The organism is Pseudaquabacterium pictum, from assembly GCF_005403045.1.
Classification (GTDB): domain Bacteria; phylum Pseudomonadota; class Gammaproteobacteria; order Burkholderiales; family Burkholderiaceae_C; genus Pseudaquabacterium; species Pseudaquabacterium pictum.
Genome location: NZ_BJCL01000024.1, coordinates 1 through 55997, shown reverse-complemented (window position 1 = coordinate 55997; position 55997 = coordinate 1). Strand labels below are relative to the sequence as shown.

Here is a 55997-nt window from a genome sequence, read left to right as displayed (position 1 = left end):
GCGCACCATGACACTGAACCCGCACACCCAGGATTTCGACAGCGCCGCCGTGGCCGCGCTGCGCGCCGACCTGGCCCTGGCGCTGCGCGCCGCCGCCCACCACGGCCTGGCCGAAGGGGTCTGCAACCACTTCAGCGTCGAGTTGCCCGACCAGTCGGGCCGCTTCCTGCTGAACCCGCGCGGCCTGCTGTGGCAGGAGGTGCAGGCCGACGACATCGTGCTGGTCGACACCGCAGGCACGGTGCTGGCCGGCCGCCATCCGGTGGAATCGACGGCGATGTACATCCATGCCGCCATCCACCGCATCGCCCGCCAGCCCTGCGTGCTGCACACCCACATGCCGCATGCCACCGCGCTGACGCTGACGGCCGACCGCACGCTGGACACCCGGCTGTCGCAGACGGCGATGCGCTTCCACGGCCGCGTGGCGGTGGACGCGCACTACAACGGCCTGGCGCTGGACGTGGCCGAGGGCGAGCGCATCGCCCGCGCCATGCTGACCGGCGGCGGCGCGGCCGACGTGGTCTTCCTGGCCAACCACGGCGTGGTGGTCTGCGGGCCGCAGCTGGCCCATGCCTACGACGACCTGTACTACCTGGAGCGCGCCTGCCAGGCCCAGGTGCTGGCGCAGGCCACGGGCCGGCCGCTGGCGCCGGTGGAGGCGGACCTGGCCGCCCGCGTGTGCGCCCAGACGCTGGGCGAGCGGCTGCAGAGCGAGCTGTTCTTCGAAGCGCTGCGGCGCACGGTGTAGCCCGCGGCGGCGCGGTTCATCGGGGGTTTCTGCAACTGGGGCGCGGCGGCCGGCGTTCTGTCGCAAGGCGGTGGTGGCCGCCCGGGTGCCTGCCTAGAGTGCAGCCATCGACACCCCGACCGACACCCCCAGGAGCCCGCCATGAACACCGCCTACACCGCCCGCAGCACCCGCATCGCCCACGCCCTGGCCGCCGCCGGCCTGTCGCTGTGCATGACGCTGGCCGCCCTCGGCAGCGTCGACCACCTGGCCCAGAGCCAGCATGCCGCCACCGTGCTGGCCAAGGCCGCCGCTGCCCAGCAAGCGGCTGCCGCCGCCCAGGCCGCCGCAGCCCGCGGCTGAACCTGGCGGCCCCGTGTCCGGGCTGCCCCACGGCCTCGCAGAGCTCGGCCGCTTCGCCAGGCGCGGGCCAGGACGCAGGTCCTGCCCCGCGTCCGGGCTCAGCCTGGCGGGGCCAGCCACACCGGTGGCTGCAGCGCCACCTCGTCGCAGTCGACCACCTCGGCGCGGCGTTCGACGACCAGGAAGTCGCCGGCATCCAGTGCCAGCAGCGCATGGTGCCAGGTGCCCGGCGCCAGCCACACGCCCTGTGTGCCGTCGCTGACGAAGGCCTCCAGCTCGTCCAGCCCCCGTGGCGCCGGCCCCGGCGGCGCCACCACCACCACCAGCCGCCGAGCGGCGCCCATCGGAACAAAGGCCTGGCTGCCCAGCGCGTGGCGCTCCATGCCGGTCAGCGCCATCGGCAGCACCCGCGCCTGCGCGCGGCTGATGCTCAGCACCGGCCGACCGGCCTCGGCCGTCAGCTGCGCATCGGCCAGCAGTTCGTGGCGGATGCTGGTGCCTTCGTTGATCGGCTGGCCGCCCGCGCCATCGGTCGGCACCTGCAGCACGCGACCGTAGGGGGCGAATTCGGCGGCGGTCAGTGTGCGGGGGTAGAGCAGAGCCGTGGTCATCGGTCAGGCAGCGCCCAGGCGCCAGAGTGAAGTGACTTCCGCCGCGCGGGCGGCGTGCAGCGGATCGCTGGCATCCAGCGGGCGGTGGTGGCGGGGCCGGGTGTCCAGCCGGCCCAGCACCCGCAGGCCGGCGGCGGCGATCCAGCCGTCCAGCACGGCGCGGGGCCGCAGGTCCAGGTGCTCGGCCAGGTCCGACAGCACCAGCCAGCCCTCGCCGCCCGGCGCCAGATGGTCTGCCAGCCCGGCCAGAAAGCCGCGCAGCATGCGGCTGTCGGGGTCGTAGACGGCGGATTCCAGCGCTGAACTGGCCGGCGCCGGCAGCCAGGGCGGGTTGCAGACCACCAGGCCGAAGCGCCCGGGCGGGAACAGATCGGCCGACACCAGGGTGATCTGCCGCTGCAGTCCCAGGCGGCGGGCGTTGTCGCCGGCGCAGGCCAGCGCGGCGGTCGACAGGTCGGTGGCCACCACGGCCAGGCCACGCCGGGCCAGCACCGCCGCCAGCACGCCGGTGCCGGTGCCGATGTCGGCCGCGCCGTGGGCCTGCGCAACCGCGGGCAGCGGCGCCTGTGCCACCAGGTCGACATACTCGCCGCGCACCGGCGAGAACACACCGTGGTGCGGATGGATGGACGCGCCCAGCGCCGGGATGGGCACCCCCTTGCGCCGCCATTCGAATGCGCCGACCAGGCCCAGCAATTCACGCAGCGACTGCACATAGTGCGCTGTCACCGGGCCATGGGCCTGGGCGCCGGCGGCCCGCACATCGGGCGCGCGGCGCAGCGGCAGGCCGTGGTCCGCGTCAAAGGGCAGCAGCAGGCCGCCCAGGATGCGGGCACGCTCGGCCTGGGCCGCGCGCTGGGCCAGGAAGGCCGCCTGCAGGCTGCCGCCGGCCCGGGCCGGGCGGGCGGTGCGCGCATCCAGCCGCCGGCCCAGGGCCTGCAGCAGGTGGCGGGCATTGGGATAGTCGCCCAGCCACAGCAGGCCGGTGCCGCCGCGCAGCAGGCGCAAGGCGGCATCGGCGGGCAAGTCGCTGCCGGCCAGCTCCAACCGGGCCGGAGGCGGGTGCCCGGCCAGCGAGCGCCAGTCGGCCTGCTGTGGCACGCCGTCGTCGCCAGTCCAGTGCACGGCGGGCGGATCTTCGGTGGCGGCGACGGCAGGCATCGGGCGATTCTGGGCCCGAAATGCGGCAGCGCACCACCGCACAGTGCCGGGTCTGTCGGCCTGCTGCAGCAGCCAGCTTGACGGATGTCATGGCCCGGCACGGGCCGACACGCAGAATCAGCCCGATGATGGTGGATCTGTTCCTGGTGGTGCTGGCCACCGCCCTGGCCCTGGCCCTGCAGCCCTGGCGTGCCACAGGCGCCGGCGGGCCGCCCTGGCCCTGGCTGGCCTGCTGCGCGGTGCTGCCGCTGTGCTGGGGCGCCGACCTGCTGGCCGACAGCCGCATCATCCAGCCGCTGTCGGGCGCGTCGTTGCTGGTGCTGCTGGCCGGCTGGCCACTGGCGGTGCTGGCCCTGCTGCCGGTGGCCGGCGTGGTGGTGGCGCTGGGCGACCTGCCCTGGCAGGAGGGCCTGCACCGGCTGGTGTGGCTGGGCCTGGTGCCCGGCACCCTGGCCATGCTGCTGGGCGCCGGCGTGCGGCGCTGGCTGCCAGGCCACCTGTTCATCTACATCCTGGGCCGGGGCTTCTTCACCACCTGGATCGCGGTGGCGCTGGCCGGCGCGCTGGCGCTGGGCCGCGCCACCAACCCGGTGGGCACCGACGATGGCGACCTGCTGCTGGCGCGGTTTCTCACCGCCTCGGGCGAGGCCTTCATCACCGGCATGCTGACAGCGATCTTCGTGGCCTACCGGCCCGACTGGCTGGCGACCTATTCCGACCGCTTGTACCTGCCGGATGACCGCTCCCCCCCGTAGCGCCTTCGGCGCTCCCCCCCAGGGGGGCGCCGCCGGTGGCCCGGCAAAGCCGGTTCCACGGCGGCCGCTTGCTCAAGGCGAGGCTGCCGCCAGTTGCCGGTGGAAGTAGGTGGTGCTGCACAGCGCGCCGTCGGGCATCAGCGCGTAGTTGGGAATCTCGCCGACGCGCTGCCAGCCGGCGCGCTGGTACAGCCGCTCGGCATCGCCGCCGGTCACGGTGTCGAGCACCAGCACCGTCTTGCCGGCGGCCCGCGCGGCGTCTTCGGCGGCTGCCAACAGGCGCGCTGCCACGCCCTGCCGCCGGGCGCGGCGGTGCACCAGCATCTTGGCCACATCGGCGCGGTGGGGCTGGTTGTCGGGCTGGGACAGCACCACCTGCACCGTGCCGGCGATGCCCTGCGCATCCTCGGCCACCAGCAGCACCCGCTCGCCGCGGGCCACGCCCTCGGCCACGCCTTGCCAGAAGGCCAGCGCCTTCGGCAGCGGCAGCGGCGCCATGAAACTGACCGACGCGCCGCCGTGCACGCAGTCGATCAGCACGTCGGCCAGCGCCGGCACGGCGGCAGCGGCCGCGGCGGCATCCAAGGAGCGCAGGGTGATGGAGTCGGTCATGCGGAACCTCGCGGGTTGGACGGCAGCGACCCGCCGGCCAGCGCCACCAGGTAGCGGGCGGGCTGGTCACCGGGGTTGTGGAAGAGCAGGGGCTGGTCGAGCTGCATGGCCAGGCAGTCACCGGCCTGCAGCAGCCAGGTGTCGGCACCCACGGTGAGCTGCATGCAGCCGGCGATCACCCACACCTGCTGGTGCACCGGCGCCAGGCGCGGGCCGGTCTCGTAGGCCACGCGCTGGCCGGGCGGGAACTCCACCTCCACCAGCTGGATGGGCGCCGGCAAGGCCGGCGACAGGTTGCGGCGGCGGTAGCCCGAGGCGGGGTCGGTCCACAGCGGTTGGTCGGCGCGGCGGGCCAGCGGGCTGGGCGGCGCGGTGGCGGCGGGCGGCTCCTCGAACAGCGCCGCCAGCGTGACGCCCAGCGCGGCGCTGAGCTTGTCGAGCACGGTGGCGGTGGGGCTGCTCTGGCCGCGCTCGATCAGCGAGATGTTCGAGCGGCTGACGCCGCTGCGCGCGGCCAGCGCGTCGAGCGACAGTCCATGCGCCTGGCGCAGGCCCTGCAGGCGGCGGGCGAGGCGGTCGGTGACATCCATGGACTCCAGTTTACTGGAATCCGATGTCCATAAAAAGAGAGATCAGGCGAGTGCGCGGCCGATCAGGATCTTCTGCACTTCCGAGGTGCCTTCGTAGATCTGGCACACCCGCACGTCGCGGTAGATGCGCTCGACCGGAAAGTCGCTGAGGTAGCCGTAGCCGCCCAGCACCTGGATGGCGCCGGAGCAGACGGCCTCAGCCATCTCGCTGGCCATCAGCTTGGCCATGGCGGCTTCCTTCAGGCAGGGCAGGCCGGCATCTTTCAGCGCGGCCGCGTGCCAGATCAGCTGGCGGGTGGCCTCGATGCGGGTGGCCATGTCGGCCAGCTTGAACTGCACCGCCTGGTGCTCGAAGATCGGCACGCCGAAGGCGACACGGTCCTTGCTGTAGGCCAGCGCGTAGTCAAAGGCCGCACGCGCCATGCCCAGCGCCTGGCTGGCAATGCCGATGCGCCCGCCCTCCAGGCCCGAGAGCGCGATCTTCAGGCCCTGGCCCTCCTCGCCCAGGCGGTTCTCCACCGGCACGCGGCAGTGGTCGAAGACGATCTGCGCGGTGTCGCTGGCATGCTGGCCCATCTTGTCTTCCACCCGCGCCACGGTGTAGCCGGGCGTCTTGGTGGGCACCAGGAAGGCGCTGATGCCCTTCTTGCCGGCGGCCTTGTCGGTGACCGCCATGACGATGGCCACATCGCCGTTCTTGCCGCTGGTGATGAACTGCTTGACGCCATTGAGCACGTAGTGGTCGCCGTCCCGCACCGCCGTGGTCTTCAGCCCGCCGGCCTCGCTGCCCACATGCGGCTCGGTCAGGCAGAAGGCGCCCAGCATCTCGCCGCGGGCCAGCGGCTGCAGGAAGCGCGTTTGCTGGTCGGCGTTTCCGAAGGCCATCAGGATCGAGCACACCGGGCAGTTGTTGACGCTGACCACGGTGCTGGTGGCGCCGTCGCCGGCGGCGATCTCCTCCAGGATCAGCGCCAGTGCCAGGTAGTCCAGCCCCGCCCCGCCCTGCTCGGTGGGCACGGCCACGCCGTAGCAGCCCAGGCCGGCCAGGCCCTTCAATTGCGCGGCGGGGAACTGGTGGCTCTTGTCCCAGGCGGCGGCATGGGGGGCGATCTCGGCCTGCACGTACTGGCGCACGGCCTCCTGCACCGCGCGGTGGTCGTCACTGAGCAGCATGGCGGGTCATCTCCTGGAGGTCTTCTTGGTAAGCGGTGCACAGCAGCACCCGCGGGCCGGCCGTGGTGCGCTGCAGCTGGTAGCCGGTGCCGAAGCGCTGCAGCAGGCTGCCGTCGGCCCGGGTGATGGTCCACTGCACGCGGGCGAAGGCATGGTCGGCGCCCAGCGGCACGAACTGGTCGATGGCGAAATCGGCGCGGCCGTACCCGGCCTGGCGGTAGACGGTACACAGCGCGCGGTGGTTGGCGCGCATCGGTGCATCGTCGGGCCACCAGGTCAGGCGGCCGGCGCCGCCGTGGCTGTCGGCGATGCCGCTGCCAGCGGCATGCCACAGGTCGGCCACCGCGTCGCCGTCCAGCGCGTTGAAGGCATCGCGGTAGCGGGTGAAGAAGGCGTGCGTCTCGGTGTGGCTCATGGCGGCGGTCACCAGGCCAGCGGCTGGCCGTCGTGGTTGAAGAAGCCGCCGTTGTCGGCCGCACCCAGCCGGCCGACGGTGGCACGCAGGTCGGCCACGCTCTGCGCCACGGCCAGATCGGCACCGCCGCCGCCCATGTCGGTCTGCACCCAGCCCGGGTGCAGGCTGACGCAGGTGGCGCGGCCGGCCAGGGCCAGCGACACATCCTTCAGCACCGAATTCAGCGCCGCCTTCGACGCCCGGTACAGCCAGCCGCTGGGGCTGTTGCGCAGGCCGATCGAGCCCATGCGCGACGACAGCACCGCCAGCTTGGCGCCCGGCGCCAGCGCATCGGCCAACTGCGGCAGCAGCCGCATCGCGGCCAGCACATTGGTGTGCATCACGGCATCGAATTCAGCGTCGGTGGGCGGCTGCAGGCCGCTGCTGCGCGGGCCGTAGACGCCGGCCACCAGCCAGGCCTGGTGGAACTGGGCGCCGTCGATCGGCCAGGCCAGGCCGGCGCAACCGGCGGCGCTGGCCACGTCCAGCTTCAGCGGCTCGGCCCCCAGCGCGGCCAGACGGGCCAGGCCGGCATCGTCGCGGGCGGTGGCCACCACCCGGTCGCCCGCCGCCAGGCATTGGCTGGCCAGCTCGAAGCCGATGCCGCGCGAGGCACCGATGATGAGCACATCCATGGGCGGGCCTTTCAGGGCTGGGCCGACTTGATCAGCAGCGTGCCGCGGCCCACCACCGACGGGCTGGCATGGCGCACCGCGGCCTTGCCATCCAGGTGCACCAGCAGACCGCCCAGGCGGTCATGCGGCTCGACCGAAGCCACCTTCCAGCTCAGCTCGATGGCCTGCTCGGCGAACACCGGCGCCTTGAAGGCGAAGTTGAAGTTGAGGCACAGCACCTCGCGCGGGCCGTGGGCGTCGGGCTGCGAGAAGTGCGACGAGGCCAGGCCGATCAGCAAGGCGGTGGTGTGCTCGCCGCTGGCGATGATCTCGCCGTGGCGGGCGCGCTGCGCCGCTTGCTGGTCATGGTGCAGCGGGTTGCTGTCGCCGCTCAGGCGGGCGAAGGTGGCGATGTCGTCGCGGCTGAAGCGCACGCTGCGGCTGCAGGTGTCACCCTGCTGCACCAGGGGCAGCACGACAGGGACAGCGCTCACAGCAGTTCAACCGCCAGCGCCGTGGCCTCGCCGCCGCCGATGCACAGCGCCGCCACGCCGCGCTTGAGGTTGCGCTTCTTCAGCGCGCCCAGCAGGGTGACGACGATGCGCGCGCCGCTGGCGCCGATGGGGTGGCCCAGCGCGCAGGCACCGCCGTGCACGTTGACGATGTCGTGCGGCAGGTCGAACTCATGCATGGCGGCCATGGTGACGGCGGCGAAGGCCTCGTTCACCTCCCACAGGTTGACGCTCTTGGCATCCCAGCCCGACTTCTTCAGCACCTTGGTGATGGCGCCGGCCGGCGCGGTGGCGAACCAGGCGGGGGCCTGGGCATGCACCGCATGGGCCACGATGCGGGCGATGGGCGTGACGCCCATGGCACGGGCGGTGGATTCGCGCATCAGCACCAGGGCGGCGGCGCCGTCGGAGATGCTGCTGGCGTTGGCGGCGGTGATGGTGCCGTCCTTCTTGAAGGCCGGCTTCAGGCTGGGGATCTTGTCGAGCTTGGCCTTGAACGGCTGCTCGTCGAACTTGACCACGGTGCCGGCCTTGTCGCCCAGGGCCACCGGCGCCATCTCCCAGTCGAAGCTGCCGTCTTCATTGGCCTGCTTGGCGCGGGTGGTGGAGGTGATGGCGTACTGGTCCTGCGCCTCGCGGCTGAACTGGTACTTGTCGACGCACTGCTCGGCGAACACGCCCATGGCCTTGCCACGCTCGTAGGCGTCTTCCAGGCCGTCCATGGCCATGTGGTCGAACATCTGTGCGGCGCCGTACTTCACGCCCTTGCGGGCGAACATCAGGTGCGGCGCGTTGGTCATGCTTTCCATGCCACCGGCCACCATCACGCTGGCGCTGCCGGCGGTGAGCATGTCATGGGCGAACATCATGGTGCGCATGCCGCTGCCGCACATCTTGCTCAGCGTCACTGCGCCGGCGCCGTCGGGCAGGCCGGCCTTGCGGACCGCCTGGCGCGCCGGGGCCTGGCCCTGGCCGGCCATCAGGCAGTTGCCCATCAGCACTTCATCCACCGCGTCACCGGGCACGCCGGCGCGCTGCACCGCGGCCTGGATGGCGACCGCGCCCAGCTCCCAGGCGGCGAGCGACGAGAAATCACCCAGCAGGCCGCCAATGGGCGTGCGGGCAGCAGAGACGATGACGATGGAATCGGCCATGGCGGGCTCCGGTGTGGGACGGGATGGAAGAAGTGCGCGGCGGCCTACATCGTGGCCGAGCTGGCGCGGGTGTGGGCAAAGCGCTTGTGCTGCTCGTACGGAAACACATCATGCACATGACCGGCCTTGATGCGCTCCTTGTGGCCTTGCCAGAAGGCGGCGTCCAGCAGGTCGGCATGGTGCTTCATGAACACCTGGCGCACGGCCGGGTTGCCCAGCAGGAAGGGCTCGAAGGTCTCGGGGAACACATCCTTGGGGCCGACCGAGTACCAGATCTCGCCCGACATCTCGTCTTCCTCGTTGCGCGGCGCGGGCACGCGGCGGAAGTTGCAGTCGGTGATGTACTCGATCTCGTCGTAGTCGTAGAACACCACCTTGCCGTGGCGGGTGACGCCGAAGTTCTTCCAGAGCATGTCGCCGGGGAAGATGTTGGCGGCCACCAGGTCCTTGATGGCGTTGCCGTACTCCACCACCGCATGGGCCATCTGCTCGGGCGTGGCGTCCTGCAGGTAGATGTTCAGCGGGATCATGCGCCGCTCGATGTAGACATGCTTGATGACCAGCGAGTCGCCATCGGTCTCGATCTGGCTGGGGCAGAAGTGCTGCAGCTCGGCCAGCAGTTCCTCGCTGATGCGGTGGCGCGGGAAGGCCACGCTGGCGTACTCCAGCGTGTCTGCCATGCGGCCGACCCGGTCGTGCGTCTTCACCAGCAGGTACTTGCTCTTGATCCCCTCGCGGGTGGTGTCCTTCTGCGGCGGGTAGAAGTCCTTGATCACCTTGAACACATAGGGGAAGGACGGCAGGTCGAACACCAGCATCACCATGCCCTTGATGCCGGGGGCGATGCCGAACATGTCGCTGGAATGGCGCAGGTGGTAGAGGAAGTCGCGGTAGAAGTTGTTCTTGCCCTGCTTCTGCAGGCCCAGGGCCGAATAGATCTCGTTGCGCGGCTTGCGCGGCATCAGGCTGCGCAGGAACTGCACATAGGCGCTGGGGATCTCCATGTCGACCATGAAGTAGGCCCGCGCAAAGCTGAAGAGCATCAGCAGGTCGTCCTCGGCGAACAGCGCGGCGTCGATGTAGAGCTGGCCGCTGTCGTTGTGCAGCACCGGCAGCGCGAACGGCGTCTCGGCGAAGCCGTTGACGATCTTGCCGATGATGTAGCCGCCCTTGTTGCGGAAGAACATCGAGCTGAGCACCTGGATCTGGAAGTTGGCGCGCAGCCGCACGTTGTCGCCCACATGCTGGCGCAGCGCGGCCAGGACCGCGTCGATGTCGCGGCCCAGGTCGGCGAATGGCCGCTGCAGCTGGAAGTTGTCGACGATGCGCAGCAGCGTCTCGCGCAGGCTGTCGCGGGTGGGGTAGTAGGCGCGGTAGGTGGGCAGCGACGCCGGCTCGTCGTTCTCGATGTACTCGGTGCTGACAGCCGGCCGCACGAAGATGAAGTCGTTGCGGAAGTAGCTGTGGTGCAGGATCTTGGTGGTGACCGAGTTGAAGAAGGTCTCGGCCAGCTCGGGCTGGTGGTGGTTCACCAGCAGGCCGATGTAGTGCAGCTTCACCTGCTGCCAGGTGTCGTCTTCCAGGCTGGCGGTGTTGAACTCGCGCTGCAGCCGCTCCACCGCCTCTTCCACCCGCTTGTCGTAGAACTCGATGCGCTCGCGCTGGGCGCGCTGCTGGCCATGCCAGTCGGCCTGCTCGAAGCGGCGCTTGGCTTCGCGGTTGGTCTCGCTGAACAAGCGGTAGTGGCGGTTGAAGCCATCGAGCATGGCCTGGGCGATGGCGTAGGCGCGGCTGTCGGTGAGGCGGTGCGGGAACATCGGCGGCGTCCTGGTCGGCGGGTCAGTGGTCAGACAGCGCGCCGTGCTGCGTCACCGGCGCGGGCTGCGATGTCAGCGCCGCATGCTGCTGGCGGTAGCGCTGCTTGACCAGGGCCAGCGCGGTGTCGTAGGCCAGCCCCACCTGGTCGGCCGAGGTGGCGGTGATCTTCAGGTCCTCCAGCAGGCCGTTGTGCAGGCCGTAGACCCAGCCGTGCACCACCACGCTCTGGCCGCGCACCCAGGCATCGCGCACCACCGTCGTGCGGCAGACATTGCGGGCCTGCTCCAGCACGTTCAGCTCCACCAGGGCATTGACCTGCAGGCTCTCATGCAGGCCGGCCAGAAAGCCCTCGTGCGCGTCGCGCACGTCCTGCACATGGCGCAGCCAGTTGTCGACCAGGCCGGCGCGGGTGTTGAGCATGGCCGCGCGCACGCCACCGCAGTTGCTGTGGCCCACCACGATGATGTGGCTGACCTGCAGCGCATCGACCGCGTACTGGATGACGCTCAGCGCGTTCAGGTCCGAATGCACCAGCAGGTTGGCCACGTTGCGGTGCACGAACAGCTCGCCGGGCAGCAGGCCCACCAGATCGTTCGCCGGCACGCGGCTGTCGGCGCAGCCGATCCACAGGTACTGCGGGCTCTGCTGGTTCAGCAACCGGGTGAAGAAGCCGGGCTCGCGGGCCTCGGTGTTGTCCGCCCACTCGCGGTTCTTCTGGAAGAGTTCCTGCAGTTCGATGCTCATGGCGTCGGCCCCTCCGGCCTCTTTTATGTTGCACTGCACAGTTTAAGCAGCGCGCCCGCCGCGCGGAGGCTCACATGGTCTCGGCGAACAACTCGCGGCCGATCAGCATGCGGCGGATTTCGGAGGTGCCGGCGCCGATCTCGTAGAGCTTGGCATCGCGCCACAGCCGGCCCAGCGGGTAGTCGTTGATGTAGCCGTTGCCGCCGAAGATCTGCACGCCCTCGCCGGCCATCCAGGTGGCCTTCTCGGCGCACCACAGGATGACGCTGGCGCAGTCTTTCCGAACCTGGCGCACATGCTCGGCGCCCAGCTTGTCGAGGTTCTTGCCCACGGTGTAGCAGAAGGCCCGGCCGGCCTGCAGCACGGTGTACATGTCGGCCACCTTGCCCTGGATCAGCTGGAACTCGCCGATGCTCTGGCCGAACTGCTTGCGGTCGTGGATGTAGGGCACCACGTTGTCCATCACGCTCTGCATGATGCCGATGGGGCCGGCGGCCAGCACCGCGCGCTCGTAGTCCAGCCCGCTCATCAGCACCCGGGCGCCGCCGCCCACCTGGCCCAGCACGTTCTGCGCCGGTACTTCCACATCCTGGAACACCAGCTCGCCGGTGTGGCTGCCGCGCATGCCCAGCTTGTCGAGCTTCTGCGCGCAGCTGAAACCCTTCATCGTCTTCTCGATGATGAAGGCGGTGACGCCGCGGGCGCCCAGCTCGGGCTCGGTCTTGGCGTAGACCACCAGGGTGTCGGCATCCGGGCCGTTGGTGATCCAGAACTTGCTGCCGTTGAGCAGGTAGTAGCCGCCCTTGTCTTCGGCTTTCAGCTTCATGCTGATCACGTCGGAGCCGGCATTGGGCTCGCTCATCGCCAGCGCGCCGACATGCTCGCCGGTGATCAGCTTGGGCAGGTACCTGGCCTTCTGCGCCTCGGTGCCGTTGCGCTTGAGCTGGTTGACGCACAGGTTGCTGTGCGCGCCGTAGCTCAGGCCCACGCTGGCGCTGGCACGGCTGATCTCCTCCATCGCCACCATGTGGGCCAGGTAGCCCATGTTGGCGCCGCCGTACTGCTCCGGCACGGTGATGCCCAGCACACCCAGCTCGCCCATCTTGCGCCACAGGTCCATCGGGAAGCGGTCGCTGCGGTCGATCTCGGCCGCACGCGGGGCGATCTCGGCGGCGGCGAAGGCCTGCACCGCGTCACGCAAGGCGTCGATGTCCTCGCCGAGCTGGAAGTCGAGGCCGGGAAGCTGGGACATGGCGGTCTCCTGGTGGAAGTTGGACGGGCGGCGGCTGGCCGATCATGCAGCGCCGAACGCTGGTTGACGTTGACGTTAACGTCAATCATACCGGCCAGCGCCGATCTGCCGGCGGCCCGGGATTCAGGCCTTGCGGCGCGGCGCCTTCGGCGCGCTGGCATCGGCCAGCAGCTGGCGGCAGCGCGCCTCGTGCATGGCCAGCTCGTCCAGGGTGACGCGGATGTCCTCCAGCTGTTGCTCCAGCTGCGCCCGGTGCGCGGCCAGCGCCTGCACGAAGGCCTGCAGCTGCGGCGCGGTGTCGCTGTCGCTGTCGTACATCGTCACCAGCTGGCGGATCTCCTGCAGCGAGAAGCCCAGCCGCTTGCCGCGCAGGGTGAGCTTCAGGCGGGTGCGGTCACGCAGGCTGTAGACACGGTTGCGGCCGGCGCGGCTGGGCTGCAGCAGGCCCATGTCTTCGTAGAAGCGGATCGCACGCGGGGTGACGTCGAACTCATGCGCCAGCTCGGTGATGGTGTAGGTCTTGGCGGGGCGCGGGGTGGCTGCGGTCATGGCGCGGGCGGGTTGACGTGCACGTCAATGTAGCCCACGGGCCGGTTTTGGGTCACATCACCAAGGAAAACGGCGATGGGCCGTTGGGCCCACCGCCGTTGCACCGTTGGCTTGCTGATCGCCCACCGGGGGCGCCGCGCCGTTTTCTCCCTGCTTGGCATTGAAGACAGCAGATGCACAGAGTTTGCCCGGTCTGGCCCATGAAGTACCTCCCCCAAAAGGCGGAGATCCCGGCGGCGCATCCTTCAATCTAACGACGGCAGCACTTCGCTGCGCAGCGCGCCGCGGCTGCGTTCGAAGTCGGGCAACACCGAGCGCACCACCTCCCAGAACGCCGGGCTGTGGTTCATCTCGCGCAGGTGGGCCAGCTCGTGGGTGACGACATAGTCGATCACCGGCAGCGCGAAATGGATGAGCCGCCAGTTCAGCCGCACCGAGCCATCGGCGCTGGCGCTGCCCCAGCGGGTGGCCGCCGAGCTGAGCGACAGCCGCTTGATGCGCACGCCCAGTTTCGGTACGAAGTGGGCGCAACGCTCCTCGAACACCCGGCGCGCCTGGCGTTGCAGCCAGGTCTGCACCAACTCGCGGATCTGGTCCTGCGTGGCGGTCTGCGGCAGGCCCAGGTGCAGGGTGAGCCGCGGCACGCCGGGCAGGGTGTCGGTGGCGCTGTGCAGCTGGGCGCCGGTGACCCGCGGATCGAGCAGCAGGATCACCGTCTCGCCCAGGAACGGCAGGCTGGTGCCGTCCTGCCACACCACCTTGGCCGCCTGCAGCCGGCGGGCGCGCTCCTGCTGCTCATGCAGCTTGCGCAGGATCCAGGCGGCCTTGGCCTGCAGCGCCTGCTCCACCTCGGCCAGCGCCACCCAGCGCGGCGCGCTGACGCTCAGGCCCTCGGTGCCGACGACGAAGCCGATGCTGCGCCGGCGGGCACGGCGGAACTCATAGCCGACCTGGTGCCCGGCCAGCGCGATGCTGCGCTGGGCGCGGGGATGCTGGAAATGGGGAACCGGCGCGGGCGCGGGCAACGGCGCCGGAGCGGCCGGCTCGGCGTGCCGCGCGCGTGCCGGCGGCGGCGCCGGCGGCTGGTCGAACAGCGACAGCTGCAGGGCGGCGTCGTGCGGACCGGGTCTGGACATGCTGCCGATTCTACGGAGCCGGCGCGGCGTAGGCCTCGGGGTCCAGGCGCCGCATCTCGGCCTCGATCCAGTCTTCCACCTCGCGCATCAGCTCATCCGGGCGGCGCCCGTCCACCGGGATCGGCCGGCCGATCGACACCTCGATCAGCCCGGGTCGCAGCAGCCAGCTGCGGCGCGGCCAGCAGCGTGCCGAGGTGACGGCGATCGGCACGATGGGCGTGCCGGCCATGATGGCCAGGCGCGAGGCGCCCGACTTGTACTCGCCCTTCTGCCCGCGCGCGGCGCGTGTGCCCTCGGGGAACATGATCACCCAGTTGCCCTGGGCCATCAACCGCTTGCCCTGGGCCAGCACCTTGGCCCAGGCCTCGCTGCGGCGGCTGCGGTCGATGTGGATCATGTCCATGCGGCCGATGGCCCAGCCGAAGAACGGGATCCACAGCAGCTCGCGCTTGAACACATAGGCCAGCGGGTGCGGCATGATCGCCGGGAAGGCGAAGGTCTCCCAGGTGCTCTGGTGCTTGGGCGCCAGCAGCACGGCCGCGGTGGAGTCGGCGGCGGTGGGCAGGTGCTCCAGGCCCTGCACCCGGTAATTGACGCCACAGATCGCCTTCGCGCCCCAGATCGTGGTCTTCAGCCAGCCGGCGCACAGCCAGTACATCGGCGCGCCGCGCCGGAAAGCCGAGAACACCACCGCCACCAGCGCCCAGGGGATCAGCGTGACCAGCAGGAAGAGGATGTAGAGCGCGCTGCGCAGGTAGATCATCGGGCAACCGGTTGTCAGGAATGGACCGCGCCGCGGCCCAGCAGGTGTTCGGCAAAGGCGGGCAGGTCGTCATGCACCCGCGTGCCGGGTACCTGGTCGACCATGGCCTGCACCGCGTCGGCATCCAGCGCCGCGGCGCGGCCGCTGAGCACCAGATGCGGCTCGCAGCCGGCGGCGGCGGCGGCCTGCAGGTCGCGCAGGGTGTCAGCCACCATCGGCACCTGCTTCAAGTCGATGCCGTAGCGCTTGCCGATGTCGCGCATCAGCCCGGGCTGGGGTTTGCGGCAGTCGCAGCCGTCCTCGGGCGTGTGGGGACAGAAGAACACCGCGTCGATGCGGCCGCCGGCGGCCTGCAACACCTTGTGCATGTGGGCATGCACCGCATTGACCGAGGCCATGTCGATCATGCCGCGGCCGATGCCCGACTGGTTGGTGGCCACCACCGCGTGCCAGCCGGCATGGTTGAGCCGCGCCACCGCCTCCAGCGCCCCGGGGATCGGAAACCACTCCTCGGGCGCCTTGACGTGGTCGTCCCGGAAATCGTTGAGGATGCCGTCCCGGCCGAGGATGACGAGCTTGACGACGTGCTGCATGGTGCGTGACAGCGGCACCGGAGAACTCAGGCCGCCAGGCGGGCCAGATCGGCCACGCGGTTCATCGAAGCATGCAGCGTGCCCAGCAACGCCAGCCGGTTGGCGCGCAGCGCGGCATCGTCGGCATTGACCATCACGCCGTCAAAGAAGGCGTCGACCGGCGCCTTCAGCGCCGCCAGCACCTGCAGCGACGCGGCCAGGTCACCGCCCTCGAACAGCCGGTCGGCCTGCGGCGCCAGATCCGCCAGCGCGGCATGCAGCGCCGCCTCGGCCGGCTCCACCAGCAGCGCGGCGTCCACCGCGGCGGCGGCACCGCCCTCGCTCTTCTTCAGGATGTTGGCCACCCGCTTGTTGGCCGCCGCCAGGGGCGCGGCCTCGGGCAGCGCGGCAAAGGCGCGCACCGCCGCCAGCCGCTTGGGGATGCTGCCCCAGGGTGAGGGCCGCAGCGCCACCACCGCATCCACCTCCTGCGCGCTGTAGCCCTGCTCGCGCAGCTGGCCGGTCAGCCGGTCGTCGAGGAACTGCAGCAGGTCGGCGCGGGCGGCGGCATGCGTCAGCTGGCCCTCGTCGAAGGCGCCGAAGCCGGCGTCCAGCAGCGCCGGCACGGCCAGCGGCAGGTTCTTCTCGACCAGGATGCGGATGATGCCCAGCGCATGGCGGCGCAGGGCAAACGGGTCCTTGTCGCCGGTGGGCAGCTGGCCGATGCCGAACAGGCCGCACAGCGTCTCCAGCTTGTCGGCCAGCGCCAGCACCGTGCCGGTGTGGTTGCGCGGCAGCGCATCGCCGGCGAAGCGGGGCTTGTAATGGTCCTCGATGGCGATGGCCACGCCGTCGCGCAGGCCCTCGTGGCGGGCGTAGTAGCCGCCCATGATGCCCTGCAGCTCGGGAAACTCGCCCACCATGTCGGTCAGCAGGTCGGTCTTGGCCAGGCGTGCGGCCTGCTGCACCTTGCTGTCGAGCACCGCGAACTCGTCCTGCGCGTCCACCGTGTACGGCACGGTGGCCAGGCGCAGCTGGTTGACGATGGCATGGCCGATCGCCCGCACCCGCTCGGCGCGGTCACCCTGGCTGCCCAGCTTGCCGTGGTAGACCACCTTGTCCAGCCCGGCCACCCGCGATTCCAGCGTCCTCTTGCGGTCCTGGTCGAAGAAGAACTTGGCGTCGGCCAGGCGCGGGCGCACCACCCGCTCGTTGCCCTGCACCACCGCGCTGGGGTCGTCCGGGCGGATGTTGCTGACGATCAGGAACTTGTTCGTCAGCTTGCCGGCGGCATCCAGCAGGGGAAAGTACTTCTGGTTGGCCTTCATCGTCAGGATCAGGCATTCCTGCGGCACGCCGAGGAATTCTCGCTCGAACTGGCAGACCAGCACGTTCGGCCGCTCGACCAGGGCCGTCACCTCGTCGAGCAGGGCGTCGTCGTCGATCGGCTTCAGGCCTTCCTTGGCAGCGGCGGCGGTCAGCTGGCGCACGATCTCGGCGCGGCGCTCGGCGAAGCTGGCGATCACCGCGCCCTCGTCGGCCAGCTGCTGGGCGTAGCTGTCGGCATCACGCAGGGTGACGTCGGGCTGGGCGGCCTCGAAGCGGTGGCCTTGGGTCACGCGGCCGGCGGTCAGGCCCAGCGCCCGCACCGGCACCACGTCGGCGCCATGCAGCGCCACCAGACGGTGCGCGGGGCGCACGAAATGCACGCTGGTCCAGCCCGGCTGCTCGCAGTCGGCTTCTAGCTGGTAGGTCATCACCTTCGGGATGGGCAGCTTCGTCAGCGCCTCGTCCAATGCCTTCTGCAGGCCCTCGCCCAGGGTGGCGCCGGGCACGGTGCTGTCGAGGAACAGCGCCTCGGCCTTGCCGTCGGGGGCGCGCTGGAGCTGCGGCACCACCGATGCATCGGCACCGAGCGCGGCCAGCTTCTTCAGCAGCGCGAGCGTGGGGTTGCCGGCGGCGTCCAGCGCCACGGCCACCGGCATCAGCTTCTGCAGCAGCGCGCGGTCGGCCGCCTTGGCGGCGACCCCGGCCACCTGCACGGCCAGGCGCCGGGGCGAGGCGTAGGCGGTGACGGCGGCATCGGCCGCGGCCAGGCCGGCGGCCTTCAGCCCATCGGCCAGCGTGGCGGCGAATGCCTCGCCCAGCTTGTTCAGCGCCTTGGGCGGCAGCTCTTCGACGAACAGTTCAACCAGCAAGTTGTTGGTGGTCATCTCAGGCAGCCTTCTTGTTGTCGTTCTTCGCCGCGGCCTTCGCGGCCTCGGCGTCGAGCTTGGCGATAACCTCGTCGGCCCAGGCCTTCGGCGCCATCGGGAAGCCCAGGCGCTTGCGGCTGTCCAAGTAGCTGGCCGCCACGCTGCGCGCCAGGTTGCGGATGCGGCCGATGTAGGCCGCCCGCTCGGTGACGCTGATCGCACCGCGCGCGTCCAGCAGGTTGAAGGTGTGGGCGGCCTTCAGCACCTGCTCGTAGGCCGGGAGGGCCAGCTGCTGGGCCATCAGGTGCTGGGCATTGCCCTCGTGCGCGCCGAACGCCGTGAGCAGGAACTCGACGTTGCTATGCTCGAAGTTGTAGGTGCTCTGCTCCACCTCGTTCTGGTGGTAGACGTCGCCGTAGGTCAGGCCGGGTGCGAAGGTCAGGTCGTAGACGTTCTCCACGCCCTGCAGGTACATCGCCAGCCGCTCCAGGCCGTAGGTGATCTCGCCGGTGATCGGCTTGCAGTCGATGCCGCCCACCTGCTGGAAGTAGGTGAACTGGGTGACTTCCATGCCGTTGAGCCAGACCTCCCAGCCCAGGCCCCAGGCGCCCAGCGTGGGGTTCTCCCAGTCATCCTCGACAAAGCGCACGTCGTTCTTCTTCAGGTCGAAGCCCACCGCTTCCAGGCTGCCGAGGTACAGCTCCAGGATGTTGGCCGGCGCGGGCTTCAGCACCACCTGGTACTGGTAGTAGTGCTGCAGGCGGTTCGGGTTCTGGCCGTAGCGGCCGTCCTTGGGCCGGCGGCTGGGCTGCACATAGGCGGCCTTCCAGGGCTCCGGGCCCAGCGCGCGCAGGAAGGTGGCGGTGTGGCTGGTGCCGGCGCCCACTTCCATGTCATAGGGCTGCAGCAGGGCGCAGCCCTGCTTGTCCCAGTAGTCTTGCAGGCGGAGGATCAGTTGCTGGAAGGTGAGCATGGACGGGGTCGGCGGGGCAAATGGCCCCGCGGACGGGCAATCAAGGTCGATCGACGAGTTTACCGGCCGCCCCCTGCCGCCGCGGCCAGGCCAGGCCCAGCGCCGCCAGCGCCCACAGCGGCCACAGGCCGGCGGCCGCGGCCCAGCGGGCGAAGGGCGTCAGCCCCTCGCGGCCCTGCACCGTGGCGTTGAGCACGCCCACGGTGAACGGCGGCAGCGCCGCCTGCACCACGCCGCGATGATCGATCACCGCGGTGGCGCCAGTGTTGGTGGCGCGCAGCATCGGCCGCTGCAGCTCCAGGCTGCGCAGGCGCGAGATGTTCAGGTGCTGCGGGATGGCGATGGTGTCACCAAACCAGCCGATGTTGCTGATGTTGGCCAGCACCGTGGGGGCGCTGGCGGCGTCGGCGAAGCGGCGCGCCAGTTCCTCGCCGAACAGGTCTTCGTAGCAGATGTTGGGCGCCACCCGGGCGCCGCCCACCACGAACGATGGCGGATTCAGCGGGCCGCGGTTGAAGTCACCCAGCGGGATGTTCATCAGTTCGGTGAACCAGCGGAAGCCGGTGGGGATGAACTCGCCAAACGGCACCAGATGGGTCTTGTCGTAGCGGTAGCCGCCGCCGGGCGCGGCGGTGTCGGCCGACAGCCCCACCACCGAATTGGTGTAGCCGGCCTCGAAGTTGCCCAGCGGCACGCCCACCAGCGCCGCCGGGCCGCCAGGCCGGCTGAAGTGCTGGCGCAGGCCGTCCCAGTAGCCGGGCACCAGGTCCTGCAGCTGATCCGGCAGCAGCGGCACGGCGGTCTCGGGCGTCACCACCAGGTCGGCCTGCGCGCTGGTCAGCGCATGCGCCACCCAGGCCAGCGTGGCGGGCATGCGCTCGGCGGCGAACTTCTCGTCCTGCGCCACATTGGTCTGCAGCAACGCCACATTGAGGCTGCGGCCGGGGCGGGTGAACTCCGGCGGGCCCAGCACGATGCCCCAGGCCGCCGGCAGCGCCAGCACCGCCAGCGCCAGCGCGGCCGGCCGCCAGCGGGCAGCAGGCCCCTGCCATAACCCGGACACCAGCAACGCGCCAACCCAGGCCAGCAGCGCACCGATGCCGTAGACCCCCAGCCAGGGCGCCAGCACCGCCAGCGGGCCGTCGACCTGGGTGTAGCCACTGGCCGCCCAGGGGAAGCCGGTGAAGAGCACGCCGCGCGCCAGCTCGGCCGCCAGCCAGCCGGCGGCAAAGCGGCTGGCATCGGCCAGCGGCCGGCCGCTTCGCCGGTGTGCCACCCAGGCCATGGCCGCACCCAGGTAGACCGACAGCGCCGCCGACAGCAGCGCCACCGCCGCCACCGCCAGCGGTGCCGGCAGCCCGCCGTAGCGGTGCATGCTGATGAACAGCCACCAGGTGGCCGCGCCCAGCCAGGCGGTGCCGAAGGCCCAGCCCAGCAGCGCCGCCTGCCGCGGCGTGGCCTGCTGCACCGCCCAGGCCAGCAGCGCGATGGCCGCCAGCGGCAGCGGCCAGGCAGCGGTGTGCACGCAGGCCAGGGTCTGCAGCGCGCCGGCGGCGGCCACGGCCGCCAGCACCAGCCAGGGGTGGCGGGCCGCCAGGGTGGCGGACCCGGTCAATCGGCGTCCTGCGCGGCCGGCGGCTGGCGCGCCACCTTGAACCAGCGCACCGCGCCGCCGCGGGTCAGCATCACCTGGAACTGCAGGCCACCCGCCTCGGCCGCTTCGCCGCGCCGCGGCACATGGCCCAGCTCATGCGCGATCAGGCCGCCGATGGTGTCGAAGTCTTCTTCGGGCAGGCTGGTGCCGAAGACCTCATTCACCGCGCTGATGTCGGTGTCGCCGGCCACCCGGTGGCTGCCGTCGGCCAAGGTGTAGATGCCGTTCTCGGCGGCGGTGGCGTCCTCGTCGAACTCGTCCTCGATCTCGCCGACGATCTCTTCCAGCACGTCCTCGATGGTGATCAGCCCGGCGGTGTTGCCGAACTCGTCGATCACCATCGCCAGGTGGTTGCGGTTGGCGCGGAAATCCCGCAGCAGTTCGTTCAGCCCCTTGCTTTCGGGCACGAACACCGCAGGCCGCAGCAGGGTGCGCAGGCTCAGGTCGGGCGAGCGCTGCAGCTTCAGCAGGTCCTTGGCCATCAGGATGCCGATGACGTTGTCGCGCTGGCCCTCGTAGGCCGGAAAGCGCGAGTGGCCGGTCTCGATCACCGAGGCCAGCAGTTCGTCGTACGGCGCGTCGATGTCCAGCAGGTCCATGCGCGGCGCGGCCACCATCACGTCGCCGGCACTCATCTCGGCCATGCGCAGCACGCCTTCGAGCATGACGCGGCTCTCCGGTGCGATCAGCTCGCGCTGCTCGGCATCGGCCAGCGTGGCCATCAGCTCGTCGGTGGAATCGGGGCCGGGCGAGAGGAATTCGACCAGACGCTCGAACAGGCCGCGCTTGTCTGGCGGCTGTCGGACCGCCGATTTTTCGGCCGGCTTGTCGGCCGGCGTGGCCGCCACGCGGGTGGGCGGCCGACTCGTTGGAGGTTCAGACACGTGGGGTGTCGATGGTGGCGGTGGTCAAGAATAACCCATCACCGTGACAGGGCCGTGCCGCGCCCCCGGTCGCCCCGAGCCGGCTTGACACCACCGCGGCCTTGCAACACAGTTCGCCGCCCCCAACTGACGGGGTTGCACAGGCGGCGCCAGCCGCCACACTCTCTCAGCGTTCCGGAGCCTCCATGTCCCAAGGTCTGATCCCCGCCACCATCCTCACCGGCTTCCTCGGCTCGGGCAAGACCACGCTGCTCAAGCGCGTGCTGACCGAGGCCCACGGCCAGAAGATCGCCGTGATCGAGAACGAGTTCGGCGAAGAGAACATCGACAGCGACATCCTGGTGACCGACACCAACGAGCAGATCATCCAGATGAGCAACGGCTGCGTCTGCTGCACCATCCGCGAGGACCTGCGCACCACGCTGAGCGACCTGGCCGCCAAGCGCCGCAAGGGCGAGCTGGACTTCGACCGGGTGGTCATCGAGACCACCGGCCTGGCCGACCCCGGCCCGGTGGCGCAGACCTTCTTCATGGACGACGAGATCGCCGAGAGCTACCTGCTGGACTCGATCCTGACGCTGGTCGATGCCAAGCATGCCGACAGCCAGCTCGACACCCGCCAGGAAGCGCGCCGCCAGATCGGCTTCGCCGACCAGATCTTCATCAGCAAGGCCGACCTGGTGGACGCGCCGGCGGTGGACGCGCTGAAGCACCGCATCAAGCACATGAACCCGCGCGCACCGCAGCACGCGGTGCATTTCGGCGAGGTGCCGATCGCCAACGTGCTCGACCTGAAGGGCTTCAACCTGAACGCCAAACTGGAGATCGACCCCGATTTCCTGGTCGAGGACAGCCATGGCCACGACCACCACGGCCACGACCACGGGCATGACCATGGTCACGAACATGGCCACGAGGGCCACGACCACGGCCCCGGCGAGGCCTGCAACCATCCGCACCACCATGTGCACGACGACGACGTCAAGAGCTTCGCCTTCAAGAGCGACCGCGCCTTCCAGGCCGCCAAGCTCGAAGACTTCCTCGGCTCCATCGTGCAGGTCTACGGCCCGAAGATGCTGCGCTACAAGGGCGTGCTCTACATGAAGGGCAGCGACCGCAAGGTGGTGTTCCAGGGCGTGCACCAGCTGATGGGCAGCGATCTGGGCCCGAAGTGGATGCCCGGCGAGAAAAAGCAGAGCAAGATGGTGTTCATCGGCATCGACCTGCCCCGTGACATCTTGTTGCAAGGCCTGGAAGGCTGCCTCGTCTGAGCGGTTTGGCCGCCAGCGGGCGTGGCTACAATCCGCGCGCCTCAAGCGACGCGGCAGATTCACCGGCCGTGGCGGACAACAGGTATAACGCCACTGCGAGGAGCCCCGAAGTGAGCAAGACCACGGCCAAAGTGCCCGCCCCCACCGCCACTGCAGACGCCGGCCACAGCGCCGCCGCCGCGCCCAAGCCCGCCAAGGCGGCCACCAAGTCCGCCGGCGGCAGCAAGTCGGCCGCCGCCAAGGCCGTCACCGCCCCCGCACCGGCGCCAGCCACCAGCCGGTTCGCCGAACGCTTTGCACCCCCGAAACCGCCTGCCCGCGGCTACCCCGAACCCATGGACATTGTGAAAACCGCGCACAAGGCGGACCCGAAACTCGTCAACGCCTGGAAGACCAAGGCCGGCAAGGACCTGACCGAGGCCGAACTGCAGGCCATGCCCGACAGCGAGTACATGAACGACAAGCAGCTGGAGTTCTTCCGCGCCCGGCTGCAGGCCCTGAAGGACGATCTGCTGTCCAACGCCGGCGAGACCACCGAGCACCTGCGCGAGGACACCTCCATCGTTCCTGACCCGGCCGACCGCGCCACGATCGAGGAAGAGCACGCCCTGGAACTGCGCACCCGCGACCGCGAGCGCAAGCTGCTCAAGAAGATCTCCCAGTCCATCGGCCGCATCGACGCCGGCGACTACGGCTACTGCGACGAGACCGGTGAGCCCATCGGCCTGGGCCGCCTGCTGGCCCGCCCGACGGCCACGCTGTCGCTGGAAGCGCAGCAGCGGCGTGAGCTCAAGCAGAAGATGTTCGGCGACTGACCCTTCCGCCTCCGTGCCGACCCGCGACCGACATGGCTGATCCGAAGGACGGCAAGAGCTTCTTCCGCAAGGTGGTGCGGTTCGTGGCCAACCCGGCCACCGAATGGTCGGAGGCAGCCACGCGCCCGGACGAGACCCAGGAGCTGGAGAAATCCGAGCTCAAGGCGATGGTCGAGCGCAAGCGGCGCAACGACTTCGTCCGCAAGCGCGAGCTCGACACCCTGCGCAAGTTGCGCCGCGACGGTCTCTCGCCCGAGCAACTGGCGGCGCTGGGCGGCTCGTCCAAGGTTGACGATTCCGAAGTGCGGCTGTCCGACAACCCCGGCGGCGCGCGGGCCGATGTCGGCGTGAAGGCCAAGATCGACGAGATCGAGCAGCAAATGGTCGGCGAGCAGGTGCCGCGCGAGGCGCCGATGCGCCAGCGGCCCGCCCCGCGCCGCACGCCCCTGGCGCCGCAGCAGCCCACGGATTTCTACAGCGCGCCCACCGAGCCGGTGGCGTTCGAGGGCAGCAAGCCGCTGCCCACCGGCGCCGTGTCGCCGTTGCGGCAGCCGCCGCCGGTGGCCCTGGCGCCTGCGCCAGCGCCGACCTTGCCCACCCTGCCCGACAGCGTGTTCCCACCGGTGGCCCCGCCGCCGCGCACCGCCGCTGGCGCCACGCAGCGCACGCCACCGCCGGGCATCGTCAGCACCTGGGCACCGGCGGCCAAGAGTGCGCCGGCGACGCGCCCTGCCACCGACCTGCCGCTGTCCGACTTGTCGACGGTCCCGCTCGGCGGGATCGGCCTGCCCCGCTCGGACAGCGGCTTCGACCCGAACAGCCGCTTTGCGGTCGAAGTCAACGAGGTGGTGCACGATCCCGAGCTGGACGAGGCGGTGATCTCGTTCGCCAATGCCGACTTCAACCAGTGCGAGCAGGCGCTGACCGCGCTGTGCCGGCCCAACGCCGTGCGTGCCGGCCATGCCGAGACCTGGCTGGTGCTGTTCGACCTGTACCGGGCCACCGGCCAGCAGCAGAAGTTCGAGAACCTGTCACTGGAATTCGCCAACCGCTTCGACCGGTCGTCACCACAGTGGTATTCGCTGCCGCGCCGGGTGGCCGATGCCTCGGCCGACGAGCGGCCCGACACCCGCGGCATCAAGGGCGACATCGGCTGGGTGAGCCCGGCGGTGCTGGATGTGGAGGCGGTGTCCCGGCTGCGGTCGAGCACGCTGCAGCTGCCACTGCCCTGGGTGCTTGACTGGTCGGCGCTGGAGGTGGTGGAGGCCGAGGCCGCCGCGCACCTGCAGGTGCTGTTCCGCCAATGGGCACCGCAGCCCATCGACATGCGCTGGATCGACGCCGACCGGCTGCTGCAGGCGCTGCAGGAAGCCGCACCCACCGGCGTGCGCGATGCCGACCCGTCGTTCTGGATGGTGCGGCTGGAGGCGCTGCGCCTGGCCAACCGGCCCGATCAGTTCGACGAGACGGCGATCGACTACTGCGTCACCTACGAGGTGTCGCCACCCTCGTGGGAGCGGGCGCGCTGCCAGGTGCGTGCGGCCAGCGCCACCAACTCCACCACCACGCCGACGATGTCCATCGTCAGCGAGGTGCATTCCAGCTTCCTCGAGTCGGCCCTGCTCGACGACGGCCATGCCGGTCAGCAGGTGGCCACGGTGGAGCTGTCGGGCCAGCTGGCCGGCGACATCGGCGGCATCCTGCAGCAGCTCGACCGCCAGCTGGGCACGGCCACGCTGGTCCATGTGTCCTGCGCGCGGCTGATCCGGGTCGACTTCATCGCCGCCGGCGACCTGCTGAACTGGGTGCTGGCCAAGCAGAGCGAGAACCGCGGCATCACCTTCGTCGATGCCCACCGCCTGGTGGCGCTGTTCTTCGGCGCCATGGGCATCAACGAGCACGCCCGCGTGCAGGTGCCGCGCGACTGATGCCCCCGCGGCCCGCTGCCGGCGGCCGCCCCTTCTGAACGGAACATCCCCATGGAACCCTTCCACGGCACCACCATCGTCAGCGTGCGCCGCCAGACGCCCCAGGGCTGGCAGGTGGCGCTGGGCGGCGACGGCCAGGTCACGCTGGGCCACATCATCGTCAAGGCCAGCGCCCGCAAGGTGCGCAAGCTGCACCGCGACAGCGTGCTGGCCGGCTTTGCCGGCGCCACGGCCGATGCCTTCACCCTGTTCGAGCGCTTCGAGGCCAAGCTGGAAAAGCACCAGGGCCACCTGGTGCGCTCGGCCATCGAGCTGACCAAGGACTGGCGCACCGACCGGGTCCTGCGCCGGCTGGAAGCCATGCTGGCCGTGGCCGACCGCGAGGCCAGCCTGATCATCACCGGCAACGGCGATGTGCTGGAGCCCGAGCACGGCATCGTCGCCATCGGCTCGGGCGGTGCCTATGCGCAAGCGGCGGCGCGGGCGCTGCTGCAACACACCGAGATGAGCGCGGCCGACATCGTCAAGCAGAGCCTGGTGATCGCCGGCGACCTGTGCATCTACACCAACCAGAACCACACGATCGAGGTCTTGGCATGAGCATGACGCCGCAGGAAATCGTCTCGGAGCTGGACCGCCACATCGTCGGCCAGAACGCCGCCAAGCGGGCGGTGGCCATCGCGCTGCGCAACCGCTGGCGGCGCCAGCAGGTGCCCGAGGCCATGCGCGGCGAGATCACGCCGAAGAACATCCTGATGATCGGCCCCACCGGCGTGGGCAAGACCGAGATCGCCCGCCGCCTGGCGCGGCTGGCCGATGCGCCCTTCATCAAGGTGGAGGCCACCAAGTTCACCGAGGTGGGCTATGTGGGCAAGGACGTGGACACCATCATCCGCGACCTGGTCGACATGGCGGTGAAGCAGGAACGCCAGCTGGCGATGAAGCGCCAGCGCGCCCGCGCCGAGGACGCCGCCGAGGAGCGCATCCTCGACGTGCTGGTGCCGCCGCCCCGGCATGAGGTGGGCTTCGGCAGCAGTCCGGCCGAGAGCAAGGACAACACCGCCCGCCAGGTGATGCGCAAGCGCCTGCGCGAGGGCGCGCTGGACGACAAGGACATCGAGCTGGACCTGGCCGAGCCGCGCGCCGGCATGGACATCGTCACCCCGCCCGGCATGGAGGAGATGGCCGAGCAGCTGAAGGGCCTGTTCTCCCAGATGGGCCAAGGCAAGAAGAAGACCCGCAAGCTCAAGATCGCCGAGGCGCTGAAGCTGCTGGTCGATGAAGAAGCCGGCAAGCTGGTGAACGACGAGGACATCAAGACCCAGGCGCTGCACAACGCCGAGAACAACGGCATCGTCTTCATCGACGAGATCGACAAGGTCTGCTCGCGCAGCGAGGGCAGCGGCGCCGAGGTCTCCCGGCAGGGCGTGCAGCGCGACCTGCTGCCGCTGGTGGAGGGCACGACCGTGAGCACCAAGCACGGCATGGTCAAGACCGACCACATCCTGTTCATCGCCTCGGGCGCCTTCCACCTGGCCAAGCCCAGCGATCTGATTCCCGAGCTGCAGGGCCGCTTCCCGATCCGGGTGGAGCTGGGCCCGCTGAGCGTGGACGACTTCGAGGCCATCCTCACCAGCACCCATGCCAGCCTGATCAAGCAGTACCAGGCCCTGCTGGCCACCGAGGGCGTGATGCTGGACATCACGCCAGAGGGCATCCGCCGGCTGGCGCAGATTGCCCATGACGTGAACGAGCGCACCGAGAACATCGGCGCCCGCCGCCTGGCCACGGTGATGGAGCGCCTGCTCGACGAGGTGAGCTTCGACGCGCCCAACCGCAGCGGCCAGACGGTGGCCATCGATGCCACCCTGGTCGATGCCAAGCTGGGCGAGCTGGCGCAGAACGAAGACCTGTCGCGCTACATCCTCTAGCCAGCGCGGGTGCGGCGGCCCGCACCCGGCTTGACCGGCGTCAACCGCCACCGGGTGGCCAGCCGGCTAGGCTGCGGTCAGACCATGGCCACCGATTTCTCCCAGCGCTTCCGGCGCGGCACGCTGTGGGGGCTGCGCAGCCCCCCGCGTGATGCGCTGCGCGCCCGCCGCAGCGAGCGGCGCTGGCGCTGGCCCGTGCTGCTGGCCCTGGCCTGCACCATCCCGGCCTTCTATGCCGAGCTGCTGGACGAGCCCACGCCCTGGATCGCCAAGGCGGCCTATGCGCTGGCGGCGATGGTGGCGTTGCTGGCGCTGGCCACCACCGCCCGCCACACCAGCCATCCGCTGCAGCACCTGCGCGCCAATGCGCTGGGCCTGGCGCTGGCGGCCGGGCTGGCGGTGTCGGTGGTGCTGCCGGAGAGCAGCCAGTCGCTGCCGGCCCTGCTGTTCCGGCTGCTGGTGGCCGGGCTGACGCTGGTGCGCATGGTCTGGGGCCTGCAGCACCTGGTCACCCGCGGCGGCATGGCCTACATGCTGCTGCTGGCCACCACGGTGCTGGGGCTGTGCGGCATCGGCTTCTGGTGGCTGGAGCCCAAGGCGCTGAGCCTGGCCGACGGCCTGTGGCTGGCCTTCACCACCGCGGCCACGGTGGGCTACGGCGACATCGTGCCGTCGACGCCGGCGTCGAAGATCTTCTCGGTGTTCGTGGTGATGCTGGGCTACGGCGTGGTGTCGCTGGTCACCGCCGCCATCGCCACCAAGTGGGTGGAGACCGAGGAACGCGCCATCGAGCACGAGGTGCTGCGCGACATGCACCGCCAGATGGACGCGCTGCGCGCCGAACTGGCAGCGCTGCGGCAGGACCTGGCGGACGGGCGCGCTGCCGCGCCGGCCGACCGCAGCGGCTAGCGGCCGCCGCGCACCATCGCCAGCAGCTTGCCGGTGTCCAGCGTGCGGGCCTGCTCGCGCATGGCGGGCAGGTATTGCGCCTGCAGGCCCTGGGCCTGCTGCAGCGTGCCGGCGTACGCATCCTTCAGCATCTGGGCACTGAGCACCCGGCCGCCGGCGTAATAGCGCTTGGCCACATGGCCCAGCGCATAGGTGGTGGCAAAGCTCATGCCGCTGCTCACCGCCTGCTTGCCCAGCCCGCCCAGCAGGCCGCCGCCCACCTTGCCCAGCAGCCCGCCCAGCAGCTTGCGGCCGGCCTGCTCCAGGTACTGCGAGGTGAGGCCCACACCCACGGTGGCCAGGAAGTCCTTCACATGGCCGCTGTCGAGCTGGTAGCCGTGGGCCTGGCCGATGTTGTAGACCAGCTTCATCTGCAGCGGGATGATGGCCAGCGTCGACAGGTTCTCGGGCAGCAGCTCCAGCGCGCCGTTGAGGATGGCGGCGTTGAGGATGGTCTTGTCCAGCGCGGCGTTGTCGACGGCCGCGGCTGGTGCGGCGGCTGGTGCGGGCACGCTGGCCGGGATCGGCGCCTGCGCCAGGGCCTCGGCCTGCTGGGCGAAGCCGCTGGCCACCGGCCCGTCCACGCCCAGGCGCCGGCCTAGATCGGCCAGGAAGGCCTGCTCGGCGGTGCTCTGCACGCCATCGGCGTCGCAGACGCACACCGCCATCTCATAGGCCAGCAGGCGGGCGTCGGCGCTGGCCAGCTGGGGCACGGCGCTGTCCAGGCCCACACGCTTGAGCAGCACGTCCTGGTAGAGCGTGGGCATGTGCACGCCCTCGGCCTGGCCCAGGCCGTCGGCGATGCGCTTGATGGCGTCGCGCTCGCGGGCATGCTTCTGGCCGTCGGCAAACGCGGCCAGCAGGCTGATGGTGAGGATGGCCTGGTGTTCGGTGGCGCTGATCTGGGAGCTCACGGCGGATCCGGTCGGTCGGGGGCCGGTTCGGTTGCCGCCGGGCCGGAAAGTTCCGGCCGCTGCCAAGCCGGGTTCAGGCGGCTGCGCGCTCGGCCTGCAGCGCCAGCAGCCCGTCGAAGATCAGCGAGTCGATCAATTCATGCTCGATCGGCAGCCAGGGCGCCACCTTCCAGCCGGCGCCGCCGGTCATCAGCGTCAGCGGTGCCTCGCCGCAGTGGGCCTGCAGGTGGCGGTGCATGCGCTCCATGGCGCCGGTGATGGCGTAGGTGCCGCCGCTGGTCAGTGCGTCGCTGGTGTTGGTGGGGAAGTCGACCACCTCGCCGGTGGGCACGCGCAGACCGGCGGTGCCGCCTTCCAGCGCACGCAGCATGATGCCGTGGCCGGGCAGGATCAGGCCGCCCAGGAACTTGCCGTTGGCGTCCAGCGCGTCCACCGTCACCGCCGTGCCCACCATCACCACCAGGGCCGGGCGCGGCGGGCCGCGGCGCAGCACATGCTGGCGGGCGCCGATCTGGGCGACGAAGCGGTCGGTGCCCAGGCGGCCGGGGTGGTCGTAGCCGTTGGTCACACCGGCGGCACCGGCCGAGCTGACCACCCAGCGCGGCGCCAGGTCCCACAGCTCGAGTTGCTCTTCCACCCGGCGGCGCACCGCGTCGCCGGCCACGTTGCAGCCCAGCACCGCGTCGGGCTGGGGCAGTTCCTTCCACTCGCTGTCGGCCAGGTTGTCGATGTTCTCCAGGAACACCGCACCCTGGTCCAGCGCCACGGCGCCGGGCGCGGTGGACTCATACAGCGCCCACTTCAGGCGGGTGTTGCCGATGTCGATGGCGAAGAATCGCATGGTGCTGGGGCCGGTGGGCTGGAAGTGGCTGGGCGGCACAGGGCCGTGCATGCTAGCCGGTGTGGCCCTGCAAATCTGCAGGGCAAGCCCTGGCCCCTGCGTGACTGACGGCGGGCCGTGCGCACCTAGCATGCGATCAGCCTGGAGATGCCCTTGCCCGCCCCTGCCGACCGCACCGCCCTGACCCCCGCCGCCGCTGCCGCGCTGATCCCCGACGGCGCCACCGTGGCCTGCGCCGGCTTCGTCGGCGTGGGCCATGCCGAGGCGGTGAGCCGGGCGGTGGAGGCGCGCTTCCTGGCCAGCGGCCACCCGCGTGACCTGACGCTGGTGTACGCCGCCGGCCAGGGCGACCGCGCCACCCGCGGCGTCAACCACTACGGCCATGCCGGGCTGCTGAAGCGGGTGATCGGCGGGCACTGGATCTCGGCGCCGATGCTGGGCGACCTGGTGCAGGCCGACGCCATCGAGGCCTGGAACCTGCCGCAGGGCGTGATCAGCCACCTCTACCGCGCCATTGCCGGCGGCAAGTCCGGTGTGGTGACCCGCATCGGCCTGCACACCTTCGTCGACCCCCGGCAGGACGGCGGCCGGCTGACACCGCGCACCGCGCAGTCGGCCATCGAGCCAAGGGTGCAGCGGGTGGAGCTGGGCGGGCAGGAGCAGCTGTTCTACCCCAGCCTGCCGATCGACGTGGCGCTGATCCGCGCCACCACGGCCGATGCGCTGGGCAACCTGGCGTGCGAGCAGGAGCCCTTCCACCACGACCTGCTGGCCATTGCCCAGGCGGCGCACAACTCGGGCGGCATCGTGATCGCGCAGGTCAAGCGCATCGTGCCGGCGGGCACGCTGCCGGCCTCTGCCGTGCGGGTGCCGGGCATCCTGGTCGACCACCTGGTGATCGCCGACGACCCGCAGGACCACCAGATGACCTTCGGCGCCGACTACGACGCCCACTTCGCCGCCGCACCGGCCGGCCGGCCGCCGCGCCAGACCGGCGCACCGCTGCCGCTGGACGTGCGCAAGATCATCCAGCGCCGGGCGCTGCTGATGCTGGGCGCGGTGCCGCCACGGCCCGGTGCCAGCCGGCCGGTGGTGAACCTGGGCGTGGGCATGCCCGCCGGCATGGGCGCGGTGGCGGATGAGGAAGGCGTGGGCGGCTTCGTGCTGACGGTGGAATCGGGCCCGGTGGGCGGCACGCCGGCCGACGGCCCGGCCTTCGGCGCGGCGCTGTGGCCCGAGGCCATCACCACCCATGCCGAGATGTTCGACTTCTACGATGGCGGCGGGCTGGACATCAGCTTCCTGGGCCTGGCCGAGTTCACGCCCGAAGGGCATGTCAACGTCAGCCGCTTCGGCAGCAAGGTCTCGGGCGTGGGCGGCTTCATCAACATCACCCAGAGCACGCCGCGGGTGGTGTTCATGGGCGCGCTGGTGGCCGACGGCCTGCAGATCGCCACCGGCGACGGCAGGCTGACCATCCTGCAGGAAGGCCGGGTGCCCAAGCTGGTGCCCACGGTGCAGCACCTGAGCTTCCACGGCCCCTACGTGGCCAGTCTGGGCCGGCAGATCAGCTACATCACCGAGCGCGCGGTGTTCGAACTGCGCGGCGGCCGGCTGGTGCTGACCGAGATCGCCCCCGGGCTGGACCTGCAGCGCGACGTGCTGGCGGTGCTGGGCGCGCCGGTGGTGGTGGCGGACGATCTCAAGACCATGGACGCCCGCATCTTCACCGACGCCCCCATGTTTCAGCCGGCCGGCTGAGCCGGCACCATCGCCGGGTGGCTGGCGGGGTGTGTGGAAGGAAGCCGGTCACCGCGGCCGAACAGCTTGTCGCGCAGCGTGCCGGGGCGGTGCGCCGTCTTGAAGGCGCCGCGTGATTGCAGCTCGGGCACCACCAGGCGGCCGAAGTCGACGAAGCATTCCGGCGCCACGGTGCGGCTCAGGTTGAAGCCATCGACGCCGGTCTGTTCGGTCCAGCGGATCAGTTCCTCGGCCACCTGACCGGCGGCACCCACGATCGGCGGCTGGCGGCTGCCCAGCACCATCTGCTCCAGCAGCTTGCGCTTGGTCCATTGCGGGCCCTGGCTGCGGTTGATGGCGGCCACGTTGCTGGTGATGGCATTGCTGGCCGAGGCATCGACCGGCTCGTCCAGGTCGAAGCGGGCCAGGTCCACCCCGAGCGAGGCGGCGGCATGCACCAGCGCGGCCTCGCTGCTGACGTGCTGCCGGTACCCGTCGAACTTGTCTTGCGCCTCGGCGGCGGTGGCGCCTGTGACCACAGTCGCCCCCAAAAAGAACTTGATGTCGTCAGGCTGCCGGCCGGCGGCCACCGCCAGCGCGCGGATGTCGTCGACGATGGCCTTGACGCCGGCCACGCTCTGGCCGTTGAGGAACACGCACTCCGCATGCTGGGCCGCAAACCGCCGCCCGCGCGGCGACGAGCCGGCCTGGTAGAGCACCGGCGTGCGCTGCGGTGACGGCGCGCAGAGGTGCATCGCATCCACCGTGTACTGCTTGCCGTGGTGGTGCACCTGGCGCACCTTGCCGGGGTCGGCATACACGCCGCTGGCCTTGTCGGCCACCACCGCGTCATCGGCCCAGCTGTGCTGCCACAGCTGGTAGACCAGCTGCATGTACTCGTCGGCCAGGTCGTAGCGGTCGTCATGCGCCATCTGCTGGTTCAGGCCGTTGGCGCGGGCGGCGCTGTCCAGGTAGCCGGTGACGATGTTCCAGCCGACGCGGCCGCCGGTCAGGTGGTCCAGCGTCGACATGCGGCGGGCGAAGAGATACGGCGCCTCATAGACCAGGTTGGCGGTGACGCCGAAGCCCAGGTGCTGCGTGGCCGCAGCCATCGCCGGGATCAGCAGCATCGGATCGTTCACCGGCACCTGCACGCCGCCGCGCAGCGCCGCATCGGCATTGCCGCCGTAGACGTCGTAGACGCCCACCACATCGGCCAGGAAGATGCCGTCGAACAGCGCCGCCTCCAGCGTGCGCGCCAGCTCCATCCAGTAGGCCAGGGTGTTGTAGCGGGTGGACTGGTCACGCGGGTGCGTCCACAGGCCTTGCTGGATGTGGCCGACACAGTGCATGTCGAAGGCATTGAGCAGGATCTCGCGGGGCATGGGCAGGGCAGGCGGTGGTTTGGAAGGGATCGACGTTATCCCGAATGGCGGGGCCCTGCCCTTGGCACCATGCTTGCATACAAGCAACGTGAACATCACTGGCATGCACCAACAACCAGCACACCACCCGCTCCCCATGCACCAGGACACCACCGATGGCACCCAGACAGGGCACTGAGCCACGCAGCAAGGCCCGCGCCAGCGCGCTGGCCGTGCCAGCGGCCGCCCCGGCGGGCCGCGCCGTCGCCGGGGCCGACGAGCCCGCCAGCGGCGAGGGCAACCGCCCCGGCGTGATCGCCGACCGCATCGTCGACGCCATCCTCGCCGGCCGGCTGGCGCCGGGCCAGCGCCTGGGCGAGCAGGCCCTGGCCGACCTGTTCGGCTGCAGCCGCACCCTGGTGCGCGAGGCGATGGCGCGGCTGTCGGCGCGCGGCATGGTGGAGGTGAATGCCCGCCGTGGCTGGTTCGTGGTGCAGCCCAGCCTGGACGAGGCGCGCGAGGCCTTCGGTGCCCGCCAGGCGCTGGAGACCGGCCTGCTGCACGGCCTGAACGGGCCGCTGCCCAAGGCTGCCATCCGCCAGCTCAAGGCCCATGTGGCACGCGAGCAGGCCGCCATCGCCGCCGACGACCCGGCCGAGCGCAGCTGGCTGCTGGGCGACTTCCATGTCTGCCTGGCCGAGTGCGCCGGCAACGGCCTGCTGGCCGACATCGTGAAGGACCTGACCGCCCGCACCACGCTGATCGCCACGCTGTACCAGAGCACCCATGCGGCCGGCGAGAGCTGTGCCGAGCATGCGCAGATCGTCGCCGCGCTGGAGGCGGGCGACCAGGCACGTGCCATCGCCCTGCTGCGCCAGCACATCGGCAGCGTGGCCGAGCACCTGGGCCAGACCACCGCCGCCGACGACCCGCTGGCCCCGCTGCGGGCGGCGCTGTCGCCGCTGCGCTCGCAACCCGCCGCTGGCGGCGCCACGCCCCCGGCCACCAGCCGCCGCCCGGCGCGCAAGCGCCTGTTCACCGACCTGATCCCCGACCCCACCAACCCCCGCAAGACCAAGGAGCGCTGACACCATGACCCGCCGCACCACCCTGTCCAAGCTGGCCGCCCTGGCCACCCTCGCCACCACCGCCCTGCTGCCCCTGGCCGCCCACGCCGATGCGCTGGACGACATCCTGGCCAAGAAGCAGATCAACATCGCCGTGCCCACCGACTTCCCGCCCTACGGCTTTGTCGGCACCGATCTCAAGCCCCAGGGCCTGGACGTCGACATGGCCAACTACATCGGCGCCAAGCTGGGCGTGAAGGTGGAACTGGTGCCGGTGACCAGCGCCAACCGCATCCCCTACCTGCAGACCAAGAAGGCCGATCTGGTGATCAGCACGCTGGGCAAGAACCCCGAGCGCGCCGCGGTGATCGACTTCACCGCCGCCTACTCGCCGTTCTTCCAGGCGGTGTTCGCGCCCAAGGGCACGGCCATCAAGACCGCGGCCGACCTGGCGGGCAAGACGGTGGCGGTGACCCGCGGCGCCATCGAGGACATGGAGCTGACCAAGATCGCCCCGGCCAGCGCCGACATCAAGCGCTTCGAGGACAACAACACCACCGTCTCGGCCTTCGTCTCGGGCCAGGTGCAGGCGATCGCCACCGGCGCCTCGGTGGCCGGCAACATGATGGCGCGCAACCCGCAGCTGGGCGCCGAGTACAAGTTCGTGCTCAAGGATTCGCCCAACTTCATCGGCGTGGGCAAGGGCGAGGACAAGCTGCGCCTGAAGGTCAACGAGATCATCGCCGGCGCCAAGGCCAGCGGCGACATCGACAAGATGGCGCAGAAGTGGCTGGGCCGGCCGGCTGGCACGCTGCCCGAGTGACGCACCGCTGAACCGATGAAGGGCGCCCCGCCATGATCCAACTCGACTTCCTGGCCGTGCTGGCCCAGTGGCCGGCGCTGCTCAAGGGTGCCGCCTTCACCGTGGCGCTCAGCGCCACGGCAGCGGTGCTGGGCGTGGGCCTCGGCGTGGCCTGCGGCTGGGCGCGCAGCCAGGGCCCAAGGGGGCTGGCCGCCATCGTCTCGGCCTACGTCGAGCTGGTGCGCAACACGCCCTTCATCGTGCAGCTGTTCTTCATCTTCTTCGGCCTGCCCAGCCTGGGGCTCAAGCTCAGCCCCGAGGTGGCCAGCATCATCGCGATGGTGGTCAACCTGGGTGCGTATGCGGCCGAGATCGTGCGCGCGGGCATCGACAACACGCCGCGTGGCCAGATCGAGGCGGCGCGCAGTCTGGCGCTGACCGAGCTGCAGGTCTTCACCCGCGTGGTGCTGCCACCGGCGCTGGGCCGGGTGTGGCCGGCGCTGACCAGCCAGATCGTCATCGTGATGCTGGGCTCGGCGGTGTGCGGCCAGATCTCGGCCCAGGAGCTGAGTTACGCGGCCAACCTGATCCAGAGCCGCAACTTCCGCGCCTTCGAGGCCTACATCATCGCCACCGGCATCTACCTGCTGCTGTCGGTGGCCTTCCGCCAGGCGCTGAACTGGCTGGGGCCGAAGTTCATCTTCGGGCGCCTGCCCAACGCTGGCAGATAAGGGGGCCACGGTGGTCGACTTCACCCTCTGGGACATCTTCCGCAACCTGCTGCTGGCCGCGCGCTGGACGGTGGGCCTGTCGCTGATCGCCTTCGTCGGCGGCGGCATCGTCGGCCTGGCGCTGCTGCTGGCGCGGCTGGCCAACCTGCCCGGCGCGCAGCGCGGCGTGGCCGCGTATGTGCAGCTGTTCCAGGGCACGCCGCTGCTGATGCAGCTGTTCCTGGCCTACTTCGGGCTGGCGCTGGTCGGGCTGAACGTGTCGGCCTGGGTGGCGGCCAGCCTGGCGCTGACGCTCTACACCAGTGCCTTCCTCACCGAAATCTGGCGCGGCTGCGTCAACGCCATTCCCAAGGGCCAGTGGGAGGCCGCCGACAGCCTGGCGCTGAGCTTCGGCGAGAAGATGCGCCATGTGGTGGGCCCGCAGGCCCTGCGCATCGCCGTGCCGCCCACCGTGGGCTTCCTGGTGCAGGTGATCAAGGGCACGGCCCTGGCCTCGGTGATCGGCTTCATCGAGCTGACCAAGGCCGGCACCATGATCACCAACGCCACCTTCAAACCGTTCACCGTCTACGCCTGCGTGGCGCTGATGTACTTTGCGCTGTGCTGGCCGGTGTCGGCCGCCAGCCGCCGCCTGGAGAGGAGCTTCAAGAATGGCCGCTGACACGATCGTCAACATTTCGGCGCTGCGCAAGAGCTTCGGCGCCAACGAGGTGCTCAAGGGCATCGACATGCAGGTGCAGCGCGGCGAGGTGATCGCCATCATCGGCAAGAGCGGCTCGGGCAAGAGCACGCTGCTGCGCTGCATCAACGGGCTGGAGGTGTTCCAGCAGGGCAGCCTGCTAGTCGACGGCCTGCCGCTCAAGCATGGCGACGCCAAGGCCATGCGCGCGCTGCGCCAGCATGTGGGCATGATCTTCCAGAACTTCAACCTGTTCCCCCACCTCACCGTGGGCCGCAACGTGATGCTGGCGCCCACGCTGGTGAAGCAGACCGATGCCACCGCCGCGGCGGCGCAGGCGAAGAAGCTGCTGGACCGCGTGGGTCTGGCCGAGAAGTTCGACGCCTGGCCGGATCAGCTGTCGGGCGGCCAGCAGCAGCGGGTGGCCATCGCCCGCGCGCTGGCGATGGAGCCCAGCGTGATGCTGTGCGACGAGATCACGTCGGCCCTGGATCCCGAACTGGTGGGCGAAGTGCTGCGGGTGGTGGAGACGCTGGCCGAGGAAGGCATGACGCTGCTGATGGTGACCCACGAGATGAACTTCGCCCGCAAGGTGGCCGACCGGGTGGTGTTCATGCACGCCGGGCGCATCCACGAGATGGGGCCGCCGAACGAGTTGTTCGCCAATCCGCAGACGGCGGAATTGAAGCAGTTCCTGTCGGCACTGCATTGAGGGCAGGTTCGGGCTCGTTGCGGACGTTTGGTTCTGCGCGGTCGCGCCGGGCCGGGAGTGCCTGCTTTGCTCCATGTCCGCTACGAGCCCACAGCCGCCCCCGTGTTGGCAACCGTCACGCCGCTCCGCGACAATCAGCCATGACAACGCCGACAACCCTCATCGTCACCCAGAGCTTCACCGACGCTGAAGCCGCCCTCGCGCACGCAGCCACCATCTACAGCTCGGGCATCAACCACCTGCGGCAGAGTTTGCAGGACTTCGTGGCCGGGGCACCGGTCACCGGCCGCATCCGCGCCTGCTATCCGTTCGTGCGGGTGCGCACCGACACGGTGGCCCGGGCCGACAGCCGGCTGAGCTACGGCTTCGTCGCCGGCCCCGGCGTCTACGAGACCACCCTCACCCGGCCCGACCTGTTCGCCAACTACTTCCGCGAGCAGTTCCACCTGCTGCTGAAGAACCACGGCGGGCCGTTGGAAGTGGGCATGAGCAAGCAGCCCATCCCCATCCACTTCAGCTTCGCCCAGCACGACCATGTCGAAGGCACGATGAGCGCCGAACGCCGCGCGCTGATGCGCGATGTCTTCGACCTGCCCGACCTGGCCGCCATGGACGACGGCATCGCCAACGGCACCTTCGAGCCCGGCCCGCGGGATCCGCAGCCGCTGGCGCTGTTCACCGCGCCGCGGGTCGACTACTCGCTGCAGCGCCTGCGCCACTACACCGGCACCGCGCCCGAGCACTTCCAGAACTTCGTGCTCTTCACCAACTACCAGTTCTACATCGACGAGTTCGTGCGCCTCGGCCACGAGATGATGGCCAAGGCCCCGGGCGAAGGCGGCCTGCTGGGCAACTGGCCTAAGCATGCCAGCGAGAGCGACGACTACATCGCCTTCGTCGAGCCGGGCAACGTGGTCACCCGCCGCGCCGGCCAGACGGTGCAGCCCGAGGACGCCCTGGGCGCCGCGCCGCCGCGGCTGCCGCAGATGCCGGCCTACCACCTGGTGCGGCCGGACAACTCCGGCATCACCATGGTCAACATCGGCGTCGGCCCGGCGAACGCCAAGAACATCTCCGACCACATCGCCGTGCTGCGCCCGCATGCCTGGCTGATGCTGGGCCACTGCGCCGGCCTGCGCAACACCCAGCAGCTGGGCGACTATGTGCTGGCCCACGCCTATGTGCGCGAGGACCATGTGCTCGATGAAGAGCTGCCGCTGTGGGTGCCGATCCCCGCGCTGGCCGAGGTGCAGATGGCACTGGAGCGGGCGGTGGCCGATGTCACCCAGCTCGACGGCTACGAGCTGAAGAAGATCCTGCGCACCGGCACCGTGGCCAGCACCGACAACCGCAACTGGGAGCTGCTGCCGCACCCGGGCCCGGAGCGCCGCTTCAGCCAGAGCCGTGCCGTGGCGCTAGACATGGAAAGCGCCACGCTGGCGGCCAACGGCTTCCGCTTCCGCGTGCCCTACGGCACGCTGCTGTGCGTCTCCGACAAGCCGCTGCACGGCGAGATCAAGCTGCCCGGCATGGCCAATGCCTTCTACCGCGAGCGGGTCGACCAGCACCTGCGCATCGGCATGCGCGCCATCGAGCTGCTGCGCCGCCAGCGGCTGGATCAACTGCACAGCCGCAAGCTCCGCAGCTTTGCCGAGGTGGCCTTCCAGTGACCGCCGCCCGCCGCTGAGCCTGTGTCTGCCTGGTCTGCCGCGATGACGCTGGACGCGCAGACGCTGATCGTGGTGCTGCTGATGAACATGGCCACGCTGTCGGTGGCCGTGCCGGCCATCATGGGCCGGCAGCTCAGCCGGGCCGCCCGCTGCGCCCAGGCCTCGCTGGTGCTGCAGACCGCGGGCTGGGGCTGCCTGGCCCTGTCGCGCGACGGCACGCCCTGGGATCCGGTGCTGTCGGTGCTGTCGATGGTCGGGCTGGCGACCGGCACGGCCATGCTGTGGGAATCGGTGCAAGGCTGGCTGGGGCCGCGGCGCGGCCGCCGCGGGGTCTGGATGCTGGCGGTGGCCATGCCGCTGGGCTATGCCGTCAGCTGGAGCAGCTACCCGCTGCGGGTGGGCTGGTCCAACGCCGGGCTGGCGCTGCAGCTGCTGCTGGTCTGCGCCCTGCTGGTGCGGCCCACGCCGCACCACGGCCGCGGCTGGCGCTGGCTGATGGCCATCAGCCTGGGCGCACTCGCGGCAGTGAGCCTGTGGCGGGGTGCCATGGGCGCGTTCTTCACCGAGGCCTATCCCAGCTTCCGCACGCCGCACCCGGCGATGCTGACTTTCGGGCTGGTGGCCAACCTGGCCGTGCCGCTGAATGCCGTGGGCCTGCTGGTGGCCTGGCGCGAGGAGGCCGAACGCGCCCTGCGCCAGCTCGCCCGCACCGACAGCCTGACCGGCCTGCTCAACCGCCGCGCGCTGGACGACGAGGCCGGCGCGCTGATCGCCCTGGCGCGCCGGCATGGCGATCCGCTGAGCCTGCTGTTGCTGGACATCGACCGCTTCAAGGCCATCAACGACCGCCACGGCCATGCCGCCGGCGACCGCGCCCTGTGCCTGCTGGCCGGCACCCTGCAGGCGGCCCTGCGGCGCGGCGACCTGGCCGGCCGCTGGGGTGGCGAGGAGTTCTGCGTGCTGCTGCCGCGCACCGCACCGGCCGATGCCATGGCCTTTGATGCGCGGCTGCGCGCCACGCTGCGGGCCCAGGCGCTGGCCGAGCTCGGCTTCCCGCTGGACTTCAGCACCGGGCTGGCCCACCTGCAAGCGGCCGACACCACCCTGCAGCCGCTGGTGCAGCGGGCCGATGCCGCGCTGTATGCCGCCAAGGATGCCGGCCGCGGCCAGTTGCGTGCAGCCTGATCGCCGGGTTCAGCGCCCGCGGCAGGCGGCGTAGGCGTCCAGCCGCGGCTGGTAGACGCTGGTCAGCACATCCAGCAGGCCCAGCACCGAATGGAAGTAGTGGTCGTGCGAGATGGCGGCATCGGCGCGACCGGCCAGGCAGGCGGCATCCAGCTTCTGGCGCTGGGCGAAGCCGGGGCTCAGCCAAGTGATCCAGGGCACCTGCTTCTGCACATCCGGCGCGATGGCATAAGGCAGGCCGTGCAGGTAGAGGTTGTTCTCGCCCAGCGATTCACCATGGTCGGAGACATAGACCATCGCCGTGTCGTGGCTGGCCTGGTGCTGCTGCAGCCAGCCGATGGCCTGGGCCAGGAACTGGTCGGTGTAGGCGATGGTGTTGTCGTAGGCGTTGAGCAGCTGCTCGCGGCTGCAGTCCTGCAGGTTGATGGTGCTGCACTCGGGCAGGAAGCGCTTGAACGCCGGCGGCACCCGCTTGAAGTAGGCCGGGCCGTGGCTGCCCATCTGGTGCATCACCAGCAGCACACCCTTGTCGCGCTGCGCGGCAGGCAGCGCGGCGATGCGGGCATCCAGGCCGTCCAGCATGATCGGATCCCAGCATTCGCCGTCGCTGCACAGCGTGGGGTGCTTCAGGTTGCCGGTCTCCACATTCGGCACGCGGGCGCACACGCCCTTGCAGCCGGCCTGGTTGTCCAGCCACAGCACGGCCAGGCCGGCGCGCTGGGCCACGTCCAGCAGGTTCTCGTGGTTGGCCTGGCGGCTGGCGAAGTCCTCGCGGCCCAGGTGCGAGAACATGCAGGGCACCGAGGCGGCGGTGTTGGTGCCGCAGCTCCAGGCATTGCGCCAGCTGACCACCGGAAGTTGGGACAGCGCCGGGTTGGTCGGCCGGCCATAGCCGTTGAGCGCGAAGTTGCCGGCGCGCGCCGTCTCGCCCAGCACCAGCAGCAGCAGCGGCGGCTTGGCACCCGGGGCATGGCTGGGGCCCAGCCGGGCATCGGTGCCCAGCGGCAGCAGCACGCGGTCGTTGCGGCGCAGCGGCTCGCTGGCCACCATGCCCAGGGCGTACACGCTGTTCAGCGGGTTGAGCAGGTAGCGCAGCTGCTTGTGGTTGCGCATCGTCGACGACAGCGGCTGGAAGCTGGCCAGCACCGCCGCCACCACCAGGGCCAGGCCAACCAGGGCCGCGCCGAGGTTGTGTCCCAGCTGGCGCCCCCACGGCGCGGGCTGCACCGGCGTGCGCCACACCAGCCAGGCAGGCAGCAGGCCGCCCAGCACCAGGGTGGCCACCATGCGCAGGCTCAGCAGGTCGGCCGCCTCGCCGGGGTTGGTCTGCAGCACGTTCACCAGCATGGTCTGGTCGATGACGATGCGGTAGGCCAGCATGTAGTGCGCACCCGCCGCCGCCGCCAGCAGCAGGAAGATGGCCACCGGCTTGAGCGTGAAGCGCCAGGCCAGCAGGCTTTGCAGCGCCACCAGGGCGCCGAACACCGCCACCGCCAGCGCCGCCGCCAGGCCCCAGCCCTTGGCCGACTGCAGCAGGCCCAGCTCGGCCAGCGCCTGCCACAGCGGCCAGTTGCCCAGCGTGGCCATGGCCGCGCTGGTGGCCAGCACCAGGCGCAGCGGGCCGCGCCCGCCGTCCACAGGCTGCGCGCTCATGCGGCCGCCACAGTGCCAGGGGTGGCACGGTCGAAACGGCGGCAGGCGGTGTCCAGCGCCCAGCCCAGGCACCAGCACAGCCAGCCGCTCCACAGCGTGTGGCTCATGAAGTGCGCACCACGCCACTGCTGCGACAGGCCCAGCAGCAGGCCGGCGGCCAGCGCGGCCAGCAGCCAGCGCCGCGCCAGCACGGGTGCCACCGGCCGGAAGACGAAGTAGCCACCCACGAAGGCGAAGCCGGCGCTGGCATGGCCGGCCGGGAAGCAGCCGCCGCGTCCGCCCGCCGGTGCGGCCCACCACAGCCAGTGCGACACCGGCTCGACGACGCCACCGTAGGCCACCAGGTTCCACGGGCAGGCGGCGGGGTTGACCGACTTCAGCAGCGACACCACCGCCACCGACAACAGCACGCCGCCGGCCAGCTGCAGGCGGCGCGCCAGCGTCAGCTGGCGCAGCGGGCCGCGCGGCCACCACACGCCCAGGCACAGCGCCAGCGCCAGGGCCCAGGCCACCAGGCGGCCGAGGCTGTGCACCCCGTTGTCGAGCAGCCAGTGGTTGCGCAGCGGAAAGCCGGCGGCCGTGCCGGCCAGGTCGGCCAGCCAGCGGTCGCCGCCGGCGGCTTCCCAGGCCAGGAAGGCCAGGGCCGTGCACAGCATGGCCAGCGCCCACTGGCGTGGCAGTGGGGTGGGGATGGGGATGGTGGCCGCTGGGGCCAGGGACGAGGGAACGGAGGGCAGCGCCACGGCAGGCAGGGAGTCGAACAGCATGGACAGGGCGAGAGGATGGACACGGGCGCTTAAGCCCAGATTAAGCCGCGCAGGATGCCAGCCGGATCGGCCCGCACAATCCGGGGCATGCGCGTGCTGGTGCTGGAAGACGACAGCCGGATTGCCGACGGCCTGGTGGCCCACCTGGGCCGCCAGGGCCATGCGGTGGACACCGCCGCCAGCCTGGCGGCGGGCTGGGCGGCGCTGTGCGCCGAGCCCTTCGACCTGCTGCTGCTGGACCTGGGCCTGCCCGACGGCGACGGCAGCCGCCTGCTCGGCCGGCTGCGCGCGACCCCGGCCGGCGGCCTGCCCGACCCCCACACCCCGGTGCTGGTGATGACCGCCCGCGACGAGGTGGCCAGCCGCATCGGTGCACTCGACCTGGGTGCCGACGACTACGTCACCAAGCCCTTCGACCCCGACGAGCTGGCCGCCCGCATGCGCGCCCTGCGCCGCCGTGCCGCCGGCCGTGGCCAGCCGCTGCTGCAGCATGGCGACCTGCTCGTGGACCCGGCCGCCCGCACGGTGCAGCGCGCCGGCCTGCCGGTGGCGCTGTCGGGCCGCGAATTCGCGGTGCTGCTGCTGCTGCTGGAGGCGCGGCCGCGGGTGCTGTCGCGGGCGCAGATCGAGGCCGGCCTCTACAGCTGGGACGGCGCGCTGGAGAGCAACGCCATCGAGGTGCATGTGCACCACCTGCGCAAGAAGCTGGGCGACGGCCTGATCCGCACGCTGCGCGGCGTGGGTTACTGCATCGGCGAGGCGCCGTGAAGCCGGCGACCACGCTGTTCAGCCACCTGCTGGCCTGGTGCCTGGGCGCACTGGGGCTGCTGTGGTTGAGCTTCGTGGCCACGGGCTACCAGGCCGGACGGCACGAGACCGACGAGCTGGTCGATGGCCAGCTGGCCAGCGTGGCTGCGCTGATGGCGCTGGATGTGCGCTGGCTGCCGGCCACGCCGCAACCGCCCACCGCCGCGGTGGAGCTGCCGGCGCTGCATGAATACCAGCAGGCCATCAGCCTGGTGGTGTGGGATGCCGACGGCCGCGTGCTGGCCCAGCATGGCGGCGCGCCGCTGCCGCCCTTCGGCCGCGGCGAGGGCTTCGAGACCCTGCAGCTGGGCACGCCGCCGCAGGCCTGGCGCAGCTTCGCGCGCTGGTCGGTGGACGGGCCGGCGCGGCGGGTGATGGTGCTGGTCAACGAAGCCGAACGCACCGAGCTGGGCTGGGACATCGCCAGCCAGGTGGCCGCGCCCGGCCTGTGGCTGCTGCCGGCGCTGGCCCTGGGGCTGGGCCTGGCGCTGCGGCGTGGCCTGCGGCCGCTGCAGGACCTGTCGGACGACGTGCGGACGCTGCGTGTCGACGACGGGCCCGGGCAGGGTCTGCGCAGCCCGCACCCGGCGGCCGAGTTCGGTGCCATGGTGCGGGCCATCAACACCCTGGTGCAGCGCTACCACGCCGCGCTGGCGCGTGAGCGCGAGCTGGCCAGTGAGCTGGCGCACGAGCTGCGCACGCCGCTGTCGGCCCTGGTGCTGCAGGCCCGCGCACTGCGCGACGCGCCAGACACCGCCACGCCGGCAGCGCTGGCCCGGCTGGAACAGGACGCGATGCGCGCCGGCCAGGTGCTGGGCGAGCTGCTGACCCTGGCCCGCGCCAGCCGCACCGCCCTGGTGGACGCCGCCGCGCCGGTGGACCTGGTCGCGCTGGCGCGGCAGGTGCTGGCCGAGCGCGCCGAGGCGGCGCTGGCCGGCGGCCATGACCTGGCCCTGGTGGGCGAGGTGCCCTTCACCGTGCAGGGCCATGCCCTGCTGCTGGGCCTGGCGCTGGGCAACCTGGTGGACAACGCGCTGGTGCACTCGGCCGGGCCCACGCTCGTGGAGCTGCGGCTGGAGGCCGCCGACGGCCTGGTGCTGGTGTGCAACGGCCCGCTGCCGGGCGCAGCGCCGGCCCAGGCCGCCGCCACCACCAGCACCGCGCTGGGCCTGGGCCTGGGCCACCGGGTGGTGGCCAAGGTGGCGGCCATCCATGGGGCCGCCTTTGCCGAGCAGCCGCCACCGCCCGGTTTCAGCCACTGCTATGCGCTGCAGTTCGTGCGGGCCGTCGACGGCACCGACCTGCAGGCCGGCCCGGTCGACCGCTGAGCCCGCGCACGGATCGCCGACAGGCGATACGTGGCTGGCGAAGGCTCTGCCCGCATGCCTGCGGGCAAGCTCTTGAACGGCCTCAGCCCGCCAGCGCCTTGAACAACGCCACGCGGTTGTTCAGCTCGCCCAGCCGGGCCTGCAGCACCGCCTGCTCGGCGGCGAACAGGCTGCGCTGGGCCTCCAGCAGCTCCAGCGTGCTGGCCGCGCCCTGCTCGGCCCGCAATGTGGTCAGCCGCGCGGTCTCGCGGGCGGCGCTGCGCTGCAGCTCCAGCGCCTCGCGCTGGTTGCGCCAGGTGGCGCCGCCGGCCAGCGCATCGGCCGTCTCGCGGAACGCGGCCTGGATGGCGCGCTCGTACTGCGCCTGGGCGGCCACGCGGGCGGCCTGGGCGCTCTCCAGGTTGGCCTGGCGGCGGCCACCGTCGAAGACCGTCAGCGCCAGGTTGGCCGCCGCCGTGTAGGCGAAGTTGCCCCCCTGGAACAGGCCCGACAGCTGCGGCGAGACCTGACCGGCCTGGCCGGTGAGGCTGATGCTGGGCAGGAAGGCCGCACGGGCCGCGGCGATGTTGGCATCGGCCGCGCGCAGCGCCGATTCGGCCTGCATCACGTCGGGCCGGCGCAGCAGCACCGCCGACGACAGGCCGGCCGGCACCTCGGCCAACCAGGCATCACCGGCCAGCGCCGTGCCGGCGGCCGCCGGCGCTGCCTGCACCGGGCCGCCCAGCAGCAGCGCCAGGGCGTTGGTGTCCTGCGCCTGCTGGCGCTCCAGCTGGGCCAGCGTGGCCCGCGCCTGGGCCACCAGGCCCAGCTGGGCCTGCAGCTCCAGCTGGCTGGCGGCACCGGCCGATTCCCGCAGCTGCACCAGCTTCAGCGTCTGCTCGCGGCTGGCCAGGGTCTGGCGGGCCAGGGCCAGCAGCTCGTCGTCGGCCTGCAGTGCCAGGCTGGCCTGCAGCACCGCGGCCACCACGCTGAGCTCGGTGGCGCGCTGGGCCTGGCTGGTGGCCAGCCACTGGGCGAATGCGGCCTCGCTGAGGTTGGCCAGGCGGCCGAACAGGTCGAGCTCCCAACTGGCCAGCTGCACGCCGGCCGTCAGGGTGTTGGCCTGCTCACCCTTGCTGTCGGGCGACCGGCTGGCATTCAGGCCGGCACCCACCGTGGGCAGGCGGTTGGCGTCGGTGGCGCTGAGCTGGGCGCGGGCGCGCTGCACGTTGGCCGCGGCCACCCGCAGATCGCGGTTGTGGGCCAGCGCCTGGGTCACCCAGCCGCGCAAGCGGGGCGAGGTGACCACCTGCTCCCAGGGCAGGGCGGGCGCCACGTCGGCAGCGCCGGCGGCGGCCGGCAGGCGGGTGGGCACGGCGGCCTGGGCCAGGGCCTGGTCGGCCGGCGGGGCCTTCCAGTCGGGGGCGGTGGCGCAGCCGGCCAGCAGCAGGCCGGCGGCCAGGGCGGCCGGCCAGCGCGCCAGGCGCGGGCGTGGGGAGGACATCAGGGCGCGGCTCATGCCGGGTCTCCGGGGTTGGCGGGGTTGGCGGGCACGCGCGAGGGCACGTGCGGCACCGGCAGCGGGGCGGTGATCGGGGTGCCGTGCGGCGCGCCGCCCGAGGCCGGGAACAGCCGGCGCACCACCACGAAGAACACCGGCACCAGGAACACCGCCAGCAGGGTGGCGGTGATCATGCCGCCCATCACGCCGGTGCCGATGGCGCGCTGGCTGTTGGCGCCGGCGCCGGTGGAGATGGCCAGCGGCAGCACGCCCAGGATGAAGGCCAGCGAGGTCATCACGATCGGCCGGAAGCGCAGGTGGCAGGCCATCAGCGTGGCCTCGATCAGGCTCTTGCCCTCGGCCTGCAGGTCCTTGGCGAACTCGATGATCAGGATCGCGTTCTTCGCCGACAGGCCGATCACCGTGATCAGGCCGACCTTGAAGTACACGTCGTTGGGCATGTCGCGCAGCCACACGCCGCCCAGCGCACCCAGCACGCCCAGCGGCACCACCAGCATCACCGCCACCGGAATGGCCCAGCTCTCGTACAGCGCAGCCAGGCACAGGAACACCGCCAGCATCGAGAAGGCCAGCAGGATGGTGGCCTGCGAGCCCGACAGCTTCTCCTCCCGGCTCTGGCCGGTCCATTCGAAGCCGAAGCCCGGCGGCAGCTGCCTGGCCAGCCGCTCCATCTCGTCCATCGCCTCGCCGGTGCTGCGGCCGGGCGCGGCATCGCCGGCCAGGCGCATGGCCGGGTAGCCGTTGTAGCGGGTGGTCTGCATCGAGCCGCTGATCCAGCGCGTGCTGGCAAAGGCCGACAGCGGCACCAGCTGGCCGCGGCTGTTGGCCACCTGCAGCTTCAGCAGGTCTTCCGGCACCATGCGCGCCGGCGCATCGGCCTGCACGATGACCCGCTGCAGCCGGCCGCGGCTGTTGAAGTCGTTGACATACGACGAGCCCAGCGCGGTGCTGAGCACCGCGTTGATGCTGTCGAAGCCCACGCCCTGGGCATAGGCCCGCTCGCGGTCGATGTCCAGCTGCAGCTGCGGTGCATCCTCCAGGCCGTCGGGGCGCACGCCCTGCAGCACCTTGCTCTGCCGGGCCATGCCCAGCAGCTGGTTGCGCGCGACCAGCAGCGCCTCGTGGCCGTTGCCGCCGCGGTCCTGCAGGCGGAAGTTGAAGCCGGTGGCGGTGCCCAGCTCGGGGATGGGCGGCGGGCTCAGCGGGAAGACGAAGGCATCGCGGATGCCCATGAAGGCGCCGAAGGCACGGCCGGCCAAGGCCTGCGCGGACTGGCCGGGGCCCTTGCGCTCGCTCCAGTCCTTCAGCGGCACGAACACCAGGCCGGCGTTCTGGCCCTGACCCGAGAAGCTGAAGCCGATCACCGCCACCACCTGGTCCACCTCGGGCTGCTTGGCGAAGAAGCCTTCGACCTGCTGCATCACCGCGGTGGTGCGTTCCACCGTTGCGCCGGGCGGCAGCTGCACGTTGACGATCAGGTAGCCCTGGTCTTCATTCGGCAGGAAGGACGAAGGCAGGCGCACATAGGCCCAGCCGACGATCGCCACGATGATGCCGAACACCAGCATCCAGCGGCCGGCCCGGGGCAGCATGCGCGCCACCTGGCCTTCGTAGCCATGGGTGGTGCGCTTGAAGCCGCGGTTGAACCAGCCGAAGAAGCCGCGCCGCTCGGCATGGCTGCTGATCGGCTTGAGGAAGGTGGCGCACAGCGCCGGCGTCAGCGTCAGCGCCAGGAAGGCGCTGAACAGGATGGCCGAGACCATGCTCAGCGAGAACTGCCGGTAGATGCTGCCCACCGCGCCGCCGAAGAAGGCCATCGGCACGAACACGCTGACCAGCACCACGGTGATGCCGATCACCGCGCCGGTGATCTGGCCCATGGCCTTGCGGGTGGCGTCGCGCGGGCTCAGGCCCTCCTCGGCCATCAGCCGCTCGACGTTCTCCACCACCACGATGGCGTCGTCGACCAGGATGCCGATGGCCAGCACCATGCCGAACAGCGTGAGCACGTTGATGCTGTAGCCCAGCGTGAGCAGCATGCCGAAGGTGCCCAGCAGGGCCACCGGCACCACGATGGTGGGGATCAGCGTGTAGCGCAGGTTCTGCAGGAAGACCAGCATCACCACGAACACCAGCGCCACCGCCTCCACCAGGGTCTCGATGACCTGCTGGATGGAAATGCGCACGAACTTGCTGCTGTCGTACGGCACCTTGTAGTCCACGCCCTGCGGGAAGTAGACCTTCAGCTCGGCCATGCGCTTCTTCACCGCGTCGGCGGTGGCCAGGGCATTGCCGGTGGGCGCCAGCTGCACGCCGATGCCGGCGCTGGGCTGGCCGTTCAGCCGCGAGAAGCTGCCGTAGCCCTGGGCACCCAGCTCGATGCGGGCGACATCGCGCAGGCGCACGCTGCTGCCGTCGGTGTTGGCGCGCAGCACGATGGCGCCGAACTGCTCGGCACTGGCCAGCTGGCCATTGACCACCACGGTGGCGCTCATCGGCTGGCCGGGCACGCCGGGCTGTTCACCCAGGGTGCCGGCCGAGACCTGGGCGTTCTGCGCCCGCACCGCGTTGTTGACGTCGGCCGGCTGCAGGCCGTAGGACACCAGCTTGGCCGGATCCAGCCAGATGCGCATGGCCCGCTCGGTGCCGAACAGCTGCGCCTGGCCGACGCCGGCGATGCGCTGCAGCTCGGGCTGGATGTAGCGGGCGGCATAGTCGCCCAGGCTCACCGGGTCATCCGCCGGGTTGCTGCTGGTCAGCGAGACGAAGAGCAGGAAGTTCGAGCGCGCCTTGTCGATGCGCACGCCCTGCTGCACCACCGCCGCCGGCAGCCGCGGCGTGGCGCGCGACAGCCGGTTCTGCACCTCGATCTGCGCCAGGTCGACATTGGTGCCGGGCTCGAAGGTGGCGGTGATGGCGCCGCCGCCGTTGGCCTGGGCCACCGACTCCATGTAGATCATGCCCGGCGCGCCATTGAGCTCCTGCTCGATGACCGACAGCACGCTGTCCTCCAGCACCTTGGCCGAGGCGCCGGGGTAGGCGGCGTTGATGACGATGGACGGCGGCGCGACCGTGGGGTACTGCGCCACCGGCAGCTTGGTGATGGCCGCGCCGCCCAGCACCGCGATGAACAGCGCGATGACCCAGGCGAAGATCGGCCGGTCGATGAAGAAACCCGAGAGCATGTGCGTGGCTCCCGGTCAGCGGCTGGCGGCCGTGGAGGCAGCCGGCGCGGCGGCAGCCGGTGCCGATGCACCTGAAGCCGCGCCTGCAGGCGCCGCGCCGGGCTTGCCCGGCGGCGACCACGGCACCGGATTGACCGGCGCGCCGGGCATCATCTTCTGCACGCCGTCGACGATGACGCGGTCGCCGGCGGCCAGGCCGCTGGTGATCACCCAATCGCTGCCCTGGCTGCCGGACACCTTGACCGGCCGCGGCGCGGGCTTGTTGTCGGCGCCCACCACCAGCACCGTGTCGCCGCTGGCGCCGCGGGTGACGGCCTGTTGCGGCAGCTTGATGGCCTGCGCGCTGGTGGCCTGCACGATGCGCACCTTGACGAACAGGCCCGGCAACAGCAGGCCCTGCGGGTTGGGCAGCTCGGCGCGCAGGCTCACCTGGCCGGTGGCGGCATCCACCGCCGGGTCACTGAACAGCAGCTTGCCGGGCAGCGGGTAGAGGCTGCCGTCGTCCAGCACCACCTGCACCTCGGCGGCGCGGCTGCCGGCGGCGCGCTGCAGCTGGCCGGCCTCCAGCGCCTTGCGCAGGCGCAGCACCTCGGCCGCGCTCTGAGTGAAGTTGACGTACAGCGTGCCGGTCTGCTGGATCAGCGCCATCTGCGTGGCATCGCCCTGGCCCACCAGGGCGCCTTCGGTCACCAGGGCGCGGCCGATGCGGCCGGCGATCGGCGCCTTGATGGCGGCGTAGTCGAGGTTGATGCGCGCGGTCTGCAGTGCGGCGCGGGCGGTGGCGGCATCGGCCTGGGCGGTCTTCAGCGTGGTCTGGGTCTGCAGCCATTCCTGGGCGCTGATGGCCTTGGCCTCGGCCAGCGGCTGGTTGCGCTGCACCTGGGCCTGGGCCTGGGCCACGGCGGCATCGGCACGGGCCACGGCCGCCTCGGCGCTGGCCACGGTGGCGCGGTAGGCCGCGTCGTCCAGCTGGTAGAGCGGCTGGCCGGCCTTGACCTCGCTGCCCTCGGTGAACAGCCGCTTGGCGACGATGCCGGGCACCCGGGCGCGCACCTGGGCGGTGCGCCAGGCTTCCAGGCGGCCGGGCAGCTCGGTGACCAGCGGCACCTCGGCCGGTTGCACCGTGACCACGCCCACGGTGGCCGGCGGCATGCCGCCACCGCCACCACCTCCGCCGCCCTTGGGCGCGTCAGCGCCGGGGCTGCAGGCGGCCAGCACGGCCAGCAGGACAAGCGCCAGCGGCAACGCCGCAGGCCGGCGGGCCGCACGCGTCGGCAGGAAGGGTTGGGGATGGCGCATGGTGTCGGGCATGGTGGAAATCGGACGGTCGGGCCGGCGCGGGGAGCACGCTCAGCCCAGGGTTTGGGTTGATGGTGGCACAGACCGGCTGACGGCCTGCTGCCAAGGGATGTCGGGCATTCAGCCCGCGGGTGGCGTGGCCTCCACCGGTGCCGGCGTGGCCGGCCGGCCGCGGCGCCACAGCCGGCCGGCCAGCTGCACCAGGTCATCGACATAGGTGAACACCACCGGGATGACCAGCAGGCTCAGCACCGTGCTGGTGATCAGGCCGCCGATCACCGCCACCGCCATCGGCTGGCGGAAGCTCGGGTCGGCGCCCCAGCCCAGGGCAATGGGCATCATGCCCGCCCCCATGGCGATGGTGGTCATCACGATCGGGCGGGCGCGCTTGTGGCAGGCGTCGAGCAGCGCGTCCCAGCGGTTCATGCCCTCGCGCCGGGCGATGATGGCGTAGTCGACCAGCAGGATGGAGTTCTTGGTGGCGATGCCCATCAGCATGATCAGCCCGATCAGCGACGGCATGCTGAAGGCGCTGTGGGTGATGAGCAAGGCCACGAAGGCGCCGCCCAGGCTCAGCGGCAGCGCCGCCAGGATGGTGGCCGGCTGCATGAAGCCCTTGAACAGCAGCACCAGCACGATGTAGATGCACAGCACGCCGGTCAGCATGGCCAGGCCGAAGCTGGCGAACAGCTCGTTCATCACCTCGGCATCGCCGATGGTGGTCTGGCGCACGCCGGCGGGCAGCTGCTGCAGGCTGGGCAGCTTCTGCACCGCCGCCGCCACGTCGCCCAGCGGCTGGCCGTTCAGCTCGATGTCGAAGTTGATGTTGCGCTGGCGGTCGTAGCGGTCGATCTGCGCCGGCCCGCTCTCCAGGCCCAGCGTGGCCACGTTGGCCAGCATCACCGGGCCGGCCTTGCCGGGCACGGTGAGCTGGCCCAGCAGGGCCAGGTCCTGCCGCGCGTCGTCGCGCAGCTTCACCACGATGGGCACCTGGCGCTGGGCCAGGTTCAGCTTGGGCAGGCTGCTGTCGAAATCGCCGCTGGTGGCGATGCGCAGCGTGTCGGCGATGGCGGCGGTGGTGACGCCGGCATCGGCGGCACGCGCCGTGTCGGGCCGCAGCACCAGCTCGGGCCGGACCAGGCTGGCGCTGCTGGCGATGTTGCCCAGGCCGGGGATGCTGCGCAGGTCGCGTTCCACCGCGCGGGCGGCCTCGGCCAGCGCGGCGCCGTCGTCGCCCGACAGCACCAGCACATAGGCCTCGCCCGAGCCGCCCAGGCCCACCTTGACCCGCGCGCCGGGCAGCTGCTGCATGGCCTGGCGCAGCTCGCCCTCGATGGTCTGCTTGCGCAGGCCGGGGCGGTCGGCGCGTGCCGTCAGGTTGATGGTGAGCGTGGCCTTGCGCACCTCACCACCGCCACCGCCGCCGGCGAACGGATCGGCGCCCGACATGCCGCCGCCGATGGCGGTGTAGACCTGCTTGACATGCGGGTTGGCGCTGACCAGGGCCCGCGCCCGCTCGGCCGCGGCGCGGGTGTCGTCGAAGGTGCTGCCCGGCGGCAGCTCGATGCTGACCTGGGTCTGGCCGAAATCGTCGGCCGGGATGAAGCCGGTGGGCAGCAGCGGCACCAGCAGGATGGAGCCGACGAAGAAGGCCGCCGCCGCCAGCGCGGTGAGGATGCGGTGCTTCAGGCACCAGGCCACGCTGGCCATGTAGCCACGCATGATGCGGCCATCGGGCACATGGCGCTTGTCGGCCGGGATGGGCTTGAGCAGGTAGGCCGCCATCATCGGCGTCAGCACCCGCGCCACCACCAGCGAGGCGAACACCGCCAGCGCTGCCGTCCAGCCGAACTGCTTGAAGAACTTGCCCGGAATGCCGCTCATGAAGGCGGTGGGCAGGAACACCGCGATCAGCGTGAAGGTGGTGGCGATCACCGCCAGGCCGATCTCGTCGGCCGCCTCCATCGCCGCCTGGTACGGGCTCTTGCCCATGCGCAGGTGGCGCACGATGTTCTCGATCTCGACGATGGCGTCGTCCACCAGGATGCCCACCACCAGCGACAGGCTCAGCAGCGTGACCACGTTGATCGAGAAGCCCAGCCACCACATGCCGATGAAGGCCGGGATCACCGACAGCGGCAGCGCCACCGCGGCCACGAAGGTGGCGCGCCAGTCGCGCAGGAAGAACCACACCACCACCACCGCCAGGAAGGCGCCTTCGTACAGCAGCACCAGCGAGCCGTCGTAGTTGTCGACCACCGGGTCGACCATGTTGAAGGCCTGGGTGATGGTCAGGTCGGGATGGGCAGCGCGCACCTCGGCCAGCACGCGGGTCACCTCGGCATCCACCTCCAGCTCGCTGGCGCCGCGGCTGCGGGTGATCTCGAAGCCCACCACCGGCTGGCCATTGAGCAGGGCGGCGCTGCGCCGCTCGGCCACGGTGTCGGTGACGGTGGCCACCTGGTCCAGCCGCACATGGCGGCCGTCGGGCAGCGGGATGGCCAGCCGGCCCAGCTGCTCGGCCGACTGCACCGTGGCGATGGTGCGCACCGCCTGCTCAGCGCGGCCGAGATCACTGCGGCCGCCCGACGCATCCTGCTGCACCTGGCGCAGCTGGCGCGAGACATCGGCCGCGGTGGCGCCCAGGGCCAGCAGGCGCGCCGGGTCCAGCGCCACCTGCACCTCGCGGCTGACGCCGCCCACCCGCGCCACCGAGCCCACGCCGTTGACGCTGAGCAGGGCCTTGGTGATGTCGTTGTCGACGAACCAGCTTAAGCCCTCGTCGTCCATCCGCGGCGAGGCTACGGTGTAGGTGAGGATGGGCGTGCCCGACAGGTTGACGCGGGTGATCTGCGGATCGCGCAGGTCGCCGGGCAGGTCGGCACGGATGCGGTTGACCGCATCGCGCACATCGTCCACCGCCTCCTGGGTGGGCTTCTCCAGACGGAACTCGACGGTGGTGGTGCTGCTGCCGTCGGTGATCTTGCTGTAGATGTGCTTGACGCCCTGCACCGAGGCCACGGCGTTCTCGATCTTGCGCGCCACCTCGGTCTCCAGCTGGGCCGGCGCGGCGCCGGGCAGGCTGGCGCTGACCGTCACCGTCGGCAGGTCCAGGTCGGGGAAGTTCTGCACCTTCATCGCGCGGAAGGCCATCAGGCCGGCCAGCGTGAGCAGCACGAACAGCATCAGGGCCGGGATCGGGTTGCGGATCGACCAGGCGGAGACATTCATGGCGGGGGCCTCGGGTGCGGGGCGGACGGGGCCGGTCAGCGGCTGGCGGCGCGGGCGGGCGCGGCCGGCGGGGCATCGGCCACCACGCGCACCGTGTCGCCGTCGCTCAGGAAGGCGGCGCCGCGCGCCACCACGCGGGCGTCGGCCGGCAGGCCCTGCACGGCCACGCGGTCGGCATCGCGCGAGAGCACCTGCACCTTGGTCTGCTGCACCCGGTTGTCGCTGCCCACCCGCATCACCACGCTGAAGCCGTCGCGCAGCAGCACCGCGCTGGCCGGCAGGGTGAGCGCAGGCGCGGCGTCGAAGACGAAGCTGCCGCGGGCGAACATGCCGGCGCGGGCATCACTGTCAGGGCCGGGCTTCAGGTCGACATAGACCAGGCCGTTGCGGGTGGCGGCATCCACCGTGGGCGCCACCTGGCGCACCGTGCCGGCCACGGTGCGGCCTGCGGGCGTGGTCAGCGTGGCGGCCTGGCCGGGGCGCACCCGGGCCAGGTCGGCCGACGGCAGCTCGGCCCGCCATTCCAGCCGGCCGCCGCGGATCAGTCGGAACAGCTCCTGGCCGCTGCCGACCACCGCGCCCACGGTGGCACTGCGGGCGCTGACGATGCCGTCGTCCGGCGCCAGCACCTGCGTCTGCTTCAGCCGCAGCTGCTGCGACTGCACGGCCGCACGCTGGGCCGCCAGCCGCGCCTTGGCGGTGAGGGCGGCGGTGGCGTACTGCTGGATCTGGCTGGCGCTGAGTGCGCCGCTGTCCTGCAGGCTGGCGGCGCGCTCGGCATTGGCGGCGGCCTCGGCCAGCGTGGCCTCGGCCTCGGCCAGCGCGGCCTGGGCCTGGGCCAGGTCGGCACGGACAGTCTCATCCGCCAGCGTCGCCAGCACCTGGCCGCGGCGCACCCGCTGGCCCACGTCGGCAGTCACCGTGGCCAGGCGCAGGCCGGCGGCTTCGGCGCCGACCAGGGCCTCCTGCCAGGCGGCGATGTTGCCGTTGGCCTGCAGCAGCACCGGCACCCGGGCCATGGTGGGGCTGGTGACGGTGACGGTGAGTGCGGCCTTGGCCGGCGCCGAGGCGGCCGGAGCCTGGGCCCGGGCCGGTGCGGCCAGGCTGGCGGCCAGCGCCAGCAGGCCGGCAACAAACAGGGTGGGTGCGGACATGGTCAGGTCTTTCACGGCATCTCAGCGGCCGTTGGCGGCCAGCGGCGGCGCGGCGTCGGCAGGCGTCCAGCCGCCGCCGAGGGCGCGGTACAGGGCGATCCAGGCGGCCACCTGCTCGCGGTCGGTGTCGGTCTGCTGCAGGCGGGCCTGCAGCAGGTTGCGGCGGGCGTCCTCCAGCTCCAGCCGGCTGGCCAGGCCGGCGCGCTGGCGCTGCTCGGTGGCCATCAGCGCCTGAGCGAAGCCGGCCACCGCGGCCTGGGCATCGGCGCGGCGGCGGTCGCCGTCGCGCAGGCGCAGCAGGGCGTCCTCCACCTCGCGCAGCGCGTTGCGCAGCTGGGCCTGGTAGGCCACCTGGGCGGCGTCGTAAGCCACCCGGGCCGCGGTGGTGCTGGCCTGGCGGGCGCCGCCATCGATCAGCGGCAGCGTCACCTCCAGCGGGCCGATCGACCAGACGCTGCCGTTGCTCGACACACCGGCACTGCGGGCCAGGCCCAGACCCAGGTTGCCGCTCAAGGCCACCCGCGGGCGCTGGGCGGCGCGGCGCTCGTCGACATCGGCGGCGGCGGCCTCCAGCGCCAGCGCGCTGCTGCGCAGATCGGGCCGCTGCGCCAGGGCCTGGGCCGGCACCGCCACCACGGCCAGCTGGGCCGGCTGCGGCAGGCGCGCGCTGCGCGGGGACAGTTGTTGGCGAAGTTCGTCAGGGGCCAGCGCGGTCAGCGCCTGCAGGCCCTGCAGTTGCTGGTCGCACTGCACCTGGCGGGCACTGGCCGCCAGCGCCGCCTGCGCGGCCGTGGCCTGGGCCAGGGCGGCATTGGCCGGGCTCTCGAAACCGGCGCGCTGGACGATGGCCGACAGCCGCGCCGATTCGGCCCGCGAGCGGGCTTCGTCGCCGGCCACCTGGGCCAGCTGCTCGCAGGCGCGCAGCGCCAGCAATTGGTCGGCCACCTCGGCGGCCAGGGAGACGCGTGCCGCATGCCAGTCGGCCTGGGCGCCGCCCAGCCGGGCCTCGCTGGCCTGGCGCGCCGCGCGCAGGCCGCCGAACAGGTCCAGCTCCCAGCTCGCCTGCAGGCCGGCGCTGGCACTGGTGGCCGGCGGCATGTCGGCAGCCTGCCGGCCGCGGCTGCCCGCCAGCTGGCCCTGCACCTGCGGCCCGGCCACCCGGCCGGCCGCGGCGGTGCGCACCGCCTCGGCCTGGGCGATGCGGG

General features: G+C 71.3%; 51 protein-coding genes (1 of these 51 running past the window's edge). 20 read left to right on the top strand and 31 right to left on the bottom strand.

Going from position 1 to position 55997, the window contains the following annotated elements:
• The 3 genes from FFT10_RS25915 to FFT10_RS25905 all read left to right on the top strand — a co-directional run.
• Window positions 1-11 carry the 3' end of a VF530 family protein gene (locus tag FFT10_RS25915; RefSeq protein WP_137735780.1) on the top strand. Its footprint begins 241 nt before the window's first position, so only the last 11 of its 252 coding nucleotides appear in the window; its start codon lies off the left edge, out of view; it ends in the stop codon at window positions 9-11.
• Window positions 8-751, top strand: a complete 744-nt coding sequence (locus FFT10_RS25910) for an aldolase (protein WP_137735779.1) — start codon at window positions 8-10, stop codon at window positions 749-751. Before FFT10_RS25915 ends, FFT10_RS25910 begins: the two co-directional genes overlap by 4 nt.
• A gap of 141 nt (window positions 752-892) precedes the next feature.
• Window positions 893-1093: a hypothetical protein gene (locus tag FFT10_RS25905; RefSeq protein ID WP_137735778.1), complete on the top strand. Its 201-nt coding sequence runs from the start codon at window positions 893-895 to the stop codon at window positions 1091-1093.
• A 98-nt stretch (window positions 1094-1191) separates the two neighbouring features.
• Here the strand turns inward: FFT10_RS25905 and FFT10_RS25900 are convergent, their stop codons facing one another.
• On the bottom strand, window positions 1192-1704 hold the full coding sequence (locus FFT10_RS25900; protein ID WP_137735777.1) for an ureidoglycolate lyase: 513 nt from the start codon (window positions 1702-1704) through the stop codon (window positions 1192-1194).
• A 3-nt stretch (window positions 1705-1707) separates the two neighbouring features.
• Complete coding sequence (locus FFT10_RS25895; protein WP_137735776.1) at window positions 1708-2865, bottom strand: methyltransferase; 1158 nt, start codon at window positions 2863-2865, stop codon at window positions 1708-1710.
• A 125-nt stretch (window positions 2866-2990) separates the two neighbouring features.
• Here FFT10_RS25895 and FFT10_RS25890 point away from each other — a divergent pair, with 125 nt between their 5' ends.
• Window positions 2991-3620, top strand: a complete 630-nt coding sequence (locus tag FFT10_RS25890; RefSeq protein ID WP_137735775.1) for a hypothetical protein — start codon at window positions 2991-2993, stop codon at window positions 3618-3620.
• Window positions 3621-3692: 72 nt separating this feature from the next.
• Here FFT10_RS25890 and FFT10_RS25885 read toward each other — a convergent pair whose 3' ends face one another.
• The 18 genes from FFT10_RS25885 to FFT10_RS25800 form a co-directional block, all read right to left on the bottom strand.
• On the bottom strand, window positions 3693-4232 hold the full coding sequence (locus FFT10_RS25885) for a GNAT family N-acetyltransferase (RefSeq protein WP_137735774.1): 540 nt from the start codon (window positions 4230-4232) through the stop codon (window positions 3693-3695).
• Entirely contained in the window at window positions 4229-4822 is a 594-nt protein-coding gene (locus FFT10_RS25880; protein WP_137735773.1) for a helix-turn-helix domain-containing protein, read from the bottom strand. The genes FFT10_RS25885 and FFT10_RS25880 overlap by 4 nt, the downstream gene beginning before the upstream one ends.
• Window positions 4823-4864: 42 nt before the next feature.
• Window positions 4865-5995 carry an acyl-CoA dehydrogenase family protein gene (locus FFT10_RS25875; protein ID WP_137735772.1) on the bottom strand — a complete coding sequence of 377 codons (1131 nt, stop codon included), beginning with the start codon at window positions 5993-5995 and terminating at the stop codon, window positions 4865-4867.
• A complete protein-coding gene (locus FFT10_RS25870; RefSeq protein ID WP_137735771.1) occupies window positions 5982-6410 on the bottom strand; it encodes a DUF6841 family protein in 429 nt (142 codons plus the stop codon). Before FFT10_RS25870 ends, FFT10_RS25875 begins: the two co-directional genes overlap by 14 nt.
• 8 nt (window positions 6411-6418) lie before the next feature.
• Complete coding sequence (locus FFT10_RS25865; protein ID WP_137735770.1) at window positions 6419-7084, bottom strand: SDR family oxidoreductase; 666 nt, start codon at window positions 7082-7084, stop codon at window positions 6419-6421.
• Window positions 7085-7095: 11 nt separating this feature from the next.
• Window positions 7096-7557: a MaoC family dehydratase gene (locus FFT10_RS25860; RefSeq protein WP_228027318.1), complete on the bottom strand. Its 462-nt coding sequence runs from the start codon at window positions 7555-7557 to the stop codon at window positions 7096-7098.
• Window positions 7554-8729 carry an acetyl-CoA C-acyltransferase gene (locus FFT10_RS25855; RefSeq protein ID WP_137735769.1) on the bottom strand — a complete coding sequence of 392 codons (1176 nt, stop codon included), beginning with the start codon at window positions 8727-8729 and terminating at the stop codon, window positions 7554-7556. Before FFT10_RS25855 ends, FFT10_RS25860 begins: the two co-directional genes overlap by 4 nt.
• A gap of 44 nt (window positions 8730-8773) precedes the next feature.
• On the bottom strand, window positions 8774-10546 hold the full coding sequence (gene aceK, locus FFT10_RS25850) for a bifunctional isocitrate dehydrogenase kinase/phosphatase (RefSeq protein ID WP_137735768.1): 1773 nt from the start codon (window positions 10544-10546) through the stop codon (window positions 8774-8776).
• A gap of 22 nt (window positions 10547-10568) precedes the next feature.
• Window positions 10569-11291 (bottom strand): carbonate dehydratase, encoded by a 723-nt coding sequence (gene can, locus FFT10_RS25845; RefSeq protein WP_137735767.1) that lies wholly within the window; start codon window positions 11289-11291, stop codon window positions 10569-10571.
• Between the two features lie 70 nt (window positions 11292-11361).
• Window positions 11362-12543 (bottom strand): isovaleryl-CoA dehydrogenase, encoded by a 1182-nt coding sequence (locus FFT10_RS25840; protein WP_137735766.1) that lies wholly within the window; start codon window positions 12541-12543, stop codon window positions 11362-11364.
• 123 nt (window positions 12544-12666) lie between these two features.
• Window positions 12667-13092 (bottom strand): MerR family transcriptional regulator, encoded by a 426-nt coding sequence (locus FFT10_RS25835; protein WP_137735765.1) that lies wholly within the window; start codon window positions 13090-13092, stop codon window positions 12667-12669.
• A 245-nt stretch (window positions 13093-13337) separates the two neighbouring features.
• The gene (locus FFT10_RS25830) at window positions 13338-14228 is read right to left on the bottom strand and encodes a M48 family metallopeptidase (RefSeq protein ID WP_137735764.1); all 891 of its coding nucleotides are present in this window, start codon (window positions 14226-14228) and stop codon (window positions 13338-13340) included.
• Window positions 14229-14238: 10 nt separating this feature from the next.
• Entirely contained in the window at window positions 14239-14991 is a 753-nt protein-coding gene (locus tag FFT10_RS25825; RefSeq protein ID WP_137735763.1) for a lysophospholipid acyltransferase family protein, read from the bottom strand.
• Between the two features lie 14 nt (window positions 14992-15005).
• Entirely contained in the window at window positions 15006-15584 is a 579-nt protein-coding gene (gene gmhB, locus FFT10_RS25820) for a D-glycero-beta-D-manno-heptose 1,7-bisphosphate 7-phosphatase (RefSeq protein ID WP_137735762.1), read from the bottom strand.
• A 26-nt stretch (window positions 15585-15610) separates the two neighbouring features.
• Complete coding sequence (gene glyS / locus FFT10_RS25815; RefSeq protein ID WP_137735761.1) at window positions 15611-17776, bottom strand: glycine--tRNA ligase subunit beta; 2166 nt, start codon at window positions 17774-17776, stop codon at window positions 15611-15613.
• Between the two features lies 1 nt (window position 17777).
• Window positions 17778-18731 carry a glycine--tRNA ligase subunit alpha gene (gene glyQ, locus FFT10_RS25810; protein ID WP_137735760.1) on the bottom strand — a complete coding sequence of 318 codons (954 nt, stop codon included), beginning with the start codon at window positions 18729-18731 and terminating at the stop codon, window positions 17778-17780.
• Between the two features lie 40 nt (window positions 18732-18771).
• Window positions 18772-20346 carry an apolipoprotein N-acyltransferase gene (gene lnt / locus FFT10_RS25805; RefSeq protein ID WP_137735759.1) on the bottom strand — a complete coding sequence of 525 codons (1575 nt, stop codon included), beginning with the start codon at window positions 20344-20346 and terminating at the stop codon, window positions 18772-18774.
• Window positions 20343-21269, bottom strand: a complete 927-nt coding sequence (locus tag FFT10_RS25800; RefSeq protein ID WP_174246151.1) for a CorC family transporter — start codon at window positions 21267-21269, stop codon at window positions 20343-20345. Before FFT10_RS25800 ends, lnt begins: the two co-directional genes overlap by 4 nt.
• A gap of 185 nt (window positions 21270-21454) precedes the next feature.
• Here FFT10_RS25800 and FFT10_RS25795 point away from each other — a divergent pair, with 185 nt between their 5' ends.
• The 6 genes from FFT10_RS25795 to FFT10_RS28470 all read left to right on the top strand — a co-directional run bounded on the left by FFT10_RS25795 (window position 21455) and on the right by FFT10_RS28470 (window position 28123).
• Window positions 21455-22540: a CobW family GTP-binding protein gene (locus FFT10_RS25795; protein WP_137735758.1), complete on the top strand. Its 1086-nt coding sequence runs from the start codon at window positions 21455-21457 to the stop codon at window positions 22538-22540.
• A 110-nt stretch (window positions 22541-22650) separates the two neighbouring features.
• Window positions 22651-23355 carry an RNA polymerase-binding protein DksA gene (dksA, locus tag FFT10_RS25790; RefSeq protein ID WP_228027317.1) on the top strand — a complete coding sequence of 235 codons (705 nt, stop codon included), beginning with the start codon at window positions 22651-22653 and terminating at the stop codon, window positions 23353-23355.
• A gap of 32 nt (window positions 23356-23387) precedes the next feature.
• The gene (locus FFT10_RS25785) at window positions 23388-25283 is read left to right on the top strand and encodes an STAS domain-containing protein (RefSeq protein WP_137735757.1); all 1896 of its coding nucleotides are present in this window, start codon (window positions 23388-23390) and stop codon (window positions 25281-25283) included.
• 51 nt (window positions 25284-25334) lie between these two features.
• Window positions 25335-25883 carry an ATP-dependent protease subunit HslV gene (hslV, locus tag FFT10_RS25780; RefSeq protein WP_137735756.1) on the top strand — a complete coding sequence of 183 codons (549 nt, stop codon included), beginning with the start codon at window positions 25335-25337 and terminating at the stop codon, window positions 25881-25883.
• Between the two features lie 2 nt (window positions 25884-25885).
• Window positions 25886-27214, top strand: coding sequence for an ATP-dependent protease ATPase subunit HslU (gene hslU, locus FFT10_RS25775; RefSeq protein WP_137735792.1), 1329 nt, complete (start codon window positions 25886-25888; stop codon window positions 27212-27214).
• 84 nt (window positions 27215-27298) lie between these two features.
• On the top strand, window positions 27299-28123 hold the full coding sequence (locus FFT10_RS28470; protein WP_228027316.1) for a potassium channel family protein: 825 nt from the start codon (window positions 27299-27301) through the stop codon (window positions 28121-28123).
• On the opposite strand, the gene FFT10_RS25765 is transcribed toward FFT10_RS28470, so the two are convergent.
• The gene (locus FFT10_RS25765; RefSeq protein WP_137735790.1) at window positions 28120-29064 is read right to left on the bottom strand and encodes a TerB family tellurite resistance protein; all 945 of its coding nucleotides are present in this window, start codon (window positions 29062-29064) and stop codon (window positions 28120-28122) included. The genes FFT10_RS28470 and FFT10_RS25765 overlap by 4 nt on opposite strands.
• Before the next feature lie 85 nt (window positions 29065-29149).
• Window positions 29150-29917 carry a type III pantothenate kinase gene (locus tag FFT10_RS25760; RefSeq protein ID WP_137735755.1) on the bottom strand — a complete coding sequence of 256 codons (768 nt, stop codon included), beginning with the start codon at window positions 29915-29917 and terminating at the stop codon, window positions 29150-29152.
• 153 nt (window positions 29918-30070) lie between these two features.
• Between FFT10_RS25760 and FFT10_RS25755 the strand changes: the two genes are divergently transcribed.
• Window positions 30071-31678 carry an acyl CoA:acetate/3-ketoacid CoA transferase gene (locus FFT10_RS25755; RefSeq protein WP_228027315.1) on the top strand — a complete coding sequence of 536 codons (1608 nt, stop codon included), beginning with the start codon at window positions 30071-30073 and terminating at the stop codon, window positions 31676-31678.
• Here FFT10_RS25755 and FFT10_RS25750 read toward each other — a convergent pair.
• Window positions 31663-33042: an LLM class flavin-dependent oxidoreductase gene (locus FFT10_RS25750; RefSeq protein WP_137735753.1), complete on the bottom strand. Its 1380-nt coding sequence runs from the start codon at window positions 33040-33042 to the stop codon at window positions 31663-31665. The genes FFT10_RS25755 and FFT10_RS25750 overlap by 16 nt on opposite strands.
• Before the next feature lie 155 nt (window positions 33043-33197).
• Between FFT10_RS25750 and FFT10_RS25745 the strand changes: the two genes are divergently transcribed.
• The 7 genes from FFT10_RS25745 to FFT10_RS25715 all read left to right on the top strand — a co-directional run bounded on the left by FFT10_RS25745 (window position 33198) and on the right by FFT10_RS25715 (window position 39867).
• On the top strand, window positions 33198-34109 hold the full coding sequence (locus tag FFT10_RS25745) for a GntR family transcriptional regulator (protein ID WP_137735752.1): 912 nt from the start codon (window positions 33198-33200) through the stop codon (window positions 34107-34109).
• A 4-nt stretch (window positions 34110-34113) separates the two neighbouring features.
• Window positions 34114-34911: a transporter substrate-binding domain-containing protein gene (locus FFT10_RS25740; protein WP_137735751.1), complete on the top strand. Its 798-nt coding sequence runs from the start codon at window positions 34114-34116 to the stop codon at window positions 34909-34911.
• Window positions 34912-34943: 32 nt separating this feature from the next.
• Window positions 34944-35621, top strand: coding sequence for an amino acid ABC transporter permease (locus FFT10_RS25735; protein ID WP_137735750.1), 678 nt, complete (start codon window positions 34944-34946; stop codon window positions 35619-35621).
• Between the two features lie 10 nt (window positions 35622-35631).
• Complete coding sequence (locus FFT10_RS25730; RefSeq protein ID WP_137735749.1) at window positions 35632-36282, top strand: amino acid ABC transporter permease; 651 nt, start codon at window positions 35632-35634, stop codon at window positions 36280-36282.
• A complete protein-coding gene (locus tag FFT10_RS25725; protein ID WP_137735748.1) occupies window positions 36272-37012 on the top strand; it encodes an amino acid ABC transporter ATP-binding protein in 741 nt (246 codons plus the stop codon). Before FFT10_RS25730 ends, FFT10_RS25725 begins: the two co-directional genes overlap by 11 nt.
• A gap of 140 nt (window positions 37013-37152) precedes the next feature.
• Window positions 37153-38682 (top strand): AMP nucleosidase, encoded by a 1530-nt coding sequence (locus tag FFT10_RS25720; protein WP_137735747.1) that lies wholly within the window; start codon window positions 37153-37155, stop codon window positions 38680-38682.
• 21 nt (window positions 38683-38703) lie between these two features.
• The gene (locus FFT10_RS25715) at window positions 38704-39867 is read left to right on the top strand and encodes a GGDEF domain-containing protein (RefSeq protein WP_228027314.1); all 1164 of its coding nucleotides are present in this window, start codon (window positions 38704-38706) and stop codon (window positions 39865-39867) included.
• Between the two features lie 9 nt (window positions 39868-39876).
• On the opposite strand, the gene FFT10_RS25710 is transcribed toward FFT10_RS25715, so the two are convergent.
• Both FFT10_RS25710 and FFT10_RS25705 read right to left on the bottom strand, forming a co-directional pair.
• Window positions 39877-41520: a phosphoethanolamine transferase gene (locus FFT10_RS25710; protein WP_137735746.1), complete on the bottom strand. Its 1644-nt coding sequence runs from the start codon at window positions 41518-41520 to the stop codon at window positions 39877-39879.
• Window positions 41517-42287, bottom strand: coding sequence for a phosphatase PAP2 family protein (locus tag FFT10_RS25705; RefSeq protein ID WP_162520928.1), 771 nt, complete (start codon window positions 42285-42287; stop codon window positions 41517-41519). Before FFT10_RS25705 ends, FFT10_RS25710 begins: the two co-directional genes overlap by 4 nt.
• 87 nt (window positions 42288-42374) lie before the next feature.
• Between FFT10_RS25705 and FFT10_RS25700 the strand changes: the two genes are divergently transcribed.
• On the top strand, window positions 42375-43055 hold the full coding sequence (locus FFT10_RS25700) for a response regulator transcription factor (RefSeq protein WP_137735744.1): 681 nt from the start codon (window positions 42375-42377) through the stop codon (window positions 43053-43055).
• A complete protein-coding gene (locus FFT10_RS25695; protein ID WP_137735743.1) occupies window positions 43052-44422 on the top strand; it encodes a histidine kinase dimerization/phospho-acceptor domain-containing protein in 1371 nt (456 codons plus the stop codon). Before FFT10_RS25700 ends, FFT10_RS25695 begins: the two co-directional genes overlap by 4 nt.
• A gap of 82 nt (window positions 44423-44504) precedes the next feature.
• On the opposite strand, the gene FFT10_RS25690 is transcribed toward FFT10_RS25695, so the two are convergent.
• The 6 genes from FFT10_RS25690 to FFT10_RS25665 form a co-directional block, all read right to left on the bottom strand.
• A complete protein-coding gene (locus tag FFT10_RS25690; protein WP_228027313.1) occupies window positions 44505-45920 on the bottom strand; it encodes an efflux transporter outer membrane subunit in 1416 nt (471 codons plus the stop codon).
• Window positions 45917-49108, bottom strand: coding sequence for an efflux RND transporter permease subunit (locus FFT10_RS25685; protein ID WP_137735742.1), 3192 nt, complete (start codon window positions 49106-49108; stop codon window positions 45917-45919). The genes FFT10_RS25690 and FFT10_RS25685 overlap by 4 nt, the downstream gene beginning before the upstream one ends.
• 15 nt (window positions 49109-49123) lie before the next feature.
• Window positions 49124-50407 carry an efflux RND transporter periplasmic adaptor subunit gene (locus FFT10_RS25680; protein ID WP_137735741.1) on the bottom strand — a complete coding sequence of 428 codons (1284 nt, stop codon included), beginning with the start codon at window positions 50405-50407 and terminating at the stop codon, window positions 49124-49126.
• Between the two features lie 120 nt (window positions 50408-50527).
• Window positions 50528-53638 carry an efflux RND transporter permease subunit gene (locus tag FFT10_RS25675; RefSeq protein ID WP_137735740.1) on the bottom strand — a complete coding sequence of 1037 codons (3111 nt, stop codon included), beginning with the start codon at window positions 53636-53638 and terminating at the stop codon, window positions 50528-50530.
• A 35-nt stretch (window positions 53639-53673) separates the two neighbouring features.
• The gene (locus FFT10_RS25670) at window positions 53674-54792 is read right to left on the bottom strand and encodes an efflux RND transporter periplasmic adaptor subunit (protein ID WP_137735739.1); all 1119 of its coding nucleotides are present in this window, start codon (window positions 54790-54792) and stop codon (window positions 53674-53676) included.
• Between the two features lie 21 nt (window positions 54793-54813).
• Window positions 54814-55997, bottom strand: a 1184-nt coding sequence (locus FFT10_RS25665) for a TolC family protein (RefSeq protein WP_137735738.1), incomplete at its 5' end; no start/stop codon positions are given.

Bases quoted from the DNA above. Each gene is read 5' to 3' on its own strand.
- FFT10_RS25910 (WP_137735779.1), top strand. From the start codon at position 8: ATGACACTGAACCCGCACACCCAGGATTTCGACAGCGCCGCCGTGGCC.
- FFT10_RS25905 (WP_137735778.1), top strand. From the start codon at position 893: ATGAACACCGCCTACACCGCCCGCAGCACCCGCATCGCCCACGCCCTG.
- FFT10_RS25900 (WP_137735777.1), bottom strand. From the start codon at position 1,704: ATGACCACGGCTCTGCTCTACCCCCGCACACTGACCGCCGCCGAATTC.
- FFT10_RS25895 (WP_137735776.1), bottom strand. From the start codon at position 2,865: ATGCCTGCCGTCGCCGCCACCGAAGATCCGCCCGCCGTGCACTGGACT.
- FFT10_RS25890 (WP_137735775.1), top strand. From the start codon at position 2,991: ATGATGGTGGATCTGTTCCTGGTGGTGCTGGCCACCGCCCTGGCCCTG.
- FFT10_RS25885 (WP_137735774.1), bottom strand. From the start codon at position 4,232: ATGACCGACTCCATCACCCTGCGCTCCTTGGATGCCGCCGCGGCCGCT.
- FFT10_RS25880 (WP_137735773.1), bottom strand. From the start codon at position 4,822: ATGGATGTCACCGACCGCCTCGCCCGCCGCCTGCAGGGCCTGCGCCAG.
- FFT10_RS25875 (WP_137735772.1), bottom strand. From the start codon at position 5,995: ATGCTGCTCAGTGACGACCACCGCGCGGTGCAGGAGGCCGTGCGCCAG.
- FFT10_RS25870 (WP_137735771.1), bottom strand. From the start codon at position 6,410: ATGAGCCACACCGAGACGCACGCCTTCTTCACCCGCTACCGCGATGCC.
- FFT10_RS25865 (WP_137735770.1), bottom strand. From the start codon at position 7,084: ATGGATGTGCTCATCATCGGTGCCTCGCGCGGCATCGGCTTCGAGCTG.
- FFT10_RS25855 (WP_137735769.1), bottom strand. From the start codon at position 8,729: ATGGCCGATTCCATCGTCATCGTCTCTGCTGCCCGCACGCCCATTGGC.
- aceK (WP_137735768.1), bottom strand. From the start codon at position 10,546: ATGTTCCCGCACCGCCTCACCGACAGCCGCGCCTACGCCATCGCCCAG.
- can (WP_137735767.1), bottom strand. From the start codon at position 11,291: ATGAGCATCGAACTGCAGGAACTCTTCCAGAAGAACCGCGAGTGGGCG.
- FFT10_RS25840 (WP_137735766.1), bottom strand. From the start codon at position 12,543: ATGTCCCAGCTTCCCGGCCTCGACTTCCAGCTCGGCGAGGACATCGAC.
- FFT10_RS25835 (WP_137735765.1), bottom strand. From the start codon at position 13,092: ATGACCGCAGCCACCCCGCGCCCCGCCAAGACCTACACCATCACCGAG.
- FFT10_RS25830 (WP_137735764.1), bottom strand. From the start codon at position 14,228: ATGTCCAGACCCGGTCCGCACGACGCCGCCCTGCAGCTGTCGCTGTTC.
- FFT10_RS25825 (WP_137735763.1), bottom strand. From the start codon at position 14,991: ATGATCTACCTGCGCAGCGCGCTCTACATCCTCTTCCTGCTGGTCACG.
- gmhB (WP_137735762.1), bottom strand. From the start codon at position 15,584: ATGCAGCACGTCGTCAAGCTCGTCATCCTCGGCCGGGACGGCATCCTC.
- glyS (WP_137735761.1), bottom strand. From the start codon at position 17,776: ATGACCACCAACAACTTGCTGGTTGAACTGTTCGTCGAAGAGCTGCCG.
- glyQ (WP_137735760.1), bottom strand. From the start codon at position 18,731: ATGCTCACCTTCCAGCAACTGATCCTCCGCCTGCAAGACTACTGGGAC.
- FFT10_RS25795 (WP_137735758.1), top strand. From the start codon at position 21,455: ATGTCCCAAGGTCTGATCCCCGCCACCATCCTCACCGGCTTCCTCGGC.
- FFT10_RS25785 (WP_137735757.1), top strand. From the start codon at position 23,388: ATGGCTGATCCGAAGGACGGCAAGAGCTTCTTCCGCAAGGTGGTGCGG.
- hslV (WP_137735756.1), top strand. From the start codon at position 25,335: ATGGAACCCTTCCACGGCACCACCATCGTCAGCGTGCGCCGCCAGACG.
- hslU (WP_137735792.1), top strand. From the start codon at position 25,886: ATGACGCCGCAGGAAATCGTCTCGGAGCTGGACCGCCACATCGTCGGC.
- FFT10_RS28470 (WP_228027316.1), top strand. From the start codon at position 27,299: ATGGCCACCGATTTCTCCCAGCGCTTCCGGCGCGGCACGCTGTGGGGG.
- FFT10_RS25760 (WP_137735755.1), bottom strand. From the start codon at position 29,917: ATGCGATTCTTCGCCATCGACATCGGCAACACCCGCCTGAAGTGGGCG.
- FFT10_RS25750 (WP_137735753.1), bottom strand. From the start codon at position 33,042: ATGCCCCGCGAGATCCTGCTCAATGCCTTCGACATGCACTGTGTCGGC.
- FFT10_RS25745 (WP_137735752.1), top strand. From the start codon at position 33,198: ATGGCACCCAGACAGGGCACTGAGCCACGCAGCAAGGCCCGCGCCAGC.
- FFT10_RS25740 (WP_137735751.1), top strand. From the start codon at position 34,114: ATGACCCGCCGCACCACCCTGTCCAAGCTGGCCGCCCTGGCCACCCTC.
- FFT10_RS25735 (WP_137735750.1), top strand. From the start codon at position 34,944: ATGATCCAACTCGACTTCCTGGCCGTGCTGGCCCAGTGGCCGGCGCTG.
- FFT10_RS25725 (WP_137735748.1), top strand. From the start codon at position 36,272: ATGGCCGCTGACACGATCGTCAACATTTCGGCGCTGCGCAAGAGCTTC.
- FFT10_RS25720 (WP_137735747.1), top strand. From the start codon at position 37,153: ATGACAACGCCGACAACCCTCATCGTCACCCAGAGCTTCACCGACGCT.
- FFT10_RS25710 (WP_137735746.1), bottom strand. From the start codon at position 41,520: ATGAGCGCGCAGCCTGTGGACGGCGGGCGCGGCCCGCTGCGCCTGGTG.
- FFT10_RS25705 (WP_162520928.1), bottom strand. From the start codon at position 42,287: ATGCTGTTCGACTCCCTGCCTGCCGTGGCGCTGCCCTCCGTTCCCTCG.
- FFT10_RS25700 (WP_137735744.1), top strand. From the start codon at position 42,375: ATGCGCGTGCTGGTGCTGGAAGACGACAGCCGGATTGCCGACGGCCTG.
- FFT10_RS25690 (WP_228027313.1), bottom strand. From the start codon at position 45,920: ATGAGCCGCGCCCTGATGTCCTCCCCACGCCCGCGCCTGGCGCGCTGG.
- FFT10_RS25685 (WP_137735742.1), bottom strand. From the start codon at position 49,108: ATGCTCTCGGGTTTCTTCATCGACCGGCCGATCTTCGCCTGGGTCATC.
- FFT10_RS25680 (WP_137735741.1), bottom strand. From the start codon at position 50,407: ATGCGCCATCCCCAACCCTTCCTGCCGACGCGTGCGGCCCGCCGGCCT.
- FFT10_RS25675 (WP_137735740.1), bottom strand. From the start codon at position 53,638: ATGAATGTCTCCGCCTGGTCGATCCGCAACCCGATCCCGGCCCTGATG.
- FFT10_RS25670 (WP_137735739.1), bottom strand. From the start codon at position 54,792: ATGTCCGCACCCACCCTGTTTGTTGCCGGCCTGCTGGCGCTGGCCGCC.